58 protein-coding genes (2 of these 58 running past the window's edge) are annotated in these 56284 nt (G+C 63.3%); 19 read left to right on the top strand and 39 right to left on the bottom strand.

All coding sequences use genetic code 11. The features are described from left to right. Both AC1DZP_RS09815 and AC1DZP_RS09810 read left to right on the top strand, forming a co-directional pair. Positions 1-147 carry the final stretch of a sulfate ABC transporter substrate-binding protein gene (locus AC1DZP_RS09815; protein ID WP_477301906.1) on the top strand. 840 nt of this gene lie to the left of the window's left edge, so 147 of the gene's 987 nt are visible here — the last part of the coding sequence; its start codon lies beyond the left edge, outside the window; its stop codon occupies positions 145-147. Positions 148-500: 353 nt separating this feature from the next. Continuing rightward, positions 501-950 (top strand): RrF2 family transcriptional regulator, encoded by a 450-nt coding sequence (locus AC1DZP_RS09810; protein ID WP_013530871.1) that lies wholly within the window; start codon positions 501-503, stop codon positions 948-950. Here the strand turns inward: AC1DZP_RS09810 and AC1DZP_RS09805 are convergent. From AC1DZP_RS09805 to AC1DZP_RS09775, 7 genes are all read right to left on the bottom strand, one after another. Beyond that, on the bottom strand, positions 947-1486 hold the full coding sequence (locus AC1DZP_RS09805; protein ID WP_477301904.1) for a gluconokinase: 540 nt from the start codon (positions 1484-1486) through the stop codon (positions 947-949). The two genes, AC1DZP_RS09810 and AC1DZP_RS09805, sit on opposite strands and share 4 nt — an antisense overlap. A 2-nt stretch (positions 1487-1488) precedes the next feature. Beyond that, positions 1489-2475 carry an ABC transporter permease gene (locus tag AC1DZP_RS09800; RefSeq protein ID WP_477301902.1) on the bottom strand — a complete coding sequence of 329 codons (987 nt, stop codon included), beginning with the start codon at positions 2473-2475 and terminating at the stop codon, positions 1489-1491. Beyond that, complete coding sequence (locus AC1DZP_RS09795) at positions 2472-3452, bottom strand: ABC transporter permease (protein ID WP_477301900.1); 981 nt, start codon at positions 3450-3452, stop codon at positions 2472-2474. The genes AC1DZP_RS09800 and AC1DZP_RS09795 overlap by 4 nt, the downstream gene beginning before the upstream one ends. Next, positions 3449-4996, bottom strand: a complete 1548-nt coding sequence (locus AC1DZP_RS09790) for a sugar ABC transporter ATP-binding protein (RefSeq protein ID WP_477286707.1) — start codon at positions 4994-4996, stop codon at positions 3449-3451. Before AC1DZP_RS09790 ends, AC1DZP_RS09795 begins: the two co-directional genes overlap by 4 nt. A gap of 79 nt (positions 4997-5075) precedes the next feature. Beyond that, the gene (locus AC1DZP_RS09785; RefSeq protein ID WP_095091454.1) at positions 5076-6203 is read right to left on the bottom strand and encodes a sugar ABC transporter substrate-binding protein; all 1128 of its coding nucleotides are present in this window, start codon (positions 6201-6203) and stop codon (positions 5076-5078) included. A 304-nt stretch (positions 6204-6507) separates the two neighbouring features. Continuing rightward, positions 6508-7536: an HTH-type transcriptional regulator GntR gene (gntR, locus tag AC1DZP_RS09780; protein WP_477301898.1), complete on the bottom strand. Its 1029-nt coding sequence runs from the start codon at positions 7534-7536 to the stop codon at positions 6508-6510. A 155-nt stretch (positions 7537-7691) separates the two neighbouring features. Further along, positions 7692-8921: an MFS transporter gene (locus AC1DZP_RS09775; protein WP_477301896.1), complete on the bottom strand. Its 1230-nt coding sequence runs from the start codon at positions 8919-8921 to the stop codon at positions 7692-7694. Positions 8922-9095: 174 nt separating this feature from the next. Here AC1DZP_RS09775 and AC1DZP_RS09770 point away from each other — a divergent pair, with 174 nt between their 5' ends. Then, positions 9096-9383 carry a DUF3175 domain-containing protein gene (locus AC1DZP_RS09770; protein ID WP_477301894.1) on the top strand — a complete coding sequence of 96 codons (288 nt, stop codon included), beginning with the start codon at positions 9096-9098 and terminating at the stop codon, positions 9381-9383. Between the two features lie 18 nt (positions 9384-9401). Here AC1DZP_RS09770 and AC1DZP_RS09765 read toward each other — a convergent pair whose 3' ends face one another. Further along, positions 9402-10178: a FadR/GntR family transcriptional regulator gene (locus tag AC1DZP_RS09765; protein ID WP_477301892.1), complete on the bottom strand. Its 777-nt coding sequence runs from the start codon at positions 10176-10178 to the stop codon at positions 9402-9404. 108 nt (positions 10179-10286) lie between these two features. Further along, positions 10287-11177 carry an NAD-dependent epimerase/dehydratase family protein gene (locus AC1DZP_RS09760; protein ID WP_477301890.1) on the bottom strand — a complete coding sequence of 297 codons (891 nt, stop codon included), beginning with the start codon at positions 11175-11177 and terminating at the stop codon, positions 10287-10289. Between the two features lie 119 nt (positions 11178-11296). On the opposite strand from AC1DZP_RS09760, the gene AC1DZP_RS09755 reads away from it, so the two are divergent. Next, positions 11297-12235, top strand: a complete 939-nt coding sequence (locus tag AC1DZP_RS09755) for an NAD(P)-dependent oxidoreductase (RefSeq protein WP_477301888.1) — start codon at positions 11297-11299, stop codon at positions 12233-12235. Between the two features lie 125 nt (positions 12236-12360). Here AC1DZP_RS09755 and AC1DZP_RS09750 read toward each other — a convergent pair whose 3' ends face one another. Continuing rightward, complete coding sequence (locus AC1DZP_RS09750; RefSeq protein WP_095091450.1) at positions 12361-13146, bottom strand: FadR/GntR family transcriptional regulator; 786 nt, start codon at positions 13144-13146, stop codon at positions 12361-12363. 183 nt (positions 13147-13329) lie between these two features. Further along, a complete protein-coding gene (locus AC1DZP_RS09745) occupies positions 13330-14319 on the bottom strand; it encodes a sugar-binding protein (protein ID WP_184875023.1) in 990 nt (329 codons plus the stop codon). A 470-nt stretch (positions 14320-14789) separates the two neighbouring features. Here AC1DZP_RS09745 and AC1DZP_RS09740 point away from each other — a divergent pair, with 470 nt between their 5' ends. The 12 genes from AC1DZP_RS09740 (at position 14790) to AC1DZP_RS09685 (ending at position 25647) form a co-directional block, all read left to right on the top strand. After that, on the top strand, positions 14790-15530 hold the full coding sequence (locus tag AC1DZP_RS09740; RefSeq protein ID WP_095091448.1) for an ATP-binding cassette domain-containing protein: 741 nt from the start codon (positions 14790-14792) through the stop codon (positions 15528-15530). Between the two features lie 35 nt (positions 15531-15565). Further along, entirely contained in the window at positions 15566-16564 is a 999-nt protein-coding gene (locus AC1DZP_RS09735; RefSeq protein ID WP_095091447.1) for an ABC transporter permease, read from the top strand. A gap of 87 nt (positions 16565-16651) precedes the next feature. Next, positions 16652-17419, top strand: a complete 768-nt coding sequence (locus AC1DZP_RS09730) for an SDR family oxidoreductase (RefSeq protein WP_477301886.1) — start codon at positions 16652-16654, stop codon at positions 17417-17419. 187 nt (positions 17420-17606) lie between these two features. Further along, a complete protein-coding gene (locus AC1DZP_RS09725; protein ID WP_477301884.1) occupies positions 17607-18434 on the top strand; it encodes a helix-turn-helix domain-containing protein in 828 nt (275 codons plus the stop codon). A 132-nt stretch (positions 18435-18566) separates the two neighbouring features. Then, the gene (locus tag AC1DZP_RS09720; protein ID WP_477301882.1) at positions 18567-19010 is read left to right on the top strand and encodes an SRPBCC family protein; all 444 of its coding nucleotides are present in this window, start codon (positions 18567-18569) and stop codon (positions 19008-19010) included. A gap of 12 nt (positions 19011-19022) precedes the next feature. Next, positions 19023-19817 carry an FAD binding domain-containing protein gene (locus tag AC1DZP_RS09715; protein ID WP_477301880.1) on the top strand — a complete coding sequence of 265 codons (795 nt, stop codon included), beginning with the start codon at positions 19023-19025 and terminating at the stop codon, positions 19815-19817. A gap of 60 nt (positions 19818-19877) precedes the next feature. Beyond that, positions 19878-20360, top strand: a complete 483-nt coding sequence (locus tag AC1DZP_RS09710) for a (2Fe-2S)-binding protein (protein ID WP_477226925.1) — start codon at positions 19878-19880, stop codon at positions 20358-20360. An 11-nt stretch (positions 20361-20371) separates the two neighbouring features. Beyond that, positions 20372-21739 (top strand): xanthine dehydrogenase family protein molybdopterin-binding subunit, encoded by a 1368-nt coding sequence (locus AC1DZP_RS09705; RefSeq protein WP_477301878.1) that lies wholly within the window; start codon positions 20372-20374, stop codon positions 21737-21739. A 1-nt stretch (position 21740) separates the two neighbouring features. Beyond that, complete coding sequence (locus AC1DZP_RS09700) at positions 21741-22745, top strand: xanthine dehydrogenase family protein molybdopterin-binding subunit (RefSeq protein ID WP_477301876.1); 1005 nt, start codon at positions 21741-21743, stop codon at positions 22743-22745. A 9-nt stretch (positions 22746-22754) separates the two neighbouring features. Continuing rightward, positions 22755-23636 carry an AAA family ATPase gene (locus AC1DZP_RS09695; protein WP_477302217.1) on the top strand — a complete coding sequence of 294 codons (882 nt, stop codon included), beginning with the start codon at positions 22755-22757 and terminating at the stop codon, positions 23634-23636. A gap of 5 nt (positions 23637-23641) precedes the next feature. After that, positions 23642-24760 carry a vWA domain-containing protein gene (locus tag AC1DZP_RS09690; protein WP_477302215.1) on the top strand — a complete coding sequence of 373 codons (1119 nt, stop codon included), beginning with the start codon at positions 23642-23644 and terminating at the stop codon, positions 24758-24760. Further along, positions 24760-25647, top strand: coding sequence for an amidohydrolase family protein (locus AC1DZP_RS09685; protein ID WP_477302213.1), 888 nt, complete (start codon positions 24760-24762; stop codon positions 25645-25647). Before AC1DZP_RS09690 ends, AC1DZP_RS09685 begins: the two co-directional genes overlap by 1 nt. A gap of 56 nt (positions 25648-25703) precedes the next feature. Here AC1DZP_RS09685 and AC1DZP_RS09680 read toward each other — a convergent pair whose 3' ends face one another. The 8 genes from AC1DZP_RS09680 to AC1DZP_RS09645 all read right to left on the bottom strand — a co-directional run bounded on the left by AC1DZP_RS09680 (position 25704) and on the right by AC1DZP_RS09645 (position 35396). Beyond that, positions 25704-26234 carry a GNAT family N-acetyltransferase gene (locus AC1DZP_RS09680; protein WP_477301874.1) on the bottom strand — a complete coding sequence of 177 codons (531 nt, stop codon included), beginning with the start codon at positions 26232-26234 and terminating at the stop codon, positions 25704-25706. Positions 26235-26264: 30 nt separating this feature from the next. Then, entirely contained in the window at positions 26265-26672 is a 408-nt protein-coding gene (locus tag AC1DZP_RS09675) for a carboxymuconolactone decarboxylase family protein (RefSeq protein WP_477301872.1), read from the bottom strand. A gap of 149 nt (positions 26673-26821) precedes the next feature. Next, complete coding sequence (locus tag AC1DZP_RS09670; RefSeq protein WP_477301870.1) at positions 26822-28318, bottom strand: sugar ABC transporter ATP-binding protein; 1497 nt, start codon at positions 28316-28318, stop codon at positions 26822-26824. Continuing rightward, entirely contained in the window at positions 28318-29373 is a 1056-nt protein-coding gene (locus tag AC1DZP_RS09665) for an SMP-30/gluconolactonase/LRE family protein (protein ID WP_477301868.1), read from the bottom strand. Before AC1DZP_RS09665 ends, AC1DZP_RS09670 begins: the two co-directional genes overlap by 1 nt. Further along, positions 29370-31493: an ABC transporter permease gene (locus tag AC1DZP_RS09660; RefSeq protein ID WP_477301866.1), complete on the bottom strand. Its 2124-nt coding sequence runs from the start codon at positions 31491-31493 to the stop codon at positions 29370-29372. Before AC1DZP_RS09660 ends, AC1DZP_RS09665 begins: the two co-directional genes overlap by 4 nt. 89 nt (positions 31494-31582) lie before the next feature. Beyond that, a complete protein-coding gene (locus tag AC1DZP_RS09655) occupies positions 31583-32608 on the bottom strand; it encodes a sugar ABC transporter substrate-binding protein (protein ID WP_477301864.1) in 1026 nt (341 codons plus the stop codon). A 100-nt stretch (positions 32609-32708) separates the two neighbouring features. After that, positions 32709-33695, bottom strand: coding sequence for an ABC transporter permease (locus tag AC1DZP_RS09650; protein WP_477301862.1), 987 nt, complete (start codon positions 33693-33695; stop codon positions 32709-32711). A 267-nt stretch (positions 33696-33962) separates the two neighbouring features. Further along, positions 33963-35396, bottom strand: coding sequence for a DHA2 family efflux MFS transporter permease subunit (locus AC1DZP_RS09645; RefSeq protein WP_477301860.1), 1434 nt, complete (start codon positions 35394-35396; stop codon positions 33963-33965). Positions 35397-35514: 118 nt separating this feature from the next. Here AC1DZP_RS09645 and AC1DZP_RS09640 point away from each other — a divergent pair, with 118 nt between their 5' ends. Both AC1DZP_RS09640 and AC1DZP_RS09635 read left to right on the top strand, forming a co-directional pair. Continuing rightward, positions 35515-36516 carry an ornithine cyclodeaminase family protein gene (locus tag AC1DZP_RS09640; RefSeq protein WP_477301858.1) on the top strand — a complete coding sequence of 334 codons (1002 nt, stop codon included), beginning with the start codon at positions 35515-35517 and terminating at the stop codon, positions 36514-36516. Next, positions 36513-38030, top strand: coding sequence for an HAL/PAL/TAL family ammonia-lyase (locus tag AC1DZP_RS09635; RefSeq protein WP_477301856.1), 1518 nt, complete (start codon positions 36513-36515; stop codon positions 38028-38030). The genes AC1DZP_RS09640 and AC1DZP_RS09635 overlap by 4 nt, the downstream gene beginning before the upstream one ends. On the opposite strand, the gene AC1DZP_RS09630 is transcribed toward AC1DZP_RS09635, so the two are convergent. From AC1DZP_RS09630 to AC1DZP_RS09560, 15 genes are all read right to left on the bottom strand, one after another. Further along, positions 37995-38795 carry a 3-methyl-2-oxobutanoate hydroxymethyltransferase gene (locus tag AC1DZP_RS09630; protein WP_477301854.1) on the bottom strand — a complete coding sequence of 267 codons (801 nt, stop codon included), beginning with the start codon at positions 38793-38795 and terminating at the stop codon, positions 37995-37997. The genes AC1DZP_RS09635 and AC1DZP_RS09630 overlap by 36 nt on opposite strands. Positions 38796-38829: 34 nt before the next feature. After that, entirely contained in the window at positions 38830-39144 is a 315-nt protein-coding gene (locus AC1DZP_RS09625; protein WP_095091427.1) for a MocE family 2Fe-2S type ferredoxin, read from the bottom strand. An 11-nt stretch (positions 39145-39155) separates the two neighbouring features. Continuing rightward, positions 39156-40247, bottom strand: coding sequence for a fatty acid desaturase family protein (locus tag AC1DZP_RS09620; RefSeq protein WP_477301852.1), 1092 nt, complete (start codon positions 40245-40247; stop codon positions 39156-39158). Positions 40248-40267: 20 nt separating this feature from the next. Beyond that, positions 40268-41182 (bottom strand): sugar phosphate isomerase/epimerase family protein, encoded by a 915-nt coding sequence (locus AC1DZP_RS09615; protein WP_477301850.1) that lies wholly within the window; start codon positions 41180-41182, stop codon positions 40268-40270. A gap of 57 nt (positions 41183-41239) precedes the next feature. Further along, positions 41240-42328, bottom strand: coding sequence for a Gfo/Idh/MocA family protein (locus AC1DZP_RS09610; protein ID WP_477301848.1), 1089 nt, complete (start codon positions 42326-42328; stop codon positions 41240-41242). 178 nt (positions 42329-42506) lie between these two features. Next, entirely contained in the window at positions 42507-42956 is a 450-nt protein-coding gene (locus AC1DZP_RS09605) for an aconitase X swivel domain-containing protein (protein ID WP_477301846.1), read from the bottom strand. Continuing rightward, positions 42953-44203 (bottom strand): aconitase X, encoded by a 1251-nt coding sequence (locus AC1DZP_RS09600; RefSeq protein ID WP_477301844.1) that lies wholly within the window; start codon positions 44201-44203, stop codon positions 42953-42955. The genes AC1DZP_RS09605 and AC1DZP_RS09600 overlap by 4 nt, the downstream gene beginning before the upstream one ends. Positions 44204-44274: 71 nt before the next feature. Then, positions 44275-45342, bottom strand: a complete 1068-nt coding sequence (locus AC1DZP_RS09595) for an ABC transporter ATP-binding protein (RefSeq protein WP_477301842.1) — start codon at positions 45340-45342, stop codon at positions 44275-44277. Then, positions 45342-46130: an ABC transporter permease gene (locus tag AC1DZP_RS09590; RefSeq protein ID WP_095091420.1), complete on the bottom strand. Its 789-nt coding sequence runs from the start codon at positions 46128-46130 to the stop codon at positions 45342-45344. The genes AC1DZP_RS09595 and AC1DZP_RS09590 overlap by 1 nt, the downstream gene beginning before the upstream one ends. Next, positions 46130-46993, bottom strand: coding sequence for an ABC transporter permease (locus AC1DZP_RS09585; protein WP_477301840.1), 864 nt, complete (start codon positions 46991-46993; stop codon positions 46130-46132). Before AC1DZP_RS09585 ends, AC1DZP_RS09590 begins: the two co-directional genes overlap by 1 nt. Positions 46994-47060: 67 nt before the next feature. After that, positions 47061-48122, bottom strand: coding sequence for an ABC transporter substrate-binding protein (locus tag AC1DZP_RS09580; RefSeq protein WP_477301838.1), 1062 nt, complete (start codon positions 48120-48122; stop codon positions 47061-47063). A 55-nt stretch (positions 48123-48177) separates the two neighbouring features. Continuing rightward, on the bottom strand, positions 48178-49152 hold the full coding sequence (locus AC1DZP_RS09575) for a PfkB family carbohydrate kinase (protein WP_477301836.1): 975 nt from the start codon (positions 49150-49152) through the stop codon (positions 48178-48180). Beyond that, positions 49149-50189 carry an ADP-ribosylglycohydrolase family protein gene (locus tag AC1DZP_RS09570; RefSeq protein WP_477301834.1) on the bottom strand — a complete coding sequence of 347 codons (1041 nt, stop codon included), beginning with the start codon at positions 50187-50189 and terminating at the stop codon, positions 49149-49151. The genes AC1DZP_RS09575 and AC1DZP_RS09570 overlap by 4 nt, the downstream gene beginning before the upstream one ends. A gap of 3 nt (positions 50190-50192) precedes the next feature. Beyond that, positions 50193-50918, bottom strand: coding sequence for a GntR family transcriptional regulator (locus tag AC1DZP_RS09565; RefSeq protein WP_477301832.1), 726 nt, complete (start codon positions 50916-50918; stop codon positions 50193-50195). Between the two features lie 211 nt (positions 50919-51129). Continuing rightward, the gene (locus AC1DZP_RS09560; protein WP_477301830.1) at positions 51130-51414 is read right to left on the bottom strand and encodes a DUF982 domain-containing protein; all 285 of its coding nucleotides are present in this window, start codon (positions 51412-51414) and stop codon (positions 51130-51132) included. Positions 51415-51485: 71 nt separating this feature from the next. Here AC1DZP_RS09560 and AC1DZP_RS09555 point away from each other — a divergent pair, with 71 nt between their 5' ends. Continuing rightward, the gene (locus tag AC1DZP_RS09555) at positions 51486-51743 is read left to right on the top strand and encodes a hypothetical protein (RefSeq protein WP_095091414.1); all 258 of its coding nucleotides are present in this window, start codon (positions 51486-51488) and stop codon (positions 51741-51743) included. 278 nt (positions 51744-52021) lie between these two features. On the opposite strand, the gene AC1DZP_RS09550 is transcribed toward AC1DZP_RS09555, so the two are convergent. The 5 genes from AC1DZP_RS09550 to AC1DZP_RS09530 form a co-directional block, all read right to left on the bottom strand. Further along, positions 52022-52186, bottom strand: a complete 165-nt coding sequence (locus AC1DZP_RS09550; protein WP_457151266.1) for a DUF3309 family protein — start codon at positions 52184-52186, stop codon at positions 52022-52024. Between the two features lie 240 nt (positions 52187-52426). Then, positions 52427-53128 (bottom strand): hypothetical protein, encoded by a 702-nt coding sequence (locus tag AC1DZP_RS09545; RefSeq protein ID WP_477301828.1) that lies wholly within the window; start codon positions 53126-53128, stop codon positions 52427-52429. 474 nt (positions 53129-53602) lie between these two features. Then, complete coding sequence (locus AC1DZP_RS09540) at positions 53603-54283, bottom strand: methyltransferase family protein (RefSeq protein WP_477301826.1); 681 nt, start codon at positions 54281-54283, stop codon at positions 53603-53605. A 458-nt stretch (positions 54284-54741) separates the two neighbouring features. Beyond that, positions 54742-55764 carry an ABC transporter substrate-binding protein gene (locus AC1DZP_RS09535; protein ID WP_457151269.1) on the bottom strand — a complete coding sequence of 341 codons (1023 nt, stop codon included), beginning with the start codon at positions 55762-55764 and terminating at the stop codon, positions 54742-54744. Continuing rightward, on the bottom strand, positions 55757-56284 hold the 3' portion of the coding sequence (locus AC1DZP_RS09530; protein ID WP_477301823.1) for an ABC transporter ATP-binding protein. Its footprint extends 252 nt past the window's final position; the window shows 528 of its 780 coding nt (coding positions 253-780); its start codon lies off the right edge, out of view; the stop codon is at positions 55757-55759. The genes AC1DZP_RS09535 and AC1DZP_RS09530 overlap by 8 nt, the downstream gene beginning before the upstream one ends.

Genomic DNA, 56284 nt, shown 5'->3' with positions numbered 1-56284 from the left:
GACGCGACCGTCGCCGCCAGATACAAGGCCGACTTCCCCGATGTCCGCCTGCTGACGGTGGACGACGTCTTCGGCGGCTGGGACAAGGTGCAGAAGGAGCATTTCGCCGCCGGCGGCCTGCTCGACCAGACCTACGACAGCCGCTGACGGGGCAGCATCCGAGGTGAACGCGAAAGCCGGCGCTGTGCCGGCTTTTTTCGTTTCGTGCGCCGGCAATCCGGTATTCAGCGGACCAAAGCATGATCCCGAACAGCGGAATCCGGTTTTCGCCAGAATCATGTTCGAGCCGAGAAGCAGAGTTCCATCCCGATTCTATCGGGTGGAACATGCTCTATCGGCTTCATCATGCAAAACGTTACAAAGAATCAACGCGTTTGTGCCTAACGTGCCATCTGGCGGCTTGTTTTCGCGAAACGTCATCGCGCGGCGAAAACGTCATTATTTGCACACAAACAGTCGCCAGATGCGGGTGGTTGGGGCTTCAATGGGTTGATCTGGGCATGCTGACTAAAAAAGGCAAATACGGCCTCAAGGCCCTTGTGCATCTGTCCGGCCTGCCGGCTGGCCAACTGGCCTTTGTCAACGACATCGCGGTCGCCAACAACATCCCGAAGAAGTTCCTCGATGCCATCCTGGGCGAGTTGCGCAACGCCGGCTTCGTCCAGAGCCGCAAGGGCAAGGAAGGCGGCTATCGCCTTGCCCGGCCGGCCTCCGAAATCAAGATCGGCCATGTCGTGCGCGTGCTTGACGGACCGCTGGCGCCAATCCCCTGTGCCAGCCGCACGCAATATCAGCGCTGCGAGGACTGCGACGAGGCGACGTGCCAGGTCCGGCACATGATGTTGGAAGTACGCCAGGCGATTGCCGAAGTGCTTGACAATCGCAGCCTCGCCGCCATGCGCGACGCCGACAATGATGATTTTCCGGTCGAACTGACGTCGCAGATTTAGCGCATCTGACGAACCGCGGCAGCGACAAGTTCGCCGACCGGGCGCATCGCGTCGAGCGTCAATGCCCGCTCATCCGCAGCCGGTGGCTCAAGGATGGCGAACTGGCTGTCGACCAGGCTTGCCGGCATGAAATGACCCTTGCGGCCGGCGACGCGTCGCCTCGCCGTGGCAGCGTCGATCTCCAGGTAGAGGAAGACGATCTCCGGGCAGAAGCCGCTCAGCCGCTCGCGATAGCTGCGCTTCAACGCCGAGCAGGCGGCAACCACGCCTTCGCCCTGCACTACCGACGCCACGATGCGCTCGCCGATCGCGTCGAGCCAGCCTTCACGGAGTTGATCGGTGAGCGGCTCGCCGCTTGCCATGCGCGCGACGTTTTCGGGCGGATGCAACCTGTCGCCCTCGATGAAGATGGCGCCCAGCACGGCGGCCAGCGCGGTACCGACGGCCGACTTGCCGCAGCCGGCGACACCCATCACCACAATGGCCGGCACCGAACCGGGAGCGCCCGTTGGCGCCTGTGCCGCCTTTTCGTCCACTGTCAGCGGCTTGCCGGCGCGCGGCCGTAGAGCAACAGCATGGCAACGATGACGATGCCATAGATGATCTGCCGCCCCGCCTCCGGCATCTGCATGACGGACAGGATGGATTGCAGCAGCGTGATCAGGATGACGCCGGCGACGGTGCCGAGATAGGAACCACGTCCGCCCAGGATCGACGTGCCGCCAAGCACCACCGCGGCGATCGACGGGAGCAAATAAGCGTCGCCCATCGATTGCGCCGCCTTGGAAGCATAGCCGGCCAGGAGCACGCCGCCGAAGGCCGAAAGCCCGCCCGAGACGGCAAACGCAATCATCACCACGCGCCGTGTGTCAATGCCCGAGAGATAGGCGGCGCGCTCGCGATTGCCGATACCGTAGACGGCGCGGCCAAAGCTGGTGCGGGTCAATGCGAACACCATCGCCGCACCGATCAGCGCCCAGATGATGACCGCGTTGGGCACGCCCGGAACGGCAAAGCCGGTCGCCAGGTAACGCATCGCGCCCGTTGCCGAATCCTGTGGCGAGAAGCCACCGGTGTAGACCACCATCAGCCCTTGCGCGACGGCGTTGGTGGCCAGCGTGATGATCATCGAGGGGATGCGCAGATAGGCGACGCCGATGCCGTTGACGACGCCGATCAGCATGCCGCAGACGACGCCGAACGGAATGGCCAGCGCCACGCCGACGGGACCATAGGCGGCCGCCGCACTGGCCATCATGGCGCCCATTGCGACCGACCACGGCACCGACAGGTCGATCTGACCAAGCAGGATGACGAGCATCATGCCGGTGGCGATGACGCCGAGGAACGACGCCACCTTGAGCTGCTGCAGAAGGTATTCAGGAGACAGGAAGCTTCTGGAATAGAGGCTGCCGAGGAACAGCAGCAGCACGATGCAGGCAAAGGCTGTCAGCACCGCCGGATCGGCGCGCCGGATGAATCTGGGCATGCGGCCGGCAATGCCGCCAAGCGTCGTTTCGCTCACAGGAACCACTCCAGCCGGTTGCGGACCCGAAACAGGGCGAAGGCGCCGAGGCTGACCGCGATCAGCAGGATAACGCCCTGGAACAGCGGTTGCCAGAGCGGATCGAAATCGAAGACGAAGAGCAGGTCACCGATGGTGCGGAACGCCAGCGCGCCGAAGATCGCGCCGATGGCGCTACCCTTGCCGCCGAACAGCGAGACACCACCGAGCACGACGGCGGCGATCGAGAACAGCGTATAGGCGTTGCCGCTGGCATAGGCTGCCTCGCCGGTATAGGTGAAGAAGGTCAGGAACAGCCCGCCGACTGCGGCAAGCAGCCCGGCCAGTGCGTAGGCGGCGAATTTGCCACGGCGGATCGGCACGCCGGACATGTAAGCGGCCGTCTCGGACGAGCCGGCTGCGTAAGCCGCGCGACCGAGCACCGAGCGGCTGAACGGCACCCAGACAAACAACACCACGGCCAGCAGCACGACCAAGCTTGCGGGCACCACGCCAAACAGTCGTCCGGTCAAAGCGTCGGCGAGGTCCTCATTGACCGAGCCGCCGGGAAAAGGTCGCAGCAGCAGGGCAATGCCGAAGTAGACGGCGCCGGTGGCGATGGTGGCGACAATCGGCTGCAGCCTTCCATAGATGACGATGGCGCCGTTGATCGCCCCGCACAGCAGCCCGGTGCCAAGCACCGCGAGGACGCCCAAGGCGGTTTCGATGCCAGTGCCGATGACCAGCCAGGACGCCAGGCAATTGGTCAGGGTGAAGATCATGCCGACGGACAGGTCGATGCCGGCGGTGATCACCACCAGCGTCTGGGCCATGGCGACGAAGGCGAGCAGCACGCCCTTGTTCGCTGCCGTCTGCACGACATTGGCGGTGAAGCCGGCCGGGTGGTTCGAGGTGTAGATGACGAACATGACGATGAAGATGCCGAGCGCCAGCAGCGTCCCGCGCTGCTCCGCCAGCCAGTAGCGCCAATCCTTCACGCGTTTGCTCCCAGACTCACGGGGCTCTCCTCGCCATGTATGTTGAGCGCGCTTGCGATCAGCGCCCGCTCGGTGATCTCGGCGCCGACCAACTCGCGCTTGACCGCCCCGTCATAGAGCACCAGCACGCGGTCACAGCAGCCGATCAGCTCGTCATAGTCGGTCGAATAGAACAGGATCGCAGCACCGGCATCAGCGAGCTTGCGCATCAGCTGGTAAAGCTCCTGCTTGGTGCCGACATCGATGCCGCGCGTCGGATCGTTGAGCAGGATGATGCGCGGCTGGCGCATCAGCCATTTGGCGATGACCACTTTCTGCTGGTTGCCGCCCGACAGCGCGCCGACCGGAATGTCGAGCCCCGCGGTCTTGATCGCCAGCAGGCCGACCATGTCGTCGATCAGCCGCTGCTCGGCGGCACGGTCGATGATGCCGGCTTTGGACAGCCGGTCGAGCGCGGCGAAGGACAGGTTTTCGCGCACCGTCATCGGCAACATCAGCCCTTCGGTCTTGCGGTCTTCGGGAATGAGCGCCATGCCGATACCGTCTTCACGTGCGGCGGCGGGGCTGGCGATGGCAACGGGCTTGCCGTCGATGAGGATCTGGCCCGACAGGCCGCGCAACACCCCGAAGAAGGCAAGCAGCAGTTCGCGTTGGCCCTGACCGTCGAGGCCGCCAAGACCGACGACCTCGCCTGCCCCAACAGTCAGCGAGACATTGTCCAACCGGTCGGTCCATGAAAGCTTGCGTGCCTCCAACACCGGAACGGCGGCAGCCGAAGCGCGTGGCGGCTTCGGCGGAAAGATGTGGCTGTATTCTCGCCCGATCATCAGTTCGACGACTTCATTGTCGCTCTTTGTGCCCGCCGCGTAACTGGCGACATTGCGACCGTTGCGAAACACCGTGCATTGGTCGGCCAGTTCGGCGATCTCGTTCATGCGGTGCGAGATATAGAGCAGCGCCAGCCCTTCCGAGCGCAGTCGCTTCAGCACGCCGAAAATCTTGGCGACATCCGTCGCGGTCAGCGCCGAGGTCGCCTCGTCGAGGATCAGGATGCGCGGCTTGCGTGCCAGCGCCTTGGCGATCTCGACCATCTGGCGGCGCGACAGCGGCAGGTCCTTGACCAGCGCCAGCGGGTGGATGTCTGCGGCGCCCGCGCGCGCCAACGCTTCTTCCGCGATCCGGCGTTGTGCCTTGCGGTCGATCATGCCGAACCGCGTCGGCGGGTCCGAGATAACAATGTTGTCGGCAACGCTGAGTTCGGGAACCAGCGACAGTTCCTGGAAGATGCAGACGATGCCGGCCTGGTTGGCGGCAGCCGGCGAAGCGAACGTCACCTCGCGGCCATCTAGCGTCATGCGCCCTTCGTCGGGCGCAACGACACCGGCCATCACCTTGATCAGCGTCGATTTGCCGGCACCGTTTTCGCCGAGGATGCCGTGAATGCTACCGGATGAGACCGAAAGCTCGGCCTTTTCCAGCGCCCGCACACCACCATAACGCTTGGATATGCCTTCCATTCGGAAGAGCGGAATCGCACCGTCCATCGGGCCTCCCGAGGCTCTTTGACGACTAGGGATATCGAGTGGTCGGCGCCGCGGAATATCCCGCGGCGCCTGGGTGCAGCTACTGGTCGGCCTTGGTCTGGCCCATGATTTCCTGCGCGGTGAAATTGATACCGCAGGTCGGGAAGGAATTGCCGACGAAGAAATTGTCGGACTGATCAGGGAAGAAATCCTGACCTGCCTTGAAGTTCGGATCCTCGACGATCGCAAGCGGCAGCTTGACCGACTGCGGGACGACATTGCCTTCAAGGGCTGCGATCGCCGTCTTGATGGCAACCGCCACCTGGGCGGGGCCGGTACCGGCTGACGAGCATTTCAATCCGTCCGCCGCATGGGCCGCGCAGAATTTGCGGAAGCCGTTCTCTGTTTCGCCGCCGAACGGCACGAACGGATGCTTGGCGTCGATCATCGCCTGCACGATGCCGGTGTCGCCACCCTGGCCGGTGATGCCGACGAACGGACCATTGGTGGCGATCGCGTCAGCCGTGACTTTCTGCGCTGTCGGATCGTCCCACTTGCCGGCGACTTCGGTGACGTCCCATTTCTTGCCCGAAGCGTCAAGAACCTCATGGATGCCATTGTGGCGATCGGTGTCGACCGACGTGCCGGCAACGCCACGAACTTCAAGAATCTTGCCGCCTTCGGGTATATGGCCGGTCAGCCATTTGCCCCAAAGTTCGCCAAGGCCCTTCTGATCGACATTGACGTTGATGGCATCCTTGGTGTCGAGAATGTTGTCGAAGGCGACCAGCACGACGCCGGCTTCCTTGGCGCGCTTGATGACCGGCGCGAAAGCGGTCGGGTTCTGCGCGTTGACAACAATGGCGTCATAGCCGGAATCGATGAAGTTGTTGATCGCCGAGATCTGCGCCGGCACATCCTCGCCGGTCGACACCACCTTGAATTCCTTCAGCTTGGCGGCGACGTCCTTCTGCGCTGCATAAGCCTTGGCCGTCTGGATCATCTGGATGCGCCACGTGTTGGCGATATAGCCATTGGCGAGCGCGATCCGGTATGGGCCATCTTTCTTGGGAAACTTGAAGAACTGCGTATCTGCGGCCCAGGGCGCGAAGCAGTCCGGTTCGGCGGCTGGTCCCTTCACGACTTCGGGGCCGGCGGCCATTGCGGCCGAGTTGAGCATGACAAATGCAGTGGCGGCAACGATGCCACCCACGAGTGACTTGATCATCGATATTCCTCCCAGTTGCAGTTTTGATTGTTGTTGGCTGCCATGCACTTCACGCGTCCGGCCAGACACCTCCTGTCTTGCCTCTCGCGCTTTCTTAAGTCGCCAATGTCGACCCGGCTCCCTCCCTTGCCACCTCTAAATGGGAAATAAAAACTATCATATTATACATAATAAACAAGCATCAGCTGTCGCTTATATATAATAAACAGGCCTTGGCTTTTGCCGTAAGTTTGCACTCTAGGCAATTGGTAGCGCTACCATGACGTTGTGTAAACCGGCATTCACACAGTCGCTTCTGTGTGTTTCAACGGGCGGTGCTCTCGCGGCACTTGAGTTCGAAGCCGAGATCGACGATCCGTTGTTCCGGCCTGTTGCCGGCGATCGCCGCCAGCGCCATGGCGACCGCACGTCGGCCGATCTCATAGCGGTGGGTGCGGATGCTGGTGATCGAAGGAAACGCCACCTGCATCATGTCGAGATCGTTGAAGCCGACGATGCCTATCGTCTTCGGCACCGCGATCGACGCGCGATGGCACTCGAACAACACGCCGAGCGCGATGTCGTCATTGTTGCAGAACACACCGTCGAGCGTCGGTACCTTGGCCAGCGCGTCGCGGAGCATTTCGCGCCCGAGCGGCACGCTCGACAGCACCGGCGTGGTGGTGACGAGGCGTGGGTCGAACAGGCCGGCGGCCTCCATCGCCGCCCGATAGCCGGCCAGGCGCCGCTGCGAGCGCGGATCCATGCGCGCGCCGATGAAGCCGATGCGGCGGTAGCCTGTCTCGATCAGATGCTCGGTCGCCGTCCTGCCGCCGTCGAAATGCGAGAAGCCGACCATCATGTCGACAGGATCAGGCCCGGTTTCCATGACCTGCACCACCGGGCAGCCGGCGCTCTCCAGCAGTTTTCGCGAGGTCGGTGTCTGGTCGATGCCGGCGACGATCAGCGCTGCCGGCCGCTGCGAACCGAAGACCTGCAGCAGCCGCTCTTCTTCGAGGCCGGAATAATGGGTGTTGCCAAGCTGGATGCGGAACGGGCTGGCCGACAGGCTGTCATAGATGCCGCGCACCACCTCGGCAAAGACGTTGTTGGTGAGCGACGGCACCAGCACGCCGAACACCTCGGCGCGCGCCGAAGCCAGTGCCCGCGCATTCGGGTCCGGCACATAACCAAGTTCGTCGACTGCGGCCTGGATCTGGCGGCGCAATTCCTCCGAGACGCGCCCCGGCTCGCGCAGAGCGCGCGACACGGTGATGGCGCCGACACCGGCCTTGCGCGCGACATCGGCAATGGTCGGGCGGCCGCCGCCCCGGCGCGAGCGCGGCTTGATCAAGGACCCGCTCCCTCGGAAGAGCACCCACCAAAGCGCGGGGATACGATCGTCCTTGCTGTCGTCATGTCACCCGGCATGCCTTGCCGTACCCACTCGTGCTCTGGCGTCGCGCAGCCTTTCGCCCTTGTCAAGCAACGCGAAGTAGTTCAGCCCTTTCAAGCCATCGCCACGGCACGTTGCCTTGCCTTCCAAAACAACAGACCGATCGCCAGTATGTTCAGCAGATTCCAGGCGATACCGTTGAGGAATGCCGCGGCGTAAGAGCCGGTCAGGTCGTAAATCCAACCCGACATCCAGCCGCCGATCGCCATGCCGAAGATCGTCGCCATCATGACAATGCCGATGCGCTGGCCGGCCTCCTTGGCCGGCATGTATTCGCGCACGATGATCGCGTAGCAGGGCACGATGCCGCCTTGCGACAGGCCGAACACCAGCGATACGACGTAAAGCGAGGCAAGTCCGTCGAAGGGAATGTAGAACAGCAGCGACAGGCATTGCAGCACCGAGCCGATGAGCAGCGTCTTCACGCCACCGATGCGGTCGGCGAGAAACCCGGAGGCCAGCCGGCTGACGACGCCCGCCGCCATCATGATCGACAGCATGTCGGCGCCGTGCGCCATGCCGTAGCCGAGGTCCATGCAATAGGCGACGATATGCACCTGCGGCATCGACATCGCCACGCAGCAGCCGAGGCCGGCGACGACCAGAAGCACCTGCAACGCCGCCGGCGACAGCGAGATCGGCTGCACCGGCCGGCTTCCCGGCGAACCAGCTGCGGCAGTCTCCGGAGCACCGCGCCGCAGCAACAGCACCAGCGGCACCATGGTCACCAGGCAGAAGACGCCGATCGCGGCATAGGTGAAGCGCCAGCCTTCCGCCGTCATCAGCGTCGGCATGACGGTTGGCCAGATCGCTCCGGCAAGGTAGTTGCCGGCGGCCGCCGCGGTCACCGCGACACCGCGCCGGCGATTGAACCAATGCGAGATATCGGCGATCAGCGGCCCGAAGATCACCGACGTGCCGACACCGATCAACAGCCCTTGAGCAAGGGTGAATTGCAGGATCGAGGTCGACAGCGCCGCGAGCAGGAGGCCGGCGGCGAGCGCAATCGAGGAGAGCAGCGCGGGGATCCAGTAGCCCATGCGGTCGATGGCGCGGCCGACCAGCACGTTGCCGGCGGCGAAACCGACCATGGTCGCGGTGTAAGGCATGGACGCCGCGGCGCGATCAACGCCGAACTCGGCCTGCACAGCGGGCAGCACGACGACGACAGCCCACATGCCGACGCCGCCGATCGTCGCCAGCAGCATCGAAATCGCGAGCCGCATCCAGGCATAGCTGCTGTCGATACCGGGGCTCGGCCGGCTCAAGTCGGTTCGGGTCAAGGCGTTTCCTGTCGGCGGTCTCGAAAATCGGCTGCCGTTTGCGCCACTATCGGCACATTCGCAACGCGCAGCAGCGCCACGGCAGGCAAATCCGTCGCACCAGACAAGACCAGTGGGGAACCGATGCCAAGGTGTGGAGTTTCCCGGCAAGCCACCCTGCAAAGGAGTCCTGCCATGACCGCGAAGAAGAAATGGTCGGCCGAGGTGACGGAGCACAGCGACGCTATGGATCTCGAGAACCACGTCTTTGAATCCGACGACGCCAGGAAGATCGCAGCCTCGCTCAAGCGATCCGCCGAACACAGCCACCGGCGCAAGGCCGAGCCGTTCCAGTCCGCCATGTCGATGCTGAACTTCTACATCAACCGCGCCGGCAAGAATCTGCCCGCTTCGCGCAGACAAGTGCTTGAGAACGCCAAGGACGAGCTTCGAGCCGCCTTCGGGCGGGAGAAAGAGGATTAGCCGCGACCCATTAGGCGCCTAGCGCGAACGGATGACGCCGTCGGTGTTGGCCAACAACTTGCGCACCGCGTTGCGCGCCGCATCCGGCCGCTTCAGGCGGATGTTCTTCTCGATCGCCTCGTGCAGCTTCTGTGCGTGCTGCAAATCATCCAGCTCCCGTGTCGTATAGGCGAACAGGTGGTCGAACGCGGATTCGATGAGCACGCCGAGTGGCACCAAAAGGTCGTTGCCGGATGCCCGCAGGATCGCCAGGTGGAAACGCGTGTCGGCACGCGTGCGCTCCTGCAGGCTCGTCGCCTCGCCCATCTCGCGGCAGGCCTGGCTGATCTCGGCCATCTGCTCGTCGGTCCGCCGCATGGCGGCAAAGGCGGTCGCTTCCGGCTCGATGATATGGCGGAACTCCTGCACGGTCTTCAGGAACACCTCGCGATCCGGGGACGTCGCGTACCAGGCGAGCACGTCGCGATCGAGAAGGTTCCAGCGTTCCTTCGGCTCGACCCAGCTGCCGATCTTGGGGCGCGACGCCAACAGGCTCTTGGCCATCAGCATCTTGATCGCTTCGCGCACCGCCGAGCGGCTCACGCTGAAGGTCTCCGACCATTTCGCTTCATTGGGCAGGATGGTACCGGGCGGATAGTCGCCGCGCACGATCCTGAGACCAATCTCGCTGGCCAGCGAAGCATGGACGCTCGAGCCGGGGATGCGCGCCGCATCTGGTCGGCGAACCCCCGCCGGGCGCTCGCCGGAGGCCGCTTTCGCTGGCGATTTTTCCTTGTTCGGCTTCGCGTCCCGCATAGGCTCCAGAAAGGCCGGATTGCAGGGGCTGTCAAGCACGGCAAGCGGCTCAAGCGGCAAAGCCGGCCGCTGTGCACAGATCTGCCCGATTGCTCCGACGGATCAGGCCTACTTGACGTATTTGCGCCAGCTGTGCTCCGGGCGGAAGCCGAGAATATCCCGCGCCTTGCGGTTCGACAGCAGCGTCTCGTATTCGCCGAGTTCGGCGTTGACCGGTATGCTGGGATAGAAACGCTTCAGGAGTTCGGCGGTCGGCAGGTCGGATGAGGTATCGTCATTGGCGGCGTTGAACACCTGATAGCCGAGCCCGTCCTTCTCGATGGCACGCAGCGTGATCTGGCCGAGGTCGCGCGCGTCGACATAGCTCCAGGCGATGCGCTTGCGGAAACCCGGGTCGGCGAACCATTTCGGAAACAGCGAATATTCATGTGGCTCGATGACGTTGCCGATGCGCAGCGCATAGATGTCGGTGCCGCTGCGCAGCGCAAAGGCGCGCGCCGTCTTCTCGTTGACGACCTTGGACAGCGCGTAGCTGTCCATCGGATCGACATCATAATCCTCGTCGAGCGGGAAATACTGGGGATCACGGGGCTCGTTGGCGAACACCAGCCCATAGGTGGTTTCGCTTGAGGCAATCACCACCTTACGGATGCCGAGCTTCACCGCCGCCTCTAAGACATTGTAGGTGCCGAGCGCATTGATGCGGAACACCTCGTTATCGGTGGTGATCATGATCCGCGGGATGGCGGCGAAATGCACCACCGCATCGACCGGTTGGGCGCGCAGCGACGGGTCGAATTCGTGCAATCCCATATAACTCGACAGCGCGTTGAACACCTGTCCGCTGTCGGTGATGTCGGTGATCAGCGTGCGCACCTTGGGATTGTCGAGCGGCTTGGTGTCGATGTTGAGCACCTGGCAGCCCTGCTCCACCAGATACTGCACGACGTGGCGTCCGGCCTTGCCGCTGCCGCCGGTGAACATGATCCGCTTCGTCATTTTGCTCTCCACATCCGCTGGGATTTATGTGTATTGTCAGACAAAATCGCAATCCGCAACCACCCTCGCCTGCAAAACGGCAGCGCTGATCATCAATCATTGCAACAGGACTTGAAGACATGAACACGACTGCCGCGAGCGAAAAGATCGGCTTCATCGGCCTTGGCCTGATGGGGCACGGGATCGCCAAGAACATCGTCGACAAGGGCTACAGCCTGACCTTTCTCGGCCGCAAGAACCGCAAGCCGGCGGAGGACCTGCTTGGCCGCGGTGCCGCGGAAGTATCGACCTCGCGCGATGTCGGGGCGGCATCGGACATCGTCTTCATCTGCGTCACCGGATCGCGCGAAGTCGAGGCTATCATTCGCGGCCCCAGCGGCCTCAAGGAGGGTTTGAAAAAGGGCGCGGTCGTCGTCGACTGCTCGACCTCCGATCCGGTCTCGACCATTGCACTGGCGGCTGAACTCAAGGCTCTCGGCATCGACTATGTCGATGCGCCGCTGAGCCGCACGCCGAAGGAGGCCTGGGAAGGCACGCTCGACGCCATGGTCGGCGCGCCGGACGCCGTCTTCGCCCGGGTGAAGCCGGTGCTCGAAACCTGGGCCGGCCGGATCGTCCATATCGGCGACACTGGTGACGGCCACCGCATGAAGCTGCTCAACAATTTCATCTCGCTCGGCTATGCCGCGATCTATTCCGAGGCCCTGGCGCTGGCGCAGAAAGTCGGCATCTCACCGCCGCGCTTCGACAGCGTCATCCGCAACGGCCGCATGGATTGCGGCTTCTACCAGACCTTCATGCGCTGGACGCTGGAGGGCGACCGCGACGCCCACAAATTCTCCATCGCCAACGCCTTCAAGGACCTGACCTATCTGGAATCGATGGCCGGCGCGGCCGGCATCGCCAACCCGCTCGGCAACGCCACCAAGAACTCTTTCGCCGGCGCCTTCGCCACCGGCCCGGCCGAGCAATTCGTGCCGATGCTGGCAACCCATATCGGCAAGGTAAACGGCGTCGACCTGATGCCAACCAAGGATGGCAAGAAACAGACGATTTGAGGTGAGAAGCGGTCCGCGCAACTGACGAAAAGCCAATTGCTTGGCTTTTCGAGTTTCGAACGGTGAAGGCCGGGTCCGCTTCCGGGCGGAAGGGAAAGCCCGAAGGGTCGGCTGTCACTGCCGCACTACCATCGCCTTGACCGTCCGATCCCTTCATCGGTGTTCTCAAGCAGTTTGTGCACGGCGTTGCGCGCGGCTGTCGGACGCCGCAGCCGGATGTTCTTCTCGATCGCCTCATGCAGCTTCTGCGCCTGCCGCTGATCACCAACCCTCTGCGTCGTGAAGTCGAAGAGATGGTCGAGCGCCGATTCGATCAGCACGCCGAGCGGCACCAGCAGATCGTTGCCGGAGGCGCGCAGGATGGCGAGATGAAAACGCGTGTCGGCGCGGATACGCTCCTGCAGGCTCAAGGCATCGCCCATCTCGCGGCAGGCCTGGCTGATCTCGGCCATCTGCTCGTCGCTGCGCCGCATGGCGGCAAAGGCCGACGCTTCCGGCTCGATGATATGGCGAAACTCCTGCACGGTGCGCAGGAATGCCTCGCGATCGGGCGCTGTCGCGTACCAGGCCAGCACGTCGCGGTCGAGCAGGTTCCAGCGCTCTTTCGGCTCGACCCAGCTGCCGATCTTGGGGCGCGAGGCCAGAAGGCTCTTGGCCATCAGCATCTTGATCGCTTCGCGCACCGCCGAACGGCTAACGTCGAATATTTCCGCCCATTTGGCCTCGTTGGGCAGGATGGTGCCGGGCAGATAATCGCCGCGCACGATCCTGAGACCAATCTCGCTGGCCAGCGAGACATGAACGCTCGCTCCCGAAAAGTGTGCAGCGCCAGCCCTGCGCATGACAACTGGACGGAGGCTGTCTTGTGCCTTGGCCCGGTCGGTTCGCTTCTTTGACTTCTTGTCCGGCATCCACGTTCCAATGCGTCGGCCGTCTGTCGTCCGGACTGGTCCGGACCCGCACGGCACGCCGATCTCGTTGCCGAAAAATCCAGACCATGGACGCGGCAAAGCCGGAGCCTGCCGCCCCAACCGCAGTGTCCCGTTCAGGAATCGACGGGGGGCGCCCGTTGCCGAGCGCCCCAAATCGAGAACCTACTTCTGGATGCAGGTGTCGACCGTGTCCTTGGTGCATTCGTCGAGACCGGTAAACACCGGATCGGCGACGGCCTTGCCTTCGATCAGGTCAATCATCACGGATGGTGCCTTGTAGCCCATTTCGAACGGCCGCTGGCCGACCAGTGCGGTGACCAGGCCGTCACGAGCAATCGCCACCTCGTCGCCAATCGTATCGGCAGCGCCGATGACGAAGTCGTTGCTGGCGATGCGGTCCTTGAGCGGCCCGAACAGATCACGATAGGGCTGCGGCGCACCGAACAGCGGCCAGCCGCCCATGATGCCGAACGCGTCGAGCTTGGGGTTGGCGGCGAGGATGTCGGTCATCGCCTGAACGCCCTTGGCGCCATCGTCATTGGTGAACACCGGGCAGCCGGCGACTTCGGTCCAGCCACCTTCGCCGGCGAGCGCCGCGAGGCCTTCCTTGCCCGAGAGGGCGTCACGCATGCCTTGCGCACGACGCAAGATGTTGTCGGCCGCAGGATTGCCCTCGATGGTGCAGATCGTGCCGCCATTCGGCTTGCCCTTCTTGATGTACTCGCCGATCTTCTTGCCCATCAAATAGTTGTCGGTGCCGAGATAGGTCTTGCGCAGCGCCGCATCTTCCTTGCTGAGGTCGGCATCGACCGTCATGATCGGGATCGTCGGATTGGCGGTCTTGATAGTCTGCGCGATAAGTGGCGCGTTGGATGGCGAAATCGCCATCGCCACGGTGTCGGCCTTGCTCAACATGTCCTGGACGATCTGCGCCTCGCCGGCCTCGTCCGAGGTCGAAGCAGGGCCGGTGTAGAAGCATTCATATTCCGAGCTGGCGTTTTCCTTGTTCCATTTCTCGCAACCCTGGTGGATGGCTTCGAAGAACGGATTGTCGAGACCTTTCACGACAATGACGAGCTGTTTCTTGGCCAAAGCCGGTCCGGCGCCGAGCGCCATCATGGCGGCGGCGGCAAGCAAAAGTGATTTCCTCATATCAGTCCTCCCTTGAAACAGACGGACACGGCGTGCCCGCCACACAGATCGACCGGACGCGTGATGACCGAGGTTCGTTTCGCGAGCTCTCGTATCGCCAAGACAGATCGATAAGCATTTCCAGATGCGGCCTTGGACCGGCTCAACACACGGGGTGCAGCCGGAACCTCGACCGGTAAACCTCCACCGATTCCACCCGGCGAACCGCAGGCAGGGACCGGCATAATCTCCTCCGACGCTTAGCTAATATCGGCTCGCCGCCAACGTCAATGCTATTTGTCCTACAAAACGGATTTTTAGAATAATCCAACCTTAATTCGTCCGACAATTGATTGACGCGCGCCGGCTTTTGCGTAAAAGAACGCTAACGCTGTTTCCGGGAGGAGCTGGGAAGAGCGAGGCCAAAGCAGCGCCGGCATTGACGCCGGGAACAGCAGCAGGTCGCAAAGCACGGGGAGGCAAGAAGGCTGGTGGCGGTTCTCGAACTCACCAACATATCGAAGCATTTCGGCGCCATCCAGGCGGTCAACGACGTGTCTTTGTCGATCGAGCCCGGCCAGGTGGTCGGCCTGATGGGCGACAATGGCGCGGGCAAGTCGACGCTGGTCAAGATGATCGCCGGCAATTTCCGCCCGAGCCACGGCACCATGCAGATGGACGGCAAGGATTTGATCCTGCACAAGCCGGTCGAAGCCCGCCAGCACGGCATTGAGATCGTCCACCAGGACCTGGCGCTCTGCAACAATCTGACGGCAGCGGCGAATGTCTATCTCGGCCGTGAATTGCGCCGCGGCGTCGGCCCCTTCCGCATCCTCGACTACGCTTCTATGTACAAGCGCGCCGGCCAGATCTTCGCGGAGCTCAAGTCCGAGACCCGCCCGCGCGACCTCGTCAAGCAGATGTCGGGTGGCCAGCGCCAGGCGGTGGCGATCGCCCGCACCATGCTGTCGCAAGCCAAGATCGTGCTGATGGACGAGCCAACGGCGGCGATCTCGGTGCGGCAGGTCGCCGAGGTGCTCAACCTGATCCGCCATTTGCGCGACCAGGGCATCGCCGTCGTGCTGATCAGCCACCGCATGCCCGACGTTTTCACCGTCGCCGACCGCGTCATCGTCATGCGGCGTGGCCGCAAGGTCGCCGACAAGACGATCGCGTCCAGCTCGCCCGAGGAAGTCACTGGGCTGATCACTGGTGCTATCGAACAGGTTTGATTTCAGCGCGTTTCACCGACAGATAAAGGTCGATAATGGCAGTCACCCTTGACCAGACGATCGCACAGAAACAGCACACCTTGCTGTCGAAGCTGTTTGCCAGCCAGACCTTCTGGGTGGTGATCGCGGTCATCCTTGCCTGCCTGTTCCTGTCGTTTGCCACCGACGCCTTCGCCACGCAGAAGAACCTCTACAACATCACCCGCAACATCACCTTCGTCGCCATCATCGCGCTCGGCATGACCTTCGTCATCATCACCGGCGGCATCGACCTCTCGGTCGGTTCGGTGCTGTGCCTGTCGTCGATGGTGCTGGCCGTCACCATGCATGCCGGCTACTCGATCGAGATCGGCATACTGGCCTCTATCGCAACCGCGCTTGCCATTGGCGCCTTCAACGGCATTCTGATCGCTTATCTCGGCTTTCCGCCATTCGTGGTGACGCTCGGCATGTTGTCGATCGCCCGCAGCCTGGCCATGGTCGCCTCCAACAACACCGTCGTCTTCCAGTTTGGACCGGACCACAACAAGCTGCTGGCGCTGGGCGGCGGCGCCTGGGTGTTCGGCATCGCCAATCCAGTGCTTTACATGATCCTTCTGGCGCTGATCACCGGCTTCATCCTGCGCTGGACCAAGTTCGGCCGGCACATCTTCGCCATCGGCGGCAATGAGCATGCTGCGACGCTGACCGGCGTTCCGGTGCGCCAGATCAAGGTCGCCGTCTACATGATTTCGGCGCTCTCGGCCGGCATTGCCGGTATCATCCAGACCGGATGGCTGGGCGCCGTCACCACCAATCTCGGCACCGGCATGGAGCTTCAGGTCATCGCTGCCACCGTCATCGGCGGCGCCAACCTTGCCGGCGGCGTTGGTACCGCCTTCGGGGCCATCGTCGGCGCGGCGCTCATCGAAGTGATCCGCAACAGTCTTGGCTTGCTCGGCATCAATGCGTTCTGGCAAGGCGTGTTCATCGGCGGCGCCATCCTGCTGGCGGTTCTGTTCGACCGCATCCGCAATTTCCGCCGCAACGACTAGGACCATGATCCCGAAAAGTGGAAACCGGCTTTTCGGACAAACGGAAACCGTTTGTCCAGAGATCATGGTCGAGCAAAAGACAGCCTGATGGCAAACTCGCTGTTCAGCCTTGAGGGCCGGCTGGCGCTGGTAACCGGCTCTGGTCAGGGCATAGGTTTTGCCCTGGCGCGCGGCCTGGCTGAACATGGCGCCAGCGTGGTGCTGAACGGCCGCGATGCCGCCAGGATCGGCGGCGCCGTCGAAAAGCTGCGCAATGCCGGCTTCAAGGCGCACGCCTCGACCTTCGACGTCACTGATTTTCAAGCGGTCAACGCGGACATCGCCCGCATCGAAGCCGAGATCGGCGCCATCGATATCCTCGTCAACAACGCCGGCGTGCAGTTCCGCGCGCCGCTTGAGGATTTTCCAGAGGATCAATGGGAGCGGCTGTTCAAGACCAATGTGTCAGGCGCCTTCCATGCCGGCAAGGCGGTCGCCCGCCACATGATCGCGCGCGGCATGGGCAAGATCATCAACATCGGCTCGGTGCAGAGCGAACTGGCGCGGCCGAACATCGCGCCCTACACCGCAACCAAGGGCGCGATCAGGAACCTGACCAGGGGCATGTGCACCGACTGGGCAAAACACGGCCTGCAGATCAATGCGATCGCGCCCGGTTACTTCCGCACCGAAATGAACCAGGCGCTGGTCGACAATCCCGAATTTTCCGCCTGGCTGGAGAAGCGCACGCCGGCCGGGCGCTGGGGCAATGTCGACGAACTGATCGGCGCCGCCGTGTTCCTCGCCTCCGATGCATCGTCCTTCGTCAACGGCCATATGCTCTATGTCGATGGCGGCATGACGGCTTCGGTTTGAGCCACCAACGCCGGCGCGGCCATCCAGCCGCTATTCGGTTCACTGCCTATCGCTCAGTCTGAAAATCCACTAGCATCGGCCGTCACCCGACCTCGCCAAAGGCCCACGTCTTGACGCGGCCCCGAACTCCGCCGCACAATCCCGCTCGCAGGCGAAGGGAGGCCAGTCGTCTGCGGGAGGAATACCCATGACGGAAGCGATCAGGCTCTACTGGGGCCGGTTCGGACATGTTTCTGTCCTGAATGTCGCAAGCGACTTCGTCACCCATGCCCACGTCGAAGCACATTTGATCATCTGGCTTGAAGGCACGGCCGGCGAGATGACCATCGGCCGCGAGACGGTACGGCTTGGCCCGCGCACCGCCGCCGGCATCAACTCCTTTCAGCCGCACAGCCATGTCCTGTCGCGAAACGGCACGCCGGGCCTGTTCCTCGCCTTCTACATCGATCCCGACTGGGCGCGGCGGCGCCGCGACCTGCCTTCGTCCGCATCGCTGTTCTCGCAGGCGGCGATCACGCTGGAGCCCTGGCTGCACCAGGCCGCCGCCAGTCTGCTCGATCATCTCATCGACAATGAAAGCGTCGACGATGTCGCCAATTACGAGATCGAGCGTTTCATCGACAGCGTCCTCGATGCCGCGGACGCTTCGGCGCCGCAGGAGGCCCGCGTCCGCATAAACACCATGCAGGATTTCCGCGTCCGCAAGGCAATCCAGCTGATGAGGGCCAATGTCTGCGAGCGCATCTGCTTCGACGACGTGGCGCGTGCCGTCGGCCTGTCGCGGCCGCACTTCTTCGCCCTGTTCAAGGAACAGACCAATCTGACACCCAATGTCTACTGGAACACGCTGCGCATGGAGGAAGCGGTGCGGCAATTGCAGTGGTCGCAGGAGCCGCTGATTTCGGTCGCCTGCAATCTCGGCTTCACCACGCAGGGCAATTTCTCGCGCTTCTTCCGCGACCATGTCGGCGTACCGCCGACGCTCTACCGTGAAGCGGCGCGCATGATCGCCTGAGCCAACCGGCCGCTTTTTCAGACTCCACCCTTTTTCAGACTCCTTGATACGGGCTCAAGACGCATTGATAAGCGTCTTTGACTTGGCCGCCCTACCCTTGCCCAACTGCCGCATCTGCAAGGGGACATCCATATGGCGAACGTCACCATCTCAAGCGTCATCGACGCGCCGGTCGAACAGGTCTGGGCGCGCATTCGCGACTTTAACGGCCTGCCAGGCTGGCACCCGCGAATGGTGGAAAGCCATATCGAGGACGGCAAAGACGCCTCGACGATCGGCTGCGTGCGCAATTTCCAGCTCGTCAGTGGCGCTCGCATTCGCGAAAAGCTGCTCGACTTCTCCGACAACAATTTCCTCGTCAGCTACTCGATCCTGGAGACGCCGCAGCCGCTCACCAACCACAAGGCGACGCTGCAGCTCAGGCGCGTGACGGATGGCGACCGAACCTATGCCGAATGGACCGCCAGCTTCGACGCGGCGCCCGAGGAAGCCGGCAAGCTGGCCGAGGGCATGGGCGCCAACGTCTTCCAGGGCGGCTTCAATGCCCTGAAAAGCCATTTCGCCGGCCAGAGCTGAGGGAGCCTGGCTATGGCGCTAGCACTGCAGACTTTTGCGACGGTGAAGGAGGCCAACGCGGCGCTGAAATCCCAGGGCAGCCGCTATCTCGGTGGCGGCACGCTGGTCGTGCGCGCCGCCAATGAAGGCGATATTTCGGTCTCCAGCCTGATCCGTTCCACCGAGCCGTCGCTTTCAGCGATTACCGTCACCGACGGCAAGGCCCGCATCGGCGCTTCGGTGACCATGGCGGCGATCGCCCGTCATCCGGACCTCAGCTTCCTTGCCAAGGCCGCGCGCGCCGTCGGCGGTCCGGCGGTCCGCAACATGGCGACCGTTGGCGGCAATCTGTTCGCACCGGCGCCTTATGGCGACTTCGCCGTTGCCCTGCTGGCGCTCGATGCCACGATTGGCACCGATGGCGGCGAAACGCCGATCGAAGCCTTCCTGGCAGGGCGGGACAGCAACCGCGCCATCGTCACTTCGGTCGCTTTCGCGCTTCCGAAGGCAGACGGCTTTCGCTTCCTGAAAGTGTCGCGCGTCAAGCCGAAGGGCGTCTCGGTGCTCAGCATCGCCGCCGTGCTTGACCTGGCCGGCAACGGCACCGTGTCCTCGGCGCGGATCGCGCTCGGCTGCATGGCAGACCGGCCGATGCGCGCCAAGGCGGCGGAAAAAGCATTGATCGGCCAAAGCCTGACCAAGGACGGCATCGCCCCGGCGCTCGCCGTGGGCAACGAAGGCACCTCGCCCGTCACCGATCCGATCGCCAGCGCCTGGTATCGCAACGAAGTGCTGCCGGTCCATCTCGGCCGGCTGCTGCTGACCTGAAACACCCGTTGGGGGGCGCGCGTCTGTCCGATCAATCGGGCAGGCGCGCAAGGAGGAAACATGGCAAAGGTCCCGGTCCAGTTCACGCTCAACGGCTCTGAAAAGGCCGAATTCATCGACAGCGGCACGACGCTGCTCCACGCACTGCGCGACAAGATCGGCGACACCTCGCCGAAAGGCGGTTGCCATCAAGGCACCTGCGGCGCCTGTTCGGTCATCATCGACGGCGAGCTCCGGCTGTCCTGCCTGACGCTGGCCGAGACGTGCAATGGTGCTGCCATCACGACGACATCGGGGCTTTCAGAGGGTGGCGTCCTGCACCCGCTGCAGCACGCCTTCCTCGACACCTTCGCCACGCAATGCGGCTTCTGCACGCCGGGCATGATCATGGCCGCCAAGGTGCTGCTCGACCATACACCCAATCCCAGCCGCGACGACGTGGTCGAGGCGCTGTCGGGCAACATCTGCCGTTGTACCGGCTACGAGCCGATCATCCAGGCGGTGCTGCGTGCAGCCCGCGCCAATTCGCAGAACGCGGCCTGAGGGAAGCAAACATGGAACTGCGCAAGAGCTACTTCGCCGATGTCCGCAAGGATGATCTGCACGAGATCGGCCAGCCCCGGCCGCGCTCGGATTCACCCGGTCATGTCACCGGCAAGACCGCTTTTTTCGCCGACCGCAGTTTCCCCGGCATGCTGCACCTGAAGATGGTGCGCAGCCCGCATCATCACGCCCGCATCCGCTCGATCGACACCGCGGAGGCGGAAAAGCATCCAGGCGTGGTGAAAATCCTGACCGCCAAGGACGTGCCGCACAATGTCTACACCATCCTGATTCTGATCCAGATTGGACCGGAGGACGAAACGGTGCTGGCTGACGGCAAGGTGCGCTGGAAGGGCGAGGCCGTCGTCGCCGTTCTGGCCGAAACCGAGCGCGCCGCCCAAGAAGCCGCCGCCAAGGTCAAGGTCGACTATGAAGTGCTGCCGGCCGTCTTCGACATGGAGGAAGCGCTGAAGCCCGGCGCGCCGCTGGTCAACGAGTACCACGGCCAGAATTATTATCTCTATGACAGCGGCGAATGCCGCAAGGTGCGTTTCGGCGATGTCGAGGCAGGCTTCGCGGCCGCGGACCACGTCTTGGAGCAGAGCTACCAGTCCTCGCCGATCGAGCATGCGCCGACCGAGACCACCGGCTGCGTGGTGGCGCCCGAAGGCAATGATCGCTTCACCTGCTACACCAATACGCAGGCGATGTTCTTCACCCTCGACAACGCCTCGATCATCCTGCAGATGCCCGGCAACAAGCTCCATTTCGTCGGCGGCACCGTCGGCGGCGGCTTCGGCGGCAAGGTCGACGTCATCGTCGAGCCGATCGCCATTCTCGGCGCCAAGCTCACCGGCCGTCCGGTTTCCTTCATCTACAGCCGCGAGGAGGAGATGCAGATCTCCTCGCCGCGCGCCGCCGAAAAGGTGGTCATCAAGGACGGCGTCATGAAGGACGGCCGCATCGTCGCGCGCAAGGTCACCGGCTATACCGACGCCGGCGCCTATTCGCGCCATTCGCCCTACGGCGCGCAGAAGGGCGCCGGCCATTATCCCGGCCCCTACACCATCCCAAATGTCTGGATCGACACCTACTGCGTCTACACCAATCGAACGCCCTCCTCCGCCATGCGCGGCTTCGGCGTCACCATTGGCGACTTCGCTCTGGAGGTGCAGATGGACAAGCTGGCGCGACTGGTCGGCATGGATCCGCTCGAATTCCGCTTCATCAACGCCTATCGTGACGGCGACATGAAGGCGCATCGCCAGCCGACCGAGGGTGCGGCGCTGATCGAGTGCATGCAGGAAGCCTCGCGCGCGGCCAACTGGCCTGTGGCCGAAAAATTCATGGCGATGTCGTCCTACGTGAAGGGAGCTTGAGATGGCGATCAGGCGCGGACGCGGCGTTGCCGCCATCAACTATCCAACCGGCATGAACCTTGGCGGCGACCCGACCCAGGCGCTGGTGCATTCGACGCCGACCGGCAATTTCATGGTCACGCTGTCATCGGTCGATCTCGGCCAAGGCATGAAGCAGATCATGGCGCAGATCTGCGCTGAGACCATCGGCGTGCCGACCGACCGCGTCGTCGTCGACACCGCCGACACCGACACCGGCCCGCACTGCATGGGCACCTTCGCCTCGCGCGGCACCCACCGCGCCGGCAACGCGGTCATCCAGGCCGCCAGGGAAGCCCGCCAGGTGATGCTGGAAGTGGCCGCAGAAGAGCTGGAAGTGAACGCCTCCGACCTCGAGACCGACGGACAGGGCAACATCCTGGTCAAGGGCGCGCCGCAAAAGTCGATCTCGATCTTCGAGGTCGCACTGTCGGCGCATTTCAAGCGCGGCCGCTCGATCTCCGGCCGCGGCATGTTCCTGATCCCGCGCTCCTATCCCGATAAAGAGACCGGCGCGATGAAGCCGTCGACCTGCTATGCACATGCCTGCACCGTGGCCGAGGTCGAGGTCGATGACGAGACCGGCGAGGTCACAGTACTGACGGTGAAGAACATTTTTGAGATCGGCCGTGCGCTGAACCCGAAAATGGTCGAGCAGCAGCTGGTCGGCGGCTCATGGATGGGCATCAGCCACGCGCTCTACGAGACGACCGAGCCCTACTATCCCAACCGCGACCATGGAGGCACTGACTTCAACCAGTATCTGATGCCTGGCCCCGGCGATCTTGCCGAGACCGAGATCATCGTGCTGGAGCGGCCGTCGGCCGACGGGCCTTATGGCGCCAAGGGGCCGGGCGAAATGTGCGCCAACCCGCAGATACCAGCGGTTGCCAATGCCGTCTTCGACGCCGTCGGCGTGCGCATCGACACGCTGCCGATCACGCCAGAGCGCATCCTGCGCGCGCTCAGGGCGCAAGCGGCGAACTGAGTGATCGAAATGCCCGAGGTGAACGCCGAGACATCAGCGACCTCGCCGGAGGTAGTGGCGCAACACCTGGCCGCCTCGCGCTATCTGGCCGATGACAGCCTGGCAACCGCCATCTTCCTGGCTATCCGGCTGGGCAAGCCGCTGCTGCTCGAAGGCGCGCCGGGCGTCGGCAAGACGGAAGCGGCCAAGGCAATCGCGCAGTTGCTCGGCCGCGATCTCGTACGGCTGCAATGCTACGAAGGCATCGACGCCGCGCACGCGCTCTACGAATGGAACTACCAGCGCCAGTTGCTCGCCATCCGCCATGCTGGCGAGCACGAGATCGACATCTATGACGACCGGTTCCTGATCGCCCGGCCGCTGCTGCAGGTGCTGAAGGCGCCCGAGCAGCGCGTGCTGCTGGTCGACGAGATCGACCGTTCGGACCATGAATTCGAGGCGTTGCTTCTGGAATTCCTCTCCGATTTCCAGATCAGCATTCCCGAGCGGGGCACCATCCGCGCCACAGCCCAGCCGATCGTCATCCTCACCTCGAACCGCACCCGCGAACTCGCCGAGGCGCTGCGCCGACGCTGCGTCTACCACTGGATCGGCTATCCCGACGCCGAGCGCGAGGCCGCCATCATCATGCTGCGCGCCGGCGATGTGGCGCAAGCCACCGCACGCGCCGTGGCGGCAGCCGTGCAGACCATCCGCGCCCGCCCGCTGGCCAAGCCGCCCGGCATTGCCGAGGCGGTCGAATGGGCCAACGCCGCAACCATTCTGGAAAAGGGCGGCAGCCCGTGGCCCGAAGCCTTCCGCCGTGCCATCGGCGTGCTGATCAAGGACGAAGAAGACCTGACCTGCATCGCGCCGGAGCTTGGCCGGATTGTCGAGGAGGCCCTGGCGTGAGCGCCCTGCCCCGCGCGGCCGCGCCGTTCCTCGGCTTCGGCCGGCTGCTGCGCCGTTACGGCTTTGCCGTCGCGCCGGAGCAGATGTCCGGCTTCATGCAGGCCGTGACATTGCTCGGGCCGCGTTCGATGGCCGACATCCGCGAAGCGGCCCTTGCGACGCTGGCGCCGCCGCCCGACCGCCGCGACGAATTCGAGGCGCATTTCCAGAACCATTTCTACGGCAACGCATCCGCCGTGGTTGAAGGAGACGGAGATGAGGAAATCAATATCAAGGATGATGGCGGCGCTGACGTCGAACGGATCGAAGCCGAGCACAGCCAAGAAGGCGGCGAACTGTCCTCGGCCCTGGAGCAATTGAGCGCGCGCGATTTCCAGCGCGACGACGATAGGCTGGCCGCCTTCCGCCGCAAGCTGTCCCCGGCCTTGCCTGCCCGCCGCTCCTTCCGCACCGTGCGCACCCACTCGCGCGGCAAACTCGATCTGCGCCGGTCGCTCAGGGAAATCGTCAGTGCCGATGGCGACGTGCCCTCGCCGCTGCTGCGTCGCCGGCAGACTGTGCCGCGCAAGCTGCTGATCCTGATCGACGTCTCCGGCTCGATGAAGCTGCACACGTCAGACTATCTCAAGCTCGCCCATGCCGCAGTGCAAGGTGCTGACCGCGCCGAAATCTTCACCTTCGGCACCCGGCTCACCCGCATTACCGCCGCACTGCGCATTCGCGACCGCGACCAGGCGCTGGCCCGCGCGGCGGCGCAGGTCGATGACTGGGACGGCGGCACCCGCATGGGGCCGACGCTGCTCGCTTTCCTGTCGGTGCCACGCTTCTCCGCTTTCGCCCGCGGTGCAGCGATCGTCATCCTCTCCGATGCGCTGGAGCGCGGCGATCATGCCGAACTGGAGACAGCGATGCGTCGGCTGAGCGCGCGCGCTTTCCGATTGTCTCTCGCGACGCCGCTGGCCGGCGATCCGCGCTTCTGGCCTGCAACGGCAGCACTGCGCGCCATCCTGCCGGTGCTCGACGATCTCATCGACGGCTCGTCGCTCAAGGGCCTCACCGATTTCATCCTGTCGCTCGACCGCCCGGCCCCGGCGGCGGCGGCAATCTGGAAGAGGGTTTCGTGATGCAGAAAGCAATCGACGCGCATTTCCACATCTGGCGCCAACAGGACCAGCCCTGGCTGGTCGGACCGATGGTGCCGCGCATCTTTGGCCCCTATGAGCCGATCCGCCGCGACTACCCGATCGAGGAATTCTTGGCCGACCAGAAGGGGTCGGGCGTCGAAAAAGCCGTCTATGTCCAGACCAACTGGGCCAAGGAGGATTTCGAGAAGGAGGTCGCCTTCCTGCAGAAAACCGCGAATGAGACCGGCTGGCCACACGCCATCGTCGGCTACACCGATATGACCGTGGACGATATCAGGCCCCAGATCGACCGGCTGAAGAAATATCCGCTGCTGCGCGGCGTGCGCATGCAATTGCACTGGCACGAGACGCCGGCCTTCCGCTTCGCCACTTCGGCCGACCAGGTCATCGATCCCAAGGTCCGCGCCAATGTCGCCCGGCTGAAGCACTACGGCCTGTCCTTCGACCTTCAGCTATTCCCTGCCCAGATGAAGGACGGGCTGACGCTGGTCGGCGAGAACCCGGAGACCAATTTCATCCTCACCCATGCTGGCATGCTCACCGGCATGGAGCCCGAAATCACGGAAGCCTGGAAGGCAGGCCTGCGCACGCTGTCGGCCGCGCCCAATTTCCATGCAAAACTGTCCGGCCTCGGCACCTTCGTCCACGGCAACGACCCGGCTCTGATCGCTTACATCGTCGACAATGCGATCGACATCCTGGGCGCGGATCATCTGATGTTCGGCTCGAACTTGCCGATCGAGAAACTGTGGACCAGCCATGCCGAGCTTATCAAGGCGCATCGCGCGGCGGTGGCCAAGCATGGCGCGAAAGCTGAGGCGGATATTTTCTGGAACACGGCCGAGAGGGTTTATCGCCCGGCATAGCACACGCCTTCCCTTCTCATTTCAAGAAGGTGGCCAAGCGCCTTTGATGGATCTGCTCACAACGGCCGGCCTAAAACCTGGACCATATGCCGTTTCGCCCCAATACTGACTGGCCCCGCCGTCCGCACCAGCTTGAGGCCCTGCCGCTGCCAAAAGCGAAGAGCCTGCTCATTTTCTGTGATCACGCCGAGTTCCACCCACTTGACGTTCTGGGATTTCAGCCACCTGAAAAAGTCGTCGCACAGTGTACGCCCCAACCCTCTTCCGCGAAGTGCTTTGTCGATCATGAACAACGCGATCCACCAACACTCCACTCGCGGATAATTGCGGTCGCAGGCCAGTAAGCCTACAAATTCACCATCGATTGCCTTCACCCCGAATATGAACTTGTCGGCTTCCGTCCGGTTCGGTGGAAAGCTCTCAAATTCCTCCTTTGCAGTGGCAGCGTTGGGCGGCTCGCCTCGTTCCAGCACGACATAGTCAGAGCAGCCCTGATACAGCGGCACCAGTCGTGAAGCGTCAATCCCAATCAGGCCTTCAATCTCGTAGCCAGAGAGCGACGTCGGAAATCTGGTGCTTTTGTCCATGAAAATTCCAGCCCTGGAAAGCAGCCGCCCTCACTTCACCTCGAACTGCGGATCGACCGGGATCTGCATCGCCGTGACCATATGGTTGGTCTGGCCGGCCAGCCCGATGATCGATACGAGTTCGCCGTGCTGCGCGTCGGTCATGCCTTTCGCCCGGGCGGCGGCGGTGTGCGAGTGGACGCAGTAGGAGCAGCCATTGGCGGTCGACACCGCGATATAGATCATCTCCTTGGTCAACGGATCGATGGCGCTGTCAGCGACCATCACCACCTTCAACTGTTCCCAGATCCGCTTCAGCGCCGGTGGATCATTGGCCAGCCCGCGCCAGAAATTGTTGACGAAATCGGATTTGCGCGTCGCACGGATGTCGTCGAACACCGCCTTCACAGCCGGGATCTTCTCCACCTCGGCATCGGTCAGAAGTTTTGTGGTGGCCATGGCTGGTCCTTTCGTTTGGATCGTCGTGTGAATCGGGTCTTGAGCAATCGCAGCCAATCCATTTGCCCGATTCACTTTTTAGCGACGGCGTGGCGATTCTGGTCAGGTAGCTCAGGAAGCCGCCATTTGCAGGCCGGCCTCACCTGAATCTAGTGAACCGCCGCATACATGATCTTTTCCTCGGTTGCCTCCGCGGGCGAAAACTCTTCGACGATGCGGCCTTGCCGGCAGACCAGGATGCGGTCCGACAGGTTCATGATCTCCGGCAGGTAGGAGGAAATCACGACGACAGCGAGGCCATCGTCGGCCAGCCGGTTGATGATCTGGTGGATTTCGGCGATCGCGCCGACATCGACGCCGCGCGTCGGCTCGTCGAAGATGACGATGCGCGGCTGCTGCACCAGCCCTTTGCCGATCACCACCTTCTGCTGGTTGCCGCCGGATAGCTCGACGACGCGTGCATTGTCGTTGATCGCCTTGATGTTCAGCGTCTTCGTCCATTCGGCCGCAAGCTGCCGCATCTCCTGCTGGTTGATCACCCAGGCCTTTTCGCGGCCCGCCGCCAACAGCCCGCCGAACAGGTTCTCGGCAATGCCCATCGTCTCGAAGATGCCCTCGCTCTTGCGGTCCTCGGTGACATAGACGATGCCGTCGGCCACCGCCTCGCTCGGCACGAGATAGCGCACGGGCTTGTCGTCGAGTTCGATCGCCCCGCCACGCAGGAAATCGCGCTTGTAGATACCGGAGACGATCTTGAACGTCTCGGTGCGGCCAGAGCCGATCAGCCCGAACACGCCGGTGATCTGGCCCTCGAAGATAGAGAACGAATTGTTGCGCACGACATTGCTCATCGAGATGTCCTGCACCGACAGAACCTTCTTGCCGGCCTTGCGCAATTTCGCCTCGTCGCGCTGCCGATAGATCTGCCCCGACAAAGTACGGCCGACCATGGCGGCGACGATCCGGTCGCGGTCGAAGGCGGATGTGTCGTCAGTGATGACCAGCTCGCCGTCGCGCAAAATGGTGATCCGGTCGGCGATATCAAGCGCCTCCTCCAGCGCGTGGCTGATGAAGACGATCGACACGCCATTCGCCTTCAGCCGCCGGATCAGCGCGAAGAAATGTCGTTTCTCTTCCGGCGTCAGCGTCGCCGTCGGCTCGTCGAAGATGATGACCTCCGCATTGTGGTGGACGGCGCGCGCGATCTCGACCATCTGCCGCTTGGCGGCACCCAGCGTCGCCACCATGGCGTTCGGGTCGACGGGAAAGTTGAGGGACTGCAGGAACTGCTGCGCCGAAATGTAGGTGCCGCGTAGCCGGTTGAGGAATTTTTCGGTGCCGAGGTAGAGGTTCTGCGCCACCGTCATCGACGGCACCAGGCTGGTCTCCTGGAACACCATGGCAATGCCGGCTTCGAGCGCCGCATGCGGCGAGGCGTAGGCGATTTCGGCGCCCTTATGGAACATCCTGCCGGAGGTGGCGTCGACCACCCCGGCGACGATCTTGGTCAGCGTCGACTTACCCGCGCCGTTCTCGCCGAGCAGCGCGTGGATCTCGCCCTTGCGCAGATCGAAGCTGACGTTTTTCACCGCGGGCACGCCACGATAAGTCTTGGTGACATTTTCCAGGCGGACGATCGGTTCCATCAAAACCCTCCCGACGCGAGGTCGACGGACAACACGCAGTCGCCGCCCCTGGAGGCGATGAACAGAAGGCCGGCCCTTTCGGCGACGCTGCAAATGCCGTGGCGCGTGCCGTTGGCGCGGCTGTGCAGGCTGAATTGCGGCTGCAGCTTCTGGTCGAGCCTTACCACCAGCCCGTAGGAGCGGCTTGGTGACCAAGGCTTGTGGATGCCCATGGTGCGGATGCCGCCGCATTGCAGCGGTTCGAGGAAGCTGCGGCTGGAAGCCAGGGCCGGCGCGATCCAGTAGGCCGGCGGCACCTGTTCGATCATGTCCTGCCGGTAGTGCGTTTCCTGCAGCACGAATTCGATCAGCCGGTTGCGCCGCGCAAACAAGGTCAGCCACGCACCGCCATCGGCGGTCGGCGACAGTCGTGCGGGATAGCCGGGCAGATGCGCCAGAACCGTCGAGCGGTTGCCGGTCGCGCCGTCGAAGCGGACGAGCTGGTGGCGCCAGCTTTCGCTGACCAGCACATCCCGCCCCATCGGATGGAGCCCATAGGGAAAGGCGATCTCGCCAGCCACCTTGCGGAAACCGCCGCCCGCCGCGTCCCGCTTCCACAGCGAACCGGACGCGCCCTTCTTCATAAGGTCGGCGGCCCATTGCGACGGCGCGTGTTCAGCCGAACCGTTGGCCAGCCACAGCGTGCCATCGTCTGTGTAGGCAAGTGCGGTGATGCAGCGAATCCCGGCCGGCAGCGAAACCTCCTTGCCGGCAATCAACAGCCTACCGCTCTCCAACCCGACCGTCAGTTCGCCCGATGGCGACAGTGCCAACGCCGTAACCGGAGATGGAAAGGTCTCGACCACGGTTGGCACGGCGCCGGCAGCAATAGCGTGTATGGCATTGCCGCTGGAGGCCAACAGCCTGTCGCTGGAAATCAGCAGATTATCCGGCTCGGTCAGCTCAGCGACCGCCGGCGCGTCGTCCAGCCGCGTGTTGGGACGGAAGGCGCCGTCGAGCGGCGGAATGGTCACTGCCTTGCCGCGAAACAGGTCAAGCACCGGATCGAGGATCATGAGGCCGCCCCCCAGTAGGAAGCGGGGCTGGTCCAGTTCGGGTCGGCGCCTGATATCTTGTAACGACCGATGCGGTTGTTGAGGATGCCGCCAACGAACAGATAGCCCTTGTGCTCGCGCATCGAGGTGACCATCGGGTGTGCGCCGCCGGTGAGGTCGCCCATCGCCTCGACAATGCCGCCGGTTTCGTTGAACTTGACCACGCCGCCGGTGTTGATGTTGGGGAACAGCCATTCATCCTGCGGCAGCCGGCGCGTCATGCGCTTGCGCATGTCGGGATGGCGCAGCGACAGGTCGAAGCTCGGCGTGCGCATGCCAAGCCATGCCATCCAGTAATTGCCGTCGGAGGCGCGGTTGATGTTGTCGGGGTAGCCCGGCATGTCGCGGATGACGCATTCGGCCGTACCGGCCTTCGGCCCTTCCAGCCAGTAGCGGTGTACGCGGCAGGCCCAGCTTTCGGCGAAGAACAGCGACTTGCCGTCATGCGCCATGCACACACCGTTGGTGTAGCGGTAACCGTCGAGCAGCGTCTTGGTCGAACCGTCCTTCGGGTCGTAGACCAGCAAGCGGCCGGTGGCGCGGTTCTCGATCGAATCCAGCGCCCAGTCATGCGCGTCGTAGCGCTTGGTCGAGTCGGTGAAATAGATACGGCCGTCGAGTGCCACGTCGCAGTCATTGGGATCGCGCAGCCGCGCATCGTCGACGATCGAGGTCCAGGAGCGCGAGGTCTCGGCCGACAGGCGTTTGACCTCGCGCGTCGGCGACACGGAATAGAGCCCCATGGCGCCGACACAGCTGATCAGGTTGCCTGATTTGTCGAAGGCCAGGCCGAGCGGAAAGCCGCCAATATGGGCAAACACTTCCGACCTGACGTAGTCCGGCGCGAAGAAGCGGACGATCTCACCATGGCGGGTGCCGCAATAGAGATTGTCGTCGCGGTCGAGGATGACGTCCTCCGGCCCCTCCAGTTCGCCGAGCCCTATATGGTCAGCTTTCGACAATCGATTATCGAGTTCGTATGGCGTGCCCGAACCGGGCGCCGCCGACCGGGTAGCGCCCATCTTGAGATAGACCGGCGCGACATAGACCTCGTTCAGCACCTTGTGGCGGTTCTTCAGCCAGCGGATGTCGATGGTCACCGCCACCGCCAGTATGATACCGAGCACCATCTGGTTGGTTCCGGTGCCATAGCCCAGCCGGATCAGCCCGTTGGTCATGGTCAAGACGATGATGGCGCCCATCAGCCCCTTGATCACCGAGCCGCGCCCACCGCCCAAGCTGACGCCGCCGACCACTGCCGCCGTCAGCGCCATGATCTCGAGATTGAGGCCGGTGCCCGGCCCTGCCCCGCTCAGGCGGCAAGCGATGAGGAAGCCACCGATCGAGGCGCAGAAACCTGAGAAGACATAGGTCATGAACACGGTGCGGCGCACCCGGATCCCGGCATTGTGCGCCGAGCGCCTGGAGCCGCCGACCGCCAGCACGTGCCAGCCCGGCCGCGAACGCGTCAGCGCGATATGGGTGACGATCGCGAGGATGATCGCCAGCCAGACCGAGACCGACAGGCCCCAGAAGGTGCTGTCGCCGATGAAGTCGAGCACATCCGACGTGGCTGTCGAGAGCTGCACGTCGGCGGCATAGGTGGTGACCAGTATGTCGAACAGTGCCCGCCCGAAGATGAAGGTGACCAACGTGGTGAGAAAGGCGCGCAGGCGGAGATAGCCGACGAGATAGCCATTGATGGCGCCGAAGACGAGGCCGGTGGCAAGCGAAGCGGCCAGCGCCAGCCAGATTGACTGTTCGAGGATGAAGAAGACATAGACGGCCGAGAAACACGACAGCGCGAAGATCGAGCCGACCGACAGGTCGATGCCGCCGCCCAGCATCACCACCGTCATGCCGGTGACGACCATCGAGAACTCGCCGAGCTGGCGGGTCGATTCCTGCAGCGAGGTCAGCTTGAAGAAGCCCGGAATGACTGAGCCAAAAGTCGCCAACGTCACCACCAGCGCCAGGAACGGAATGGCGTTGTCGGTCCAGCGCTTGGTCAGGATCTCGCCGACAAGATGGTCGGGCACGAGATTGTAGCGCCAGGACTGGAGGCGTTCGCGAAAGGACATCGGGTCACTGCTGCCAAATCTGGGCTGCTAGAGAAAGAGGTGGCCGGGCAATCCGGCCACCTCGTTGATTGGTGTTGGCAAGGATCGGTCTATTTCGCCGCCGCTTCGGCCTGCAGCGCCTTCAGGTCCCAACAGCTGTCGGGCTTGAGGTCGGCCTTGGTCGTCGCCTTCTCCAGGGTGTAAATGTAGGTGTGCGAGGTGCCGGCCGGCTGGCCGCTCTGCAGCAGGAACTTGATAATGGCGTTCATGTCGCCCGACTGACGGGCAAGCTCGGTCATCACCACGGCGCCATAGGTGCCGTCCTGCAGCTTGTCGCAGTCCGCCGCCTTTTCCCCGCCGCCGGTGGTGACCAGGAACACCTTGCCCTCGAGCTTGGCGTCTCGGATCGCGGCCGAAGCGCCGGTGGCGTCACCATCCCAGAAGTCGATGATCGAGCAAATGTCCGGGTTCTGCTGCAGCATCGTCGTCGTCACGTTGCGCGAGGTCGTCGCATCCCAGTTCGAGTCGGGCTTGGCCACCACCTTGAAGTCGGGATGCTTGTCCAGAACCTTCATGATACCGGCATACTGATAAAGGCTGGAAGAGTTCGCCTGGTCGCCCTGCACCAGGCCGATCTTCTTCGACGAGTTTTCGCCACAGCCCTTGATCGCCGCTTCGGCCTCGAGCTGGCCTAGACGGTCCCAGTCGCTGCCGACAAAAGCGTCGGCCGGGAAGTTGGCAGGATTGTCGACCAGAAGCACATAGGTGCCGGCCGCCTGCGCCTTCTTCATCAACTTGGAATAGGAGTTCAGGTCCGGCGCATGGATGATCAGCACGTCCGGCCGGGTATCCGACGAGATGGCGTCGGTGATCGCCTGCGCGCCGGCATCGACGACCCAGTTCGGGTCGCGCGTCTCGAACACGCCGCCCCAGGCCTCCACTTCGGTCTTCAGATAATGCGCCCAGCCCTGCGCCAGGTCGAAGCCCATCGCCAGCGGCACCAGCATGACGCGCTTGCCCTTCAGCGACTGCGCATAGGCGGCCGGGCCCGGATCGTCGGCGGCAAAGGTAGGCGCGACGAAGGCGGTAACGGCAAGCGCCGTGGCGGCGGCCAAGAGTGTTCTGATCAGTTTCATGTCATATCCTCTGTTTTGGTCACTGTGGTTCACCGACGGCCCTAACCGTCCGCGTTTGGTCAAGTCTTCTGGTTCGAGAATGATCTCTTAGGGATCATGCTCAGATATCGCCCTGCTGCGCGGTCTGTTCGTCACGTGGGTTGATGACGCCATCGACGATGATCGCCCCCAGCAGGATCGCCGCCTTGATAAGGTTCTGGTAGAGCAGCGGAATGTCGATGATGGTCATGGCGTTGAGCAGGATGCCGATCAGCGCCGCCCCGACCAGCACGTTGCGCACCCCGCCCCGTCCGCCGGACAGGCCGATGCCGCCGATCACCGCCACCAGCACGATGTCGTAGAGCAGCGTCGAGTTGACGACGCGGGTGTTGATCGAATGTAGGCTGGCCGCCGTCAGCAGGCCGGCAATCAGCGCGACGAAGGCCGACAGCACATAGCGCAGCACCAGCATCGGCCGCACAGGAATGCCGATGTTGCGCGCCGCGACCGGATTGTCGCCGGCGAAATAGATGTAGCGGCCCCATTTGGTGTAGCGCAGGAACAGGTAGAACAGGAAGGCGAGGCCCGCGAAGACGAACACCTCGATGGGAATATCGAGGAAGCGTAGGCCGCCGAGCAGCTCGACCCAATGGCCCTGCGGCACCGGCACGGCATCCTGCGTGATCAGTTGCGAGCGGACGTAGCCGAAGACGAAGGAACCGGTCGCCAGCGTCACGAAGATCGCCGGCACGTCGGCATAGGCGACGAGGAAGCCGTTTAGCAGGCCGATCGCGAGCACGCCGGCCAGCACATAGGCGAAGGCCAGCCCATCCGGCGTTCCTGAATTCAGGAGCTGCAGATACCAGGCGACAGACATTGCCATGATCGCCACGGCCGAGAGGTCGATGCCTCGGCCGATGATGACGACAGCCATGCCGAGCGCCAGTATGYCGAGCACCGACACCGAGCGGACGATGGCCACGAGATTGTTTGGGTCGATGAAGCCCGGCAGGCCGATGGCAGCGGCAATAAACAGCACCACGGCGATGGCAAAGACAATGCCTTCCTGATTCAGGCTCCTGAAATTCGGCCAGCCGATCGCGTTCATGTCCCGCTTACGCCCCAATGGCAGCGCTGCCATCCCACGGAAAGCTAATCGGCTTAGCGCCGGTTCGTCAAATGAATCCGCGTTCAGAAGCCCGGCCGGTGGCGATATTCATCGAGTGGACGCATCGATTGCCAAAACTGGCGCAATGCCCGGAAAAGCCTGGATTTTTAGCAAATGATTGCGTCAATGCGATCGCTTGCGAAAGCACCGACCAAGGCGAAAGGGCAAGGCGGAATTTATCTCCGCATCAGGTGGAAGAATTCGATTTCAGTTCCCCCGTGCGTGGCCGGAAACCTCGGCACCCGCACCTGGTGGCAGCGCGAGGAAGCGCAACGCCGCCACCAGCCCGATGGCGCCGATCGCCAGAAAGGCGATGCGAAAATCGACGAGGTCGAGCGCCGGCCGGTCCCTGGCGATCTGCGACAGGTTGAGGATCGCCGCCGCCACCGCGACGCCGAACAGCATCGCCACTTGCTGCAGCATGCTGGACAGTGTCGCGGCCGAACTGCGTTGCGCCGCGTCGATATCGGCGAAGGCCAGCGTGTTGAGGGCGGTGAACTGCATCGAGCGCGACAGGCCGGCGATCAGCATCAGTAGGATCACTAGCGCTTGCGGCGTCTGCGGTGAGATCGCCGCGCACGCCATGATCGACGCCGAGGCGATCAGGCCGTTGACGACCAGCACAGATCGAAAGCCGAAGCGCCGCAACGTCGGCGTCGTCACCGTCTTCATGCCGAGATTGCCGAGGAAATAGGCCAGGATCATCATGCCGGCATCGACGGGGCTGAGACCGAAGCCGACCTGGAACAGAAGCGGCAACAGGAACGGCGTGGCGTTGATCGCCACCCGGAAATTGGTGCCGGCGGCAAGCGTCGAGATGGCGAAGGTCAGCACCTTGAACGATGAGAGGTCGAGCAGCGGATGCGGTGCGCGCCTGAGATGGCGCACCGCCAGCCAGCCGATGGCGACACCGAAGGCGATGAGCGCCACCGTCGGCAAGACACCGTCTTCTGGATGCGCGATGCGTTCGAGCCCGTACAGAAGGCAAGCAAGTCCCGCCGATGTCAGGAAAAAACCCGGCCAGTCTAGCGGTTTTGGGTTGGCCTCGCGGTCGCCGGGAATGAAGCGGGCGACCAGCGCCAGCCCGATTACGCCGAGCGGGATGTTGATGAAGAAATTCCAGTGCCAGGACAGATAGGTGGTGATGAAGCCGCCCAGCACCGGCCCGACCACCGGCGCGAACAGTGCCGGCCAGGTGATCAGCGCGGTGGCGTTGAGCAGCTCGGACTTCGATGCATTGCGCAAGACGAGAATGCGGCCGACCGGCGTCATCAGTGCGCTGCCCAGCCCTTGCACGACACGTGCGGCGACGAACTGGGTCAGGTTTTGCGAGAAGCCGCAGGCGAGCGAGGCCAATGTGAAAAGGATGATTGCCAGCAGGAAGATATTGCGCGCACCGAACCGGTCGGCGAGCCAGCCCGACAGCGGCACGAACACTGCCATGGTCAGCATGTAAACGGTGATGCCGATGCTCATCGCCACCGCCGGCACGCCGAAGGAAGCGCCCATCTGCGGCAGCGATGTCGAGATGATCGTCGAATCAAGCAACTGCATGAAGAAGGCGATGGCGACAATCAGCGCCACGCGCCGCGCATTGGTGGCCGTTTCGGGTAAGGCATCAGTGTCGGGAATGGCAGTCATGACGGAACCGGTTTGAACAGCAATTAGCCGGCCGCGTCCATAGACGGCGTAACAAACTTTCGTGTCGCGTCACGGCCTGTTATGGATGAGAGGCGACCGGGGAAAGTGCACGCAGCAGATGAAACCCATCTATATCGACTATCTCAATGCCCTCGATATCGACGCCCTTGCCATGTCCGATGGTGAAATCATTGCCGCCGTCGAGGCCGGCCTGGTGGCGCAAGGCAATGGCCAGACGGTGATCGAGCCGCGCGTCCATCTCGAACCGGACCCGTCCTTCCACGGCCATTTCAATGTCCTGCGCGGCTACGTCGCGCCGCTCGACACCGCCGGCGTCAAGATCGTCGGCGACTATGTCGACAACTACCTGCACGGCCTGCCCTCGGAATTCGGCATCCTCAATCTGTTCGATCCGCGCACCGGCACGCCGCGCGCCATCCTCGACGCCACCGTCATCACCGACATGCGCACCGGTGCCGTCACCGCCATCGGCGCCAAGCATCTGGCGCGCAAGGGCTCAAAAGTGCTGGCCCATATCGGCGCGCGCGGCACCGCCTACTGGAACGTACGCCTGCTCGACCATATCTTCGACTTCGGCGAAATCCGCGTCCATTCGCGCCGCCCGGAAAGCCGCGACGGTTTCGCCGCAAAACTCTCCGCCGATCTCGGCAAGGGTGTCACCGCTGTGGCCGACTGGAAGAGCTGTGTCGAAGGCGCCGACATCGTGGTCGAGGCCTCGCGGCTGCCGGAACCGCAGCCCTTGTTGAAGACCGAATGGATCAAGCCCGGCGCGCTGGTCGTGCCCTACGGCACCATGAGCGCCGTGGAGCTGTCGCTGACCGACATCATGCAGAAGATGGTCGTCGACGATTGGGGCCAGTGCAAGGGCGGCAAGTTCGGCTCGCTGCGCGCCCATGTCGAGACCGGGCGGCTGAGCGAAAAGACGCTGCATGCCGAGCTTGGCCAGATCGCCGCCGGTCTCAAGGCCGGACGAGAGAATGACAGCGAGACGATCCTGTTCTGGCACCGCGGCCTGTCGCTGTCCGACATTGCGTTGGGCAAGGCGATGCTGGCCAAGGCGCGGGCGCAAGGCATCGGCCAGCGGCTGCGCTTCGCATGAGTGCGCTCGTCCTCATCGGAGCCGGCGTGGGTACTGCGGATGTCGCCGCTGTGGCCCGCGAAGCGCGCAAGGTGGAGGTCCGATCCGATGTCCTCGGCAGGCTGCAGAAGGCGCGAACAGTGCTCGACCAGTCCGCCGCCTCCGGCCAGCAGATCTATGGCCTCAACACCGGGCTCGGCGCCAATCTCGGCACGACGGTCGAGGGCGACGCCAACGCCTTCCAGCGCCAGCTGCTGGAAGGACGCAGCGGCGCGGTCGGCGAAGCGCTACCGGTCGAGACCGTGCGGGCAACTATGTTTGCCCGCGCGGCGATGCTTTCAACGGGAGGCTCCGGACTTTCGCCCACCGTGTTTGTCGCTTTGGTCGACGCGCTCAATGCCGGCGTCCACCCGGTGATGCCGTCGCTCGGCTCGATCGGCGCCGGCGATCTGGTGCTGATGACGGCGCTTGCCCGCCTGCTGACCGGCGAAGGAGACGCCGACTATCAGGGCCGGCGCATGCCGGCGGCCAAGGCGTTGATGATGGCCCGCCTCGTCCCCATCAGCCTGGCGCCCAAGGACGGGCTGTCGCTGATTAACGCTTCGGCTGTTTCAGCGGGCAGCGGTGCGCTCGTGGTGACGGATGCGCTGTCCGCCCTTGCCCAGCAGCACCAGGCCGGCGCGCTGACCATGGAAGGTATCGGCGCCAATCGCACCATCCTCGACCCGCGCCTGCATATGGCGCGGCCGGCGGCCGGCCAGCAGGAAGCGGCCAAGGCCTTGCAATATCTGCTCGCCCGCGACGAGGCACCGGCGCCGACCACCTTGCAAGATCCCCTGTCGATCCGCTGCATGCCCTCGATCCATGGCGCGCTGATCGAGGCGATCGGCCAGGCGAGACATGCCGTCGAGATCGAACTCAATGCCGCCGCCGACAACCCGCTGGTGCTTAGCGACGATGGGCTGGTGCTGTCGACCGGCAATTTCCACACTGCCTCGCTGTCGCTCGCCTTCGAAACGCTCGGCCTGGCGATCGCCCAGTGTGCCGCCGCGAGCGCTGCCCGCTTCATCCAGCTTACTGGCTCCGGCCGTAACGGCCTGCCGAAATATCTGTCGCCGGTCGGCGGCGCCTCGGCCGGCTTCGTGCCTCTGCAGAAGACGGCGACATCGATCCTGGCCGCCATCCGCCACAGGGCCAATCCAGTGATGCTGGATTTCTTGGCCGTCTCGGAAGGCGTCGAGGACCATGCCACGCAGACACCGCTGGCTGTCGCGAAATGCGCTGGGATGGTCGCGCTGTGGCGGCGGCTGATCGCCTTCGAATTGATGGCGGCGGCACAGGCGGTCGACCTGCGCGACGGGCTCACCCTGGCGCCACGCACCGCCGCAATTCACACGGCGATACGCGCGCTGGTCCCTAGCCTGAAGGAGGATCGGCCACTCGGCATCGACGCCGAAGCGCTCTTCGCCGCGCTCGCCAACGGACCCTGGCAGCTGACCTTACGCCCGGCCGACCTTGTCGAGGAACAGCCGTAGTTCACCCGGATCCATGTGCACGACATGCCTGTCCTCGGGATAGGCCAGGCTGTTGACGTCGGCGACATATTCGGAGAACGCCGCGATCCGCTCAGCCTGCAAACGATCATATTCGGCGGCGAAATTGCGATAGACCTTGGAGTGGCGAGGCATGTGCCCACGGTTCTGGCCGAGAATGTCGTCGGCGAACAGATATTGCGCGTCGCAGCCGGTCCCCGCCCCCATCGACAGCATGATCAGCGACGTCCGCTCCGAGATCGCCTTCGCCACCTCGACCGGCACCACTTCGATCTCCGCGCCGATGGCGCCGGCGGCCTCCAGTTGCTTCACCGCTGCGAAGACCTCCATGGCGGTGTCGGCTGTCTTGCCAACAGCCTTGAAGCCGCCCGTCCAGGTGGCGCGCGATGGAATGAGGCCAACATGGCCGATGATCGGGATGGCGTCGTCGGCCATCCGCTTGATCGTGGCGTAGCCGGCGCTGCAATAGACCGCGTCGGCGCCGGCCTTGTAGAGCCGGAAGGCCCAGCGCAGGAAATCGTCCGCCGTGCCGATCTCGAAGAAATTCTCCCCCGGCATGGTGAACAGGCTGGGCGCCGCATCGCGGTATTGCGGGTTGAGCACCAGTTCGGGCGGCACCGAGACGATGTCGACCCCTGCCCGCTCGGCGGCCTCGGCCTCGTCCATCGTCAGTACGCGCAGCATCGTCAGCTGGCGCTTGCCCTTCATGGCGCGCAGGTCCGCCACCGTCGGTCTTTTTCGGCTCATCGAAAGAATTCCCTCTGTTACGTGCTACGGCAGGTCAGCCGATCTGGATCATCACTTTGCCAGCCTCGACCTTCACCGGATAGGTCGCGAGATTGACGCACACCGGTGCGCCCTTGGCGGCACCAGTCTTGTAGTTGAAGCGGCCATTGTGCTTGGGACATTCGATGATGTCGTCCATCACCAGCCCGTCAGCCAGATGCGCCTTCTCATGCGTGCAGTAGCCGTCGGTGGCGAAGAATTCGTCATCCGGGCTGCGATAGATGGCGAAGGTGCGACCGCCATGGTCGAAGCGGATGACGTCTTCTTCCTCGACATCATCGACGCCGCACGCTTCAACCCAGCCGGCCATCTGGTTCTCCCCTATTCCGCTGCCGCCGGGACGGTCAGCGCATGGAATTCGTCGCGGTACGGCCGTGCCGTCGGCGGCAATTCGCGCTCGAGGAAATAGTCCTCGTACTGGAGCTGTTTGATCAGTACCGGCCAGACCTCGCGATAAGCATGCCACATCGAAGGGTTCGGTTCCGGCAGATCATGCTTGATCAACTCATGCAGCTTCGGCAGCGCATGATAGGGCACCATCGGAAACATGTGATGTTCGACGTGGTAGTTCATGTTCCAATAGATGAAACGGCTGATCGGGTTCATGTAGACGGTGCGCGTGTTCAGCCGATGATCGGTGACATTGTCGGCCAGCCCGATATGCTGAAGCAGGCCGGTCAGCACCATGTGCCAGCTGCCGTAGAGGCGCGGCAGGCCGATCAGCACCAGCGGCAGGAACGACCAGAGGCAGAGCGCCAGCGCGATCGCAGCGAGATAGATAGCGATCTGCCAGCGCGCGGCGATGACCGCCTTGTGCTGCTCCATCTCCGGCACGAAGCTTTTCTCGTCCGGCGAGAGTTTGCCGAACGCATTGCGCACGAGCGTCGGCAGCGAATAGCGGAAATCGAGGACGCCGGTGAAGGCAAGTGCGGCGCGCAACAGATCCGGCGGACGCATCACCGCGATCTCGGCGTCGCGGCCAACGATGATCGTGTCGGTGTGATGTCGGGCATGGCTCCAGCGCCAGGTGACCGGATTGCGCATCAGCATGAAGCTGGCGATCTGGTAGACGACGTCGTTCATCCAGCGGGTGCGGAAGGCTGTGCCGTGGCCGCATTCGTGCCAGCGCGAGTCGCTGGAGGAGCCGTAGAGCACACCGTAGACGCAGAAGAACGGCACGCACCACCATGAACCCCAAAACCAGATGCCGCCGGCAGCCGAGCCCAATATGGCGGCGATCCAGATGAGGGTGTCGCGGATCGCCGGCATATCGGAGCGTTGCATCAGTTCCTTCATAGTCTTGCGCGGCACGTCCGTGTGATACCACTCGGCGGAGGCCAGCCCGGTCTCGATCGCGATCCGCGTGCTTTCACCGACCAGGCTGTAGTCGCGCTTTGTCTTGACCGTCGCCATCGTCGCCTCCCGTGCGGTCCTCAAAGGCCGTTGGCGCGGAATTTTCCATCGAGGAATGTCTTGGCGCGTGGCACGTCGTCCTCGGTCAGATGCTCGATGATGACCGGGATGTTCGGGTGCTTTTCGCTGAGCCGCTTGAGATAAAGATCATAATTGAGCGAACCGAGGCCGGGCGCCGGCAATTCGATCTCTCCGACGCCGCGAAAGGTGAGGCCTTCCGAAGCATTGTCATCGCCAATGTCGGCGTGCTTCTCCGACTTGTCGCTGCCGGAGCGCTTGACATCCTTGGCATGCGCGATCCTGATCTTGTCGGTCAGCGTGTCGAACACCTGGTTCAGCACATGGTCCATGCGGTCGATATTGTGCGCCTCGAAATAATTGGTCGGATCCATCAGCAGGCCAAGACCAGGATGGTCGACCTGCGCGAACATCTTGACCGTTTCCTCGACTGAACCGACGACATTGTTGACATAAGTTTCGAGCAGGAAGACCGCCCCATGATCATAGGCCGTCTGGGCAAGGTCGGAGATCACCTTACGGCATTCCTCGAATCCTTCCTCAGTCTTGTTCCTGGGGTGGTGCACCCAATCGGATTCGGTGTTGTGGGTGCCTGTTTCCGAGATCACGTAAGGCGAGCCGAATTCGCGCGCGTTGCGGATGATCTCCTTGAGATAGCCGACGCGCTTGGCGCGCTCGACCTTGTCCGGGTGGATGATGTTGGTGTAGCCGGAAATGCAGCAGACGGGCAGATTGTGGTCGCGGAACGTATCCCGCACAGTCCTCGCCTTATCCTTGGTGATCTGCCCAGCCGAGAGGTCGATATCCCTGAAATGCAGATCGAGTTGTACCGTGTTGAAATCGAGCGCGCGAATGCGCCTGGCCACCTCTTCGAGGCCATAAGGAAAATAGCCGGTGAAGATACCCGCCTGCATCATGATGTGAACTCCTCCCGGTAAGCGATTCAGCCGCCACGCTATTCTGCGGCCAGATGTTCAGTCGATCGATATCTCGGACAGCTTGATCGTGCGGCCCTCCGCCATGGAACGGTAGCCGGCTTCGACCAGCGCCATTGTCTTGACGTTATCGGCGACGGACAGCGCCGGTGGCGTGCCCATCTTCACCGCGTGCTGCAGCTGTTCCATCACGCCGATGAAGGCGTGCGGGAACCACATCGTGTCCCATCTGGGACTGACCCATTCGCCGCCTGTCGTCTCGGCCGAGGCATAGGTCAGGGTCGAAGCCACGCCCGTCGGCCAGCCGATGGTGCCCTTGGCGACTCCCCTGGTGCCGTCTACACGCCAGTTGATGTGCTGGTCGTCCTTGTAGCCCTCCTGGCGCGGGCCGGACCAGACGTCTTCCAGCGACACGGCGAGCACGCCCGACGGGAAGCGCAACGTCGATACGGTGATGCCGTCGGAATGGTCGAATTTCGTGCGCGGATCCTTGCGCGTCAGCGTCGTGATCTCTTGCGGATCGCCGAAAAGGAAACGCAGCACGTCGAGATGATGCACGCTCATATTGGCGAGCGTCAGCCGGTCATAGTCGGCAAGAAAAGTCTGCCAGTGCGGGATCGCATGCATGTCGATCTGCGCGAAGACGATGTCGCCCAGCGCGCCACTATCGATGATTTGTTTCAGCACGCGCATCGACTGGTCGTAGCGCATGTTCTGGTTGACCGAGAGGATCTTGCCGGACYCTGCCGCTTCGTCGCGCAGCCTGACCGCTTCCTCTACCGACAGCGCCAATGGCTTCTGCGCCAGGATCGCCTTGATGTGCTTCTGCTTCAGCGCATGGCGGATCAACGCCGGTTGCTGGTCGGGCGGAAAGGCAAGATCGACGATCTCGACCCGGTCGTCCTCGATCAGCTGTTCCGGCGTCTCATGAACGGTTGGGATGCCCCAGCGCCCCGCCACTTTTTCAGCGCTGGCTTTCGTACGAGAAGCGATCGCGACCACCGGGAAGCCGGCCTGTGCATAGGCGGCGAGATGGCATTCGGCCATGATCATGCCGGCACCGACGCAGCCGATCCGGTATTCCCTAGTGCGAATCTTCACATCCGGCTCGAAATCCGTGCCTGCCATCCGTTCCTCCCGTGGAGGACAGGATATAACGCGATGGCCTGCGCCTCGGCCAAGGCCGACACCATCATTTCCCATCATGGGTGTGACGACCGACGATTCAGACCAGGAATGACGAAGGCCGCGCTGATAAGCGCGCGCCGTCTGTTCGAAGTGGCGACGCGAGGCAGCACTCCAGCACTCAGTCTGGGCGTCTCCCGATGCTGACGATCGACCGGCCATCCACGCCGAGACTGATCGCGATCCGGTCGCCGGAGGCGACACCGGCAATGTCGCACACCACCAGCGGCATGCGGATGTCGTAGAGGAATTCGGCGACGATGGCGCCCACCGCCAGGATCGGGTCCGGCCGCTCCAGAAGAATGCCGGCAGGTGCCGTGCCCTTGCGGATCGCCTCGGCCAGAACCGAGGATGAGGAGGACGAGCCACGCCCGCTCGGCATCACCAAGATCTTGCCGGCGATATTCTGGCCGAGACCGGGATGCGAATGGTCAATGATGTCGCCAGTCTCGGCGTCGACGCCGCCCCAGAAGCTGAGCGGCTGCGAAAAAGCCAGCGCCTGGCCCTCGGCATCACCGGCCAGTTGGAAGGTCCCGAACCGCTCGACCCCGGTGTCAGTCGACCAAATCATGACGCACTCCGCACAACATGCCCGATCGCAGCCGAGCGGATGCAATCCCTCATGTCGGCGAAGGCGACGGACACGCCGATATTGCCCGGCGCGTAATGCGCCCATTTGCCGGAATTGGTCATCACCACACCGTCCAGGCGCTCAAGGATCGAGGTGACATAGGTGCAGGTGTCGGCGACCGGGATCAAGCCGAACCCCTCCATGCCAGCCAGCGCGCCCTCCTCCTGCAATCGCGTCAGCGTCGCGCGACCGGTGTTGACATAGATCGGGATACGCCTGGCCGGCGCGATCTCGCGCACCATCGGCAACAGACGCATCCATTCGTCACGGGAAAAGTGCGGCGTGCCCAGTGACACGGCCGCCAGCGGCGCACCATCAGGCACGGTTGATAGCCTGGCCAGCGCTTGATCGATGTCGGCGCGGCTGATGCGGATCGAAGCCTCTGGCGCATGGCCTTGGAACGCCTCATCGAGCGTCTTCGCTTCTGGCGTGATGCCGACCGCATGGAACAGCGCCACCGCGCCGGTGGTTGCCGCCGCAGCACCCAGCGCCTTCAGTTGGTCCTCGTCACGCGGTTGTGGCAGGCCGGCGATCACCGGAATCCGATCGCCGCTTGCCTGCCCGATGAACAGCCCGACGCCGACGAACAGGCTGTCGTTCGGCTCCGGCTCAGGAACGGCCAGGTCGAACAGGATGCGGCCGCGCCGGTTCTCGCTCAGATGCAGGCCCCAGGCCGGCGCACGCGCGGTCATGGCGCAACAGAGATCGATGAAATCGCCATAACGGTTGGTGCGCGCGCCGATAACCGAATTGGCAAAGACGATGGCATTGGATTCACCCCAGGCGATCTGCTCGCCGAAGCCCGGCCGGAACCGCGTCTGGTAGGGTGCGCAGGTGAACGTCGCCTGGCAGCCGAGTTCGAGATGCGCCTTCATCAGACGCCGCGCCGGCACTTCCTCCGCCGCCGGCATCTTCACCATGCCGGGATGGATGAGATCTAACGAACCAACATTGAGCGTCGTCGGCACCCGGACACGGCCACCGCCCTCGACCAGCCGTTCGACGAAATCGAGCCCGGCCTTGCCGTGGTAAAGGCAGCCATCGATATGGGCCCCGGCAATATCGAGCAGGCTGCCGGCTCCAACTGCATTGGAAAACGCGACCAGGATTTTCATCGCAGCGGCTGCCGACTGGCCCTGCTCGCCATCGAGCATCGACTGGTCCCGCCCACTTAGTTCCAAGGTCATCGCCACTCCGGACTCTTGCCCGGCTATGCTGTCCCTGATTGCGAACGGTCTGGCAAGACCCGTTGCAGATCTCAGCCCGCAGCGATCAGCACCGTGCTCTCCGGCGACCAGCGCAGCACCACGTCCTGCCCTTCCGCCAGCCGCTCGATGCCGGTGTTCTGCACAATGACCTTGAGCGTCTGGCCGGCACGATCGACGAAGTACGTGCTGTTGTTGCCGGCGAAGATGCGCTTGGAAACCTGGCCCTTGAGCACGTTCGTGTCGGTGGCATTGGAAACCCCGGCATCGGTGGCAATGCGGATGCGTTCAGGCCGCACGGCGCAGCTCGCCTTGGCGCCGACAGCAAGGGTCGCGCCCGCGCCCGCGGCAATCGCCGTGCCGTCCGCCAGCCGGATGCCGCTGCCCGTCGTGTCGCCGCGGAAGATGTTGGCGTCGCCGAGGAAAGTGGCGGCGAACTCGCTCTTTGGCCGGTCATAAATTTCCTCCGGCGGCCCTTCCTGCACCAGCCTGCCATCGCGCAAGATGCCGATGCGGTCGCTCATCGTCAGCGCCTCTTCCTGGTCGTGGGTCACGAAGATGGTGGTGATGCCGATCTCGCGCTGGATGCGCTTCAGTTCGATCTGCATGTCGACGCGCAGCGCCTTGTCGAGCGCGCCGAGCGGCTCATCGAGCAGCAGCACGCGCGGCTTGGTGACGATGGCACGCGCCAGCGCCACCCGCTGGCGCTGGCCGCCCGACAGCTGGTGCGGGCGGCGGCCGCCGAGCTTGCCAAGTTGCACGAGATCGAGCGCGGCCTGCACCTCGGCGGCAATCACCGCCTTGGCCTCGCCGCGCACCGACAGGCCGAAGGCGACATTGTCGGCAACGCTCATATTGGGAAACAGCGCGTAGTTCTGGAACACCATGCCGATGCGGCGCTTCTCGACCGGCACCCGCTCGACGCTCTCGCCGCCGATGGCAATGCGGCCGGAATCGGGAAAGTCGAACCCGGCGATCTGGCGCAGCAGCGTGGTCTTGCCACTGCCCGACGGCCCAAGCAGCGCATAGAAGCCGCCATCGGCGAAATCGATGGAGACATCGTCCAGCGCCTTGTGCGCGCCGAAGCTGCGCGAGACGTTCGATACCTGCACGCCGGCCATTATTTCTCTCCGCCGAATTTGAAGAAGCGCGCCGTGAGCAGCATCAGTGCCATCGACACGACAATGATGATTGTCGAGACCGCGTTGATCTCGGGCGTGAAGCCCTTGCGGATCGCGGCGTAGATTTCGACCGGCAGCGTCGTCTGCCCCGGCGTCGCCAGGAAATAGGACACCACGAACTGGTCGAACGAGACGGCGAAGGCGAACAGCCCGCCGGCAATGACGCCGGGCATGATCCACGGCAGCGTGACACGCCACGTCACTTGCCACTGGTTGGCGCCGAGCGAGCGCGCCGCCTCTTCCAGTTCCGGCGCGAAGGTCTGCAGCCGGGCCGAAACGACGACGATGACATAGGGCAGCGCCAGCGCCACATGGCCAAGCAGGATGGCATGCAGGCCGCGGCCGATGCCGACGCCGAAGAAGAAGATCAGCATCGCCGTGCCGGTGATCAGCCAAGGAATGGCGATCGGCGGGAAAAGCAGCGCCTGCAGGAATTTCTTGCCGCGAAATTCATAACGATAGAGCGCCAGCGACGCCGCCGAGCCAAGCACCGTGCAGACGATGGTGGTGATGACTGCGATCTCGACGCTGTTCCAGGTGGCGGCGATCAGCTGATCGTTCTGCCACAGCGATGCGTACCACTCCGTCGTCCATTCGAACGGCAATTGGTAGAAGGGCGAGACGTTGAACGACATCAGCGCCATGATGATGATCGGCAAATAGAGAAAGGCCAGCAGCAGCCAGATGTAAAGGCGGCCGAGCCATTCGAGGACGCGGGTTGTCGCCATCACGCGGCCCTCTTGAGTACTGGCGAGGCAGCCGCCAGGATCACCAGCACGACGGCCAGCAGGATGAAGGAGAGCGCCGCACCCAGCGGCCAGTTGAACACGGCGACGAACTGGTCCTCGATGACCGTGCCGTAGAAGGTGCCTGTGCGGCCGCCGAGGATGCGTGGCTCCATGAACGAGCCGACAACCGGCACGAAGATGAGCGCCGCGCCCGCCACCAATCCGGGCATCGACAGCGGAATGATCACGCGCTTCAGCACCTGTAGCCGCGAGGCGCCGAGCGAGCGCCCGGCCTCGATCAGCGAGTCGTCGATCGCCTGCAGGGTCAGGTAGCAGGTCAACACCATGTAGGGCACATAGGAATGCACCAGCCCGATGATCACGGCCGGATAGGAATACATCAGGTCGATATTGATCTTGAACGGCAGCACGGCGTTGAGCGCCGTGTCGAGGATGCCGCCTTCGCGCAGAACCATCGCCCAGGAGAAGATGCGCACCAGGCCATTCGACCAGAACGGCAGGATGACGAGCAGGAAGATCGCCTCGCGGCTGCGGCCCTTCAGCACCTTGGCCAGCACGTAAGCCGCGGGATAGCCGATGACGATGCACCACAGCGTCACTTCAAGGCCGAGCCGCAGCGAGGCGAGCAGCAGTGTCAGATAGAGGCTTTGCGAGAAGAAGGCGGCATAGTTGCCGAGCGTGAACGCCCACGGCTTCCCCGACAGCGGCAGCTCGGTCATGAACGAGAAGAAGACCATGGCCGAGAGCGGCAGGAAGATCGCCACCGTCAGCCAGAGATAGGCCGGCGCCAGCAGCGGCAATGCCGATCTCAGCCCGCTTCGCGACGCTGTCGAAGCTGCCATGATACCCTCCTCCCCAGGATTGAAAGAACCAGCCGGCGCGAACCGCCGGCTGGCCCGGATGTCGGCCTTATTTCACGTCGACCTTGAGCTGCTGCCACAGCGCCAGATAGGCTTCGCGCTGCGCGTCGGTAATCGGCGCCTGGAACTGGATGCGCTTGGCCACTTCGGGGTCCCCCATCACCTTGCGGTTGAAGGCATCCTCGGGCAGCGCTTCCACCGCCTTCGTGTTGGCCGAGACCGGAGCGCCGACCTTGGTGACCCATTCGACATAGAATTTCGGGTCGATCATGTAGTTGATGAAGGCCTCGGCGCCGGCGACGTTCTTGGCGCCGACCGGAATGGAAAAGGCATCGAGCCAGGCGACGGCGCCTTCCTGCGGCACGACCAGCGAGACCGGGAGCTTGAAATGCGTCTTGGCGCGGTCGGCAGAACCGCTCCAGTAGGTGCCGATGTCGATCTGGTTGGAGGCGACCATCTGGTTCCAGTCGTTCTCCGAGCTCCAGAAGGTCTTGATCTGCGGCATCAGCGAGGTGAGCTTGGTCTTGACCGCATCCATATCCTTGATGTCGTTTATGTTCTGACCGGTGGCGATGGCGCCGAACTGCACCGCCTCGACGGCGTCGTCACGAATGACGACGCGGCCCTTGTGGGCGGCATCCCACATCTCGGCGATACTGGTCGGCGGCTTGTCGAAGGATTTCTCGTTGATGGCGAGCGCTGTCAGTCCCCACACCCATGGCACGCCATAGACCTTGCTGTCATGGACAAGCATCGGCGATCCCGCCTTGTCCTTGCTGATGTCGGCGTAGTTCGGCAACTTGGACGTATCGATCGGCTGGATCAGCTTTCCGTCCATCGCCTGGTCGTTGAAGGCGGCATTGATCATGACGACGTCATAGAGGCCGGGATTGGTCCGGATCTTGGTCAGCATTTCCTGTTCGGAATTGAAGAAGTCGTTGATGACCTTGTTGCCGGTGGCCTTTTCGAAAGCCTCGACGGCCCACGGCTCGTCGGTTCCGTAGCCCTTCCAGTTGAGCACATGCACTTCGTCGGCCTTGGCGGCAAACGCAAGTGCGGAGGTAAATACGGCGGTCGCCGTCAAAAGAGCAGTCAAGTCAGGCATGCGCATGGTTGGTTCCTCTCTGTGTTTGCCCGCTTCCCGGGCTTGTCAGGCTTTCTGGCAGTTATGCATTGGCCTTCTGTGTCCGGCCCTGTGCGCCCGACGGGTCGGCGGCATGGCTCAGGAATGTCTGGATCTCGTGATCGGTCGGCGCCGAAGAACCGCCATGGCGGGTCACCGAAACCGCCGCCGCTGCATTGGCATAGCGCGCTGCCTCGAAAGGCGGGATGCCGCGCGACAGCGCGCTGACGAAGGCGCCGATATGTGTGTCGCCGGCGCCGTTGGTGTCGATGGCGGAAACTTTGAAGCCGGCAACGGTCTGCACCGAGCAGTCGGCCCGCCGTACGTGACAGCCCTTGGCCCCGGCGCGGATGACCACGCCGGCTGCTTTCGGGCAATGGACTTCCAGCAACCGCGCGGCAACCGTTTCAACGTCGCCCGGACCGGCAATCTCGGCCGCTTCCGTCGCGTTGCAGCTTAGCCATGTGGTGCGGGCTAGCACCCGTGACAGGATGAGGCGCGGAATGTCCGATATCACCGGCGTCGGATCGAAGACGAAGGGAGTGTCCGCCGGCAGTGTTTCGATCCAGTCGGTGAGCACGTCACGGCTTGCCGGGTAGCTCAGCGTGTAGCCGGAGGTGAACACCCAGTCACCCGGTGTGACCGAGACGGGCGCCATCATGTCGGGGCTGAGCACGCTCTCAGCACCTGGCCACGACACGAAGGTGCGTTCGGCGTCGCTCGAGATCATGGCGACGCAATTGCCGCTATCCATCAAGGGCGATGGCGGCGTCAGCGTCTCGATGCCCTCGTTGGCGAAAGCGGCCCGCAGGAAGTCGCCGTTCGGTCCACTGCCGAGTTGGCCGCCGAACACCACCTTCATGCCGGTACGGCTGGCCGCGACCATCATGTTGAAGCCGCCGCCGGCGACCTGGGCGAAGCTCGATGCGGTCTTCTCCGTGCCGGGCGCCGGCAAGGCATCGATGCGGTAGACATAGTCGACCACGGCACTGCCGATATGGACGAGGCGCCCGCTCATGCCGCCGCGTCCTTGCCGGAACCTTTTTTCGCAACCCTCGCCGCCATGAGATCGGATGCAAGGGCGCGAACGTCCGACATGTCGATGCCGACAAGCCTGGCGATATGCTGCTGCGGCAATCGGGAAAAGCCGGTGCAGGCTCCCGCCATGCCGGCAGCGATGGCGCCGATCGTGTCGGTGTCACCGCCGAGGTTGGCGCTGATGACGGCCGCTTGCCACGGATCGCCGCCGGCGATTTCCAGCACCGCGAAGGCGGCCGGAACCGATTCCTGGCTGGCGACGCCGGTGCCGACCAGATCGGTAATCAGCCGGATCGCATCCTTCATCACCTTGCCACGCACTATATCCTGCGCCCAGACGATGCGCGCGGCGATGTCGCCGCCGGTCACCCAATGGCCGAGCGTGGCCCCGCGCCTCGCTGCCGCGACGGCGCTGTCGGACGCGGCGCGCCAGCCACCACCGGCGACGCCACGGCTGACGGCGGCAGCGACTGCGGCGGCCGAAGCAATGGCGATCGAAGTGTTGTGCGTCGCCTGGCAGGTCTCCGCCACCTTGGCGACCAGCGCGTCGAGCGGCTCCAGCGGCATCATGATGCCGACAGGCGCAATGCGCATCGCCGCACCATTGGTGTCGCCGCCGCGCCCTGCTTCCTCCGCCGGCACGCCATTGTTGATGGCATCGATGGCGCGCTTGGTCGACGGTCCCAGCAGATCGTAGCTGCCGCGCGCTTTGACCTCGCGCTCCCAGTCGAGCAGTGCGTTGACCCAGCGCGCATGGTCGAAACGGTCACCGGACTCCACAAGGATGCGGCCAAGCAGCAGTGCCTGCTCGGTGTCGTCGGTGACGGTGCCGGCCAGCAGCCCTTTCGACACCGGATGGTCGGCAACCGGGGCGACGAAATCGTCGACATGGCCATAAAGCTCGGCGATCCGGGCCGGCGACAGGAGTTGCGTCGGCATGCCCAGCGCATCGCCAATCGCCCCGCCGACAAGTGCGCCCATGGCGCGGTCGATCGCCTTGCTGGCTGCATCCGACATCGCTCAGAACCTCATATGCAGCGCGAAATGCGCCGGGTTGAGCAGGCTGGTGACATACTCGATCGGCCGCTCGTCGGCGGCGCGGGTCAACCGCCGGCCGCGCAGGAACGGCGAGCCTTGCGGACAACCGAGGATGGCGGCATCCTCGGCATTGAGCATCTCGATTTCGACCCATTCCTCACCATGGTCAGGAATGAGCCCCGCGTCGCGCAGCGTCTGGTGCAGCGAACCCTCGCGCAGGCCGCGCAGCGGCACGTCCTCCAGTTCCGGCGACAGCGGCAGCCGGCTGCGTTCGATGGAAATGGCATGGCCGTCGCTGGCGTTGGTGCGAACCCGGTCGACGGCGATGAAAAACGGGCTCTCAATGCCAAGCCAGGCAGCCAGGTCGGCGTCCTCGATCACTTCCAGCCGCAGCGTTCGCGTCTCGGCATTGGCGCCGGCGTTGGCCAGCGCCCGCGACCAGCCGACCGCGTCGTCAACCGGCATGCCGTCAAAGGTGACGAACGAACCGATACCGACCTTGGTGGTGATCAGCCCCCGGCTGGACAGTTCCTCGAGGCCCTTACGAACCGTGTTGCGGCTGACGGAGAAGCGCTGGACCAGCTCGTTCTCGCTTTGCAGGCGGTCGCCGAAGCCGAGCACGCCAGAGCGGATTTCATGCTCCAGAACAGTGGCGATCTGCTCGGGCTTGCCCGTGCCGGGAGACAGTTGAACCGCGCGCCGCTTCATATGCGTACCTGTCTAGTGAACCTGTATAGTCCTGTTCAATATATCGACGTGGGTACCGTGTCAACGGGATGCCGAAGGCAAGCCAAACGGCCAGCGAATGGTGCGGAGGTGCCTGCAAAGCGTCGGCAGGCCGGGCGGCATGAACCCGAAAAGCTGATCGTGATCGCCGAAAACACCGCAATCAATCAAGAGCATAGAGCCAAGTCTTGATTCAATTTTGGCCGGACGGCATCGACACTTCACGGGGTTCAACGAGGATATCCGCTTCGATTGCGGCGCTGATGAACGCCGCTCGTGCCGCCGAGGCTTCCTTCCTTCCCTCAAGCACGGCCAGGCAGACCTTACGGGCTGCCATGTGCCTTTGCCCTGTCGCAACCGGCCAGCGGTTCATCAGAATGTCGGCGGCCTGAGCGACACGCTCCACGTTGAAGATCGAGTTTCGCGACCGGCCGAGCGCAATCCGCACCGGCTCATCGAAACGCTGGTCCTGCACCACGCCACCTCCCGAAATCGAACGTGCCGACCTAGTTCCTTGTAGTGTGATAGATTTCCTGAGGAAGGTGCAAGATGTCCGATTCCCAAGGCCAGAAAAGTCCCAAACTGATTGTCGTGGTCGCGTTCGACCGCGGCGATGACGGCGAGTTGTTTCCGGCCTTCGGCCCTGCCGACCAGCAGAGCGAGGACCGTGCCATACGCACGGCCAGGGCGCTGGCGGCAAAACATGTCGGCGTCATCGCCTGGAGCCGCGAGGCCGACCCGACACTTGGCGAGTACGGTCCGCCGAACACCCTGTTCGTCAGCGGCGACGTGCCTGACATGGAGTAATCGATCGGCCCCGGCCCCTGGCCCGCACTCGATGTCGGCGGCAAGCCGGTTTCCTAGACCGCCAAGCAAAAGCCCGCCACGGGCGAACCGGAGCGGGCCTTGGAGGAGGACAAGGGGTGGGACCCTTTCCTCTTGTTTCCACGGGGGGTGTGGACCGCGATCACCTTACAAAGTTTTCCAAACAAGCCGGATCACAAGCCGGCTTGCGAAGTTCACATTCCGGTGCGCGCCGGAATCGACGCGGTCACGGGATTGCGATCGGTTCGGCAAGCAAGCGGCTAGATCCGCCCGAGCACGACAAGCACGATGATGATGAGCAGCACGAGCCCCAGACCGCCGCCGCCATAGTAACCAGTGCCATAGAATGGACCGCCACCGAGGCCACTGAAGCCCCCAAGCAGCGCTAAGACAAGAATAATGATTAGTATGGTTCCCAAGCTCATGGTCTTCCCGCTCCCTTTTGTACGCTTTTGCGCCAGCTGAACACCGCGCCATTCGCGTGTTGCCGAGATGTAAACGCTCTCGACGCAATGGCGTTCCGCCGCCGCAGCGACGACGGACGCCCGGGAACAATCTTGCAGGTGTGGGGAAAGCCCGCTGGGATGGCGGGCTTTCCGACCGGACTGAGGCCAGGAGAGTGCGGTTCAAGCCTCACGGCCAGTCCGCTCCCGGCGCTCTTGGCGTCAGCGACGTGCGATCAAAAGGCACAGTTGGCGCAGGTCGCGGTCGTAGTCCTCGGAACTGCCGAGGACATCGACGCAGCGCCTCTTCAACCGTGCCACCTGACTGTCTGACATATCAGCGACGACACCCGGCAGGTTCGGATGTCTCGAAGTGACCGATGTTCCGAGGTTGCCCGGGTTCGCTAGTGTGCCCAGATTGTCGGGAGTGCTCGGGTTGGTTCCGCCGCCACCGCCAACGCCGACGCCGACGCCACCCGTTCCACCAACACTAGCGCCGAGGCCGGCCGTGATGCCGCCAGACCCGCCGACATTGGCACCGGCACCGGCATTGACTCCGTTGCTGCCGCCTACGGAAGCACCGAGGCCTGCGCTGACGCCTCCGGTGCCGCCGACCGACGCACCGGCACCAGCATTGACGCCTTTGCTACCGCCTACGGAAGCGCCGAGGCCCGCACTGACGCCTCCGCCGACAGACGCACCGACGCCGGCATTGACGCCGCCGCTACCGCCTACGGAAGCGCCGAGGCCCGCACTGACGCCGCCGCCGACCGACGCACCGACGCCGGCATTGACGCCGCCGCTACCGCCCACCGAGGCGCCTGCGCCAAGACCGAGCCCTGCAGTATACGCTGGCAGCGAAAGAACGAAGACTACCGCACCACTTGCCAACACACTGGCGACTGTTTTGATCGAAAAAGTCATAACACTCTCCCTGTTGCCGTTGAGATAAGGCAGTCAGCCAGAGGCCGATTGCGAATTAACCTACGCAGGGAGTGAACTTAAGTTTCACAAAGCGCTTCGCCAGCGCGATTGATGGTGTTAATTTTTGAAATTGTAAAAGTATAAAAATAATAAAATTGACGTACAATCTTCGTGATAACGATGTGAAGCGGATCGTTATGATCGATATGTATTTCGAAGTTTGTTAAGAATCGATTTTTATGGAATTTGTTCGAGGCGGCGCCAGGCCAGAGACCGCATGAACTTTTTGGTCAGGCCGCCGCGATGGGTCCCCGAGCCCGTCAGCGAAAGGTCCGCATCAAAACGCAACGCATTGGCGTCACGGCTGCCCCGATGACGTCAATTTGCGCCAGACAGGAATAGAAGGCGGGTCATGCCAAAACGCTGCCTGCGCGATTGCCGACAAAACGACGACGTTGTGCACAGGCCTTGTTGTCAGACGATCCCGTAGTACAGCCTGTAGCGGACGCGCTTCATATAGTCCCGATATTCCGCCGTGGCGGCAAGCAGCGCCTCTTCGCGCAGGATGCGATGCACCTGGAAGAACGTGATGACGGCGTAGACGGCGAGATTGTAGAAGGAAAAGGCCGACAGCAGGAACAGGACATGGCCGACCAGATAGCCGGCATAGATCGGGTGTCGCACCAGGCGGTAGGCACCCCCGGTCATCACGCCGCGATTGCCCGGCAGAATGGCGAACGAACGCCCCAGCGATGCCTTGCCCCAGATCACGAAACTCAACGCCAGGGCTTGCAGCGGCGCGGCGACATAGACCGGGATGATGGCAACGCCCGGCTCGAAGGTGATGAAGCCGACACCGAAGCTGGCAATCACGGATACGATCACCGTGAGCGGGTTCCAGTCGCGAACCTGCGGCCGCCGCGACAAAAGCAGCCAGGTAAAGGTTAGGATCTCGGACGTCGCCACCAGTGCCACATTGATACGGGTCGGGTCGAGCATGAGGTGGTGTATGCCGCGATAGACAAACAGCCCCGCGAAAGCCAGCGCGCAGAGCCGAAAGAAGCCTTCCCGCAGGTCGACCAGGATTTCCCGCTTTCGGGCTGCGGACAAAATCCCTTCGTCGTTGACGTGCGAAAGGGTTTCAATTTTTGACATGAGCAAGGCCAAGCACCCGGTTATCCCTCGGGGCAACCTTTGCACGCAACCATTGCCGTACGGTTAATCAAGAAGATCAGATCGGCAGTAAAGCGCTTATGTGTCTCCGGACGCCAGCGAACGCCTTCAACGATCGTGCGAAACACGAGCAGGATGTCTCCGGCCCCAGCCAAAGATACGCGTCTCTGCTGTCTTCGGCTCCACAGCAAAGCCGCCGAGGCGCTGCGTGCACAATTGGCCGTGCTCAACCATGTCATGTCGCGGGAAACCGGAGCCACCTGTCGCGTGGCGAAACTCTACGCAGCCGCTTTGTCGCTGCAGGGTGAACCCGGGCGGCATAACCACTCTGCTCTATGAGATCGCGAGGAATTAGCTGGAATCTGCCAATGCGTGGGCGTTTGACGGGAAGCTGCCACGCCACGCGAGTCCTTCGAAGTTTCGAGAATCAGATTGGCTCCCTACCCCAGAGTTGAGTTGCTGAAGTACTCCGCGAATTCAGGGCGTTGCGTCAGAACTTTGCCATCGGCATCGCGCAGAATGCCCGCAGCGAAGAGGTAGTCGCCAATCGCGTGCATCTTGGTCGGATCCATCGTGCCGATTGCGCCATTGTCCCCGCGCAAATAGTGGCCATCGATCAGTGCCTTCAGCGAGGCTTCGATCAGCGCCGGATTTGTCAATGTGTCCTTATTGGCGGCGATCAGAAGTGCGGCAGCCGCATCGGGATGGTCGACGGCGAATTGGTAGCCGCGCCGCGTCGCTTGGACGAAGGCGGCCGCAGGTTTGGGGTTTGCCTGGAGATAGGCCTCGCTCGAGGAGATCAGGGTCGTGTGCTCATCAGGCACGCCATAGTCGGCGTAGACGAAGCTGCGCTGCTTGACGCCTTTCAACCCGGCTTCGACACCTTCCCAGGTCGAGACCTCCAGCGTGAAATCGACCGAACCGTTGGCCAGCGCTTCATAGGCTGAAGTGCCGAGTGTCACCGTCTCGAAATTGCCCTTACCGCCATCGTGGCGGATGATAGTGCCGATCAGGGCGTTTTCCCAGGCGCTGCCGAAGCCGCCATAGGTCAGGCCGTCAAGGTTCCTCGGACTTTTTATCTCGCTGCGTGCCGCGTTGAACACCAGCCGGCCGGTTTCGGATTGCACGACGGCATAGACGCCCTTCAGGTCGGCTCCGGCGGTTTTCTGGGTGAACAGGCTGATGGTGCCGTTGATGCCGAAATCGGCGACGCGGTTGGCGACCAGGGTGCCGGCACCGGTATCGCTGTAGGGCAGGATGTCGACCTCGAGCCCGGCTTCGGAATAGAACCCTTTGTCGCGGGCGACGAACAGCCCGATGTGGTTGGTGTTGACCGTCCAGTCGAGGGCGACGGTGACCTTTTGCGCAGCCGATTGTGCTTGGGCATGGCCAGCTCCGGCCACGAGCGGAAGACCGGAGACAAGGGTGAGCAACAAGGCCTGCCGGCGCGTCAAGTCAGTCATGGTCGTGTCCTTTGGATGAGTGCGGGTTGGGCTCGGGGTTGAGCAGGATGTCGAGTATCTCGGCCTCGATTGCGCTTGTCTGCAACGCGTCAGCGCCGCCAAGGCTGCGCGGGCGCGGCAGCGGCACCTTGATTTCGCGGACGATGYTGGCCGGACGCGCCGACAGCACATAGATGCGGTCGGACAGGAAGACGGCTTCGCGCACATCGTGGGTGATCAACAGTGCCGTCCAGCGATGGCGCCGCCACATCTGCTCGAGCCAGCGCTGCATGGCGGTGCGGGTCAGTGCATCGAGCGCGCCGAACGGTTCATCGAGCAAAAGCATGTCGCGCTCCTGCACCACGGTGCGCAACAGCGCCGCGCGCTGGCGCATGCCGCCCGAAAGCTGCGCCGGAAAATGCCGTTCGAAGCCGGCAAGCCCGAACTCGGCAAACAGCGGCGCAACGCGCGCCCGCGCCGCCTTGCGCCTGATGCCTTGCACTTCGAGCCCAAGCGTCGTGTTGTCGAGGATGCGTCGCCA

It is taken from the genome of Mesorhizobium sp. P2_F8 (assembly GCF_056403655.1).
The sequence above is the reverse complement of the archived record's forward strand: the minus strand, read 5'-3'. Positions and strand labels throughout refer to the sequence as shown.

Coding starts and splice junctions, on each gene's coding strand:
- AC1DZP_RS09810 (WP_013530871.1), top strand. CDS start 501: ATGCTGACTAAAAAAGGCAAATACGGCCTCAAGGCCCTTGTGCATCTG.
- AC1DZP_RS09790 (WP_477286707.1), bottom strand. CDS start 4,996: ATGGACGGTGCGATTCCGCTCTTCCGAATGGAAGGCATATCCAAGCGT.
- AC1DZP_RS09785 (WP_095091454.1), bottom strand. CDS start 6,203: ATGATCAAGTCACTCGTGGGTGGCATCGTTGCCGCCACTGCATTTGTC.
- AC1DZP_RS09770 (WP_477301894.1), top strand. CDS start 9,096: ATGACCGCGAAGAAGAAATGGTCGGCCGAGGTGACGGAGCACAGCGAC.
- AC1DZP_RS09765 (WP_477301892.1), bottom strand. CDS start 10,178: ATGCGGGACGCGAAGCCGAACAAGGAAAAATCGCCAGCGAAAGCGGCC.
- AC1DZP_RS09760 (WP_477301890.1), bottom strand. CDS start 11,177: ATGACGAAGCGGATCATGTTCACCGGCGGCAGCGGCAAGGCCGGACGC.
- AC1DZP_RS09755 (WP_477301888.1), top strand. CDS start 11,297: ATGAACACGACTGCCGCGAGCGAAAAGATCGGCTTCATCGGCCTTGGC.
- AC1DZP_RS09750 (WP_095091450.1), bottom strand. CDS start 13,146: ATGCCGGACAAGAAGTCAAAGAAGCGAACCGACCGGGCCAAGGCACAA.
- AC1DZP_RS09745 (WP_184875023.1), bottom strand. CDS start 14,319: ATGAGGAAATCACTTTTGCTTGCCGCCGCCGCCATGATGGCGCTCGGC.
- AC1DZP_RS09735 (WP_095091447.1), top strand. CDS start 15,566: ATGGCAGTCACCCTTGACCAGACGATCGCACAGAAACAGCACACCTTG.
- AC1DZP_RS09730 (WP_477301886.1), top strand. CDS start 16,652: ATGGCAAACTCGCTGTTCAGCCTTGAGGGCCGGCTGGCGCTGGTAACC.
- AC1DZP_RS09725 (WP_477301884.1), top strand. CDS start 17,607: ATGACGGAAGCGATCAGGCTCTACTGGGGCCGGTTCGGACATGTTTCT.
- AC1DZP_RS09720 (WP_477301882.1), top strand. CDS start 18,567: ATGGCGAACGTCACCATCTCAAGCGTCATCGACGCGCCGGTCGAACAG.
- AC1DZP_RS09715 (WP_477301880.1), top strand. CDS start 19,023: ATGGCGCTAGCACTGCAGACTTTTGCGACGGTGAAGGAGGCCAACGCG.
- AC1DZP_RS09710 (WP_477226925.1), top strand. CDS start 19,878: ATGGCAAAGGTCCCGGTCCAGTTCACGCTCAACGGCTCTGAAAAGGCC.
- AC1DZP_RS09705 (WP_477301878.1), top strand. CDS start 20,372: ATGGAACTGCGCAAGAGCTACTTCGCCGATGTCCGCAAGGATGATCTG.
- AC1DZP_RS09700 (WP_477301876.1), top strand. CDS start 21,741: ATGGCGATCAGGCGCGGACGCGGCGTTGCCGCCATCAACTATCCAACC.
- AC1DZP_RS09695 (WP_477302217.1), top strand. CDS start 22,755: ATGCCCGAGGTGAACGCCGAGACATCAGCGACCTCGCCGGAGGTAGTG.
- AC1DZP_RS09685 (WP_477302213.1), top strand. CDS start 24,760: ATGCAGAAAGCAATCGACGCGCATTTCCACATCTGGCGCCAACAGGAC.
- AC1DZP_RS09680 (WP_477301874.1), bottom strand. CDS start 26,234: ATGGACAAAAGCACCAGATTTCCGACGTCGCTCTCTGGCTACGAGATT.
- AC1DZP_RS09675 (WP_477301872.1), bottom strand. CDS start 26,672: ATGGCCACCACAAAACTTCTGACCGATGCCGAGGTGGAGAAGATCCCG.
- AC1DZP_RS09670 (WP_477301870.1), bottom strand. CDS start 28,318: ATGGAACCGATCGTCCGCCTGGAAAATGTCACCAAGACTTATCGTGGC.
- AC1DZP_RS09665 (WP_477301868.1), bottom strand. CDS start 29,373: ATGATCCTCGATCCGGTGCTTGACCTGTTTCGCGGCAAGGCAGTGACC.
- AC1DZP_RS09660 (WP_477301866.1), bottom strand. CDS start 31,493: ATGTCCTTTCGCGAACGCCTCCAGTCCTGGCGCTACAATCTCGTGCCC.
- AC1DZP_RS09655 (WP_477301864.1), bottom strand. CDS start 32,608: ATGAAACTGATCAGAACACTCTTGGCCGCCGCCACGGCGCTTGCCGTT.
- AC1DZP_RS09645 (WP_477301860.1), bottom strand. CDS start 35,396: ATGACTGCCATTCCCGACACTGATGCCTTACCCGAAACGGCCACCAAT.
- AC1DZP_RS09640 (WP_477301858.1), top strand. CDS start 35,515: ATGAAACCCATCTATATCGACTATCTCAATGCCCTCGATATCGACGCC.
- AC1DZP_RS09635 (WP_477301856.1), top strand. CDS start 36,513: ATGAGTGCGCTCGTCCTCATCGGAGCCGGCGTGGGTACTGCGGATGTC.
- AC1DZP_RS09630 (WP_477301854.1), bottom strand. CDS start 38,795: ATGAGCCGAAAAAGACCGACGGTGGCGGACCTGCGCGCCATGAAGGGC.
- AC1DZP_RS09625 (WP_095091427.1), bottom strand. CDS start 39,144: ATGGCCGGCTGGGTTGAAGCGTGCGGCGTCGATGATGTCGAGGAAGAA.
- AC1DZP_RS09620 (WP_477301852.1), bottom strand. CDS start 40,247: ATGGCGACGGTCAAGACAAAGCGCGACTACAGCCTGGTCGGTGAAAGC.
- AC1DZP_RS09615 (WP_477301850.1), bottom strand. CDS start 41,182: ATGATGCAGGCGGGTATCTTCACCGGCTATTTTCCTTATGGCCTCGAA.
- AC1DZP_RS09605 (WP_477301846.1), bottom strand. CDS start 42,956: ATGATTTGGTCGACTGACACCGGGGTCGAGCGGTTCGGGACCTTCCAA.
- AC1DZP_RS09600 (WP_477301844.1), bottom strand. CDS start 44,203: ATGACCTTGGAACTAAGTGGGCGGGACCAGTCGATGCTCGATGGCGAG.
- AC1DZP_RS09595 (WP_477301842.1), bottom strand. CDS start 45,342: ATGGCCGGCGTGCAGGTATCGAACGTCTCGCGCAGCTTCGGCGCGCAC.
- AC1DZP_RS09590 (WP_095091420.1), bottom strand. CDS start 46,130: ATGGCGACAACCCGCGTCCTCGAATGGCTCGGCCGCCTTTACATCTGG.
- AC1DZP_RS09585 (WP_477301840.1), bottom strand. CDS start 46,993: ATGGCAGCTTCGACAGCGTCGCGAAGCGGGCTGAGATCGGCATTGCCG.
- AC1DZP_RS09580 (WP_477301838.1), bottom strand. CDS start 48,122: ATGCGCATGCCTGACTTGACTGCTCTTTTGACGGCGACCGCCGTATTT.
- AC1DZP_RS09575 (WP_477301836.1), bottom strand. CDS start 49,152: ATGAGCGGGCGCCTCGTCCATATCGGCAGTGCCGTGGTCGACTATGTC.
- AC1DZP_RS09570 (WP_477301834.1), bottom strand. CDS start 50,189: ATGTCGGATGCAGCCAGCAAGGCGATCGACCGCGCCATGGGCGCACTT.
- AC1DZP_RS09565 (WP_477301832.1), bottom strand. CDS start 50,918: ATGAAGCGGCGCGCGGTTCAACTGTCTCCCGGCACGGGCAAGCCCGAG.
- AC1DZP_RS09555 (WP_095091414.1), top strand. CDS start 51,486: ATGTCCGATTCCCAAGGCCAGAAAAGTCCCAAACTGATTGTCGTGGTC.
- AC1DZP_RS09550 (WP_457151266.1), bottom strand. CDS start 52,186: ATGAGCTTGGGAACCATACTAATCATTATTCTTGTCTTAGCGCTGCTT.
- AC1DZP_RS09545 (WP_477301828.1), bottom strand. CDS start 53,128: ATGACTTTTTCGATCAAAACAGTCGCCAGTGTGTTGGCAAGTGGTGCG.
- AC1DZP_RS09540 (WP_477301826.1), bottom strand. CDS start 54,283: ATGTCAAAAATTGAAACCCTTTCGCACGTCAACGACGAAGGGATTTTG.
- AC1DZP_RS09535 (WP_457151269.1), bottom strand. CDS start 55,764: ATGACTGACTTGACGCGCCGGCAGGCCTTGTTGCTCACCCTTGTCTCC.